Source organism: Sphingomonas sp. Ant H11, from assembly GCF_000797515.1.
Taxonomy (GTDB): Bacteria; Pseudomonadota; Alphaproteobacteria; order Sphingomonadales; family Sphingomonadaceae; genus Sphingomonas.
In genome coordinates, this window is sequence record NZ_JSBN01000059.1 from 1 (window position 1) to 42,666 (window position 42,666).

Sequence of the window (42,666 nt, forward strand, 5' to 3'; positions counted from 1 at the left end):
GCGTTGCTCGCCGCCGCGCCCGATGCGGATGCGGGCTGGACGCTGCTCGGACGCCACGCCTTCGACTTTGCGCGGCGGCTGGGATCTGTGGTCGCGACTGGCCCCGATGGCACGATCCTCATTGCCAAGGGTGCGCCCGAAGCCGTCCTCGCCTTGTGCACGTCGAGTCATGGGGGCAGCGTGATGGGTCCGAAGGAACGCGCCGCCGCGCTGGCGCAAGTCACGGCATTGGCCGGGCAGGAAGGCTTGCGCACGATCGCCGTGGCGTCGCGCGTCTGGACCGCCCCTGCGCAAACCGTGTCGGCAGCGGATGAAACCGGCCTCGTCTTCGAGGGTCTGTGTGCCTTTGCCGATCCGCCCAAGGCAACCGCCGCCGCAGCCATCGCCCGCCTGGCGGCAGCGGGAATCCGACTGAAGATCCTGTCGGGCGACGATCCGGTGGTGGTCAAGCGGCTGGCCGCGCTGGTCGGCATGAAGGCCGACCGCGTATTGTCGGGCTCGGACATCGCGCATCTGTCCGACGACGCGCTCGCGGTGCAGGTGCGGCATGTCGATGCCTATGGGCGGCTCGCGCCCGACCAGAAATCCCGCATCGTGCGGGCATTGCAGGCGCGCGGAGCGGTGGTCGGCTATCTGGGCGATGGCATCAACGATGCCCCGGCGCTCAAAGGGGCCGATATCGGCCTGTCGGTCGCGGGCGCAACCGGCGTCGCGCAGGCGGCCGCCGACATGATCCTGCTCGACAGCGATCTCGCGGTGGTCGCGGACGGCGTGGAAGAAGGGCGGCGGACCTTCGCCAACATCCTGAAATACATCCGCATGGGGGCCAGTTCGAACTTCGGCAACATGCTGTCGATGGCGGTGGCGTCGTTCTTCCTGCCGTTCCTGCCGATGTTGCCGACGCAGATCCTGCTCAACAACCTGCTCTACGACGTGTCCGAAATCGGCATTCCGTTCGACACCGTCCGCGCCGAGGCGATTGCGAAGCCACAAGTGTGGAACTTGCGCGACCTCGTAAAATTCGCGGCGATCATGGGGCCGCTCTCCTCGCTGTTCGACTTACTCACCTTTGCCGGGCTGGTGCTGCTGTTCCATGCCGCACCGCCTGAATTCCGTACCGCGTGGTTTCTGGAATCGATGGCGACACAGGTGCTGGTGATCTTCATCATCCGCACCAATGGCAGGCCGTGGGCAAACCGCGCGAGCCCGATCCTGACGATGACATCCCTGGGCGCGTTGCTGGTGGCGCTCATTTTACCCTTCACCCCGCTGGCGCACTGGCTGGGTTTCCAGACACCGCCACTGGCGATGACGGGCGGGATCGTTGCGGTGGTGGTCGCCTATCTGGTCTGTGCGGAGGGGCTGAAAGGCATTGCGATCAGGCCCAGCCGCCCATCACGCCACGCGCATCAGCGGACGTCGATACCCCGGTGAGCGTCGCGCGATCGCGAGAAAATCTCCCACGTGGCGATGAACATCGCCGCGATCACCGGGCCGACCACCAGCCCGTTAAACCCGAACAGTTCCAGGCCGCCAAAGGTCGAAATCAGCACAACATAGTCGGGCATTTGCGTGTCGCGGCCAACCAGGATCGGCTTCACCACATTGTCGACGCTGCTGATGATGAAAAACCCGCACAGCGCCAGCGCAATCCCCTGCCAGATCGCGCCAGTTGCGAGCAGATAGAGCGCCATCGGCACCCACACGATGCCCGTACCGATCGCGGGCAGCAGCGAGAACGCGCCCATCAGCACGCCCCACAGCAGCGCGCCGCCAATGCCGAGCGCCCACACGATCAGCCCGCCGATCATCCCCTGCAACACCGCGACGACCAGGCTGCCCTTGATCGTCGCGCGCACGACGGCGGCGAATTTGTCGAACAGCGCGCGGCGATATTCCGGAAGCAGCGGAATGGCATGTTCGACCTTGGCGACGATCTCGCGCCCGTCGCGCAACAGGAAGAAGCAGAGGTACAACATGATGCCGAGCGTCGCCAAAAGCCCGAACACGCTCTGCCCGAGGCTGAACGCGCGCCCCGCCAGCGAATCAAAGCTCTTGACCGCTCCGTCCGCGATCCGCGCGCGCACCGCGGCGAAATCGGTGAGGCCATAGCCCGCCAGTTGCTGTTGGACCCAGTTCGGCAAGCGCCCCTCGACCTGGAAGAACACGAGATCGAAATCGATCTTGCCCGACTTGATCTTGGCGTAGAGCCCCGCCGCCTGTTGCAGCAGCGCGCCGCCCAGCAGCACCGTCGGCAAGATCACCGCGAGCAGGATGACCAACAGCGTCAACACCGTCGCAACATTGCGGCGACCCCCAAGCCTGGCGGTCAACCAGTCGGTCAGCGGGGCGAACACGATCGCGGCGACCACCGCCCACACGATCGCACCGAAAAAGGGCGCGATGAGCCACGCGAAGACCAGCGACACGATAATGAGAAACGCGAGGAAGAACCCGCGTTCCAGGGAGAAGCCGCGCAAATCGGGTGCGGTCATGCCGCCGCCGGACGCGCGATTGCGCCACGCCGCATGATCGAGCGCACGACCGGCTTGCACAGTTCGAGCAGCACCAGCAGCCCCGCCCCCAAACCGACTGCGAACACCATGTCGATCCACGCGATCGACCCGAATTTCAGCAAGATTTGCGCGGCGGGCAGGAAGAAGATCAGACTGGCGATGACGACGATCGCCGCCAGCACGGCGCGCAGCGCGCTATTGTGTCGCGCAAAGGCCTCGATGATCGACGCGCCGAACGAGCGGTTGACGAGAATGAGTGCCAAAATTTCGGCGATCAGCGCGAAGAACACCAGCGCGCGGACCTCCACTTCGGGCATACCGCCGCGCACTTCCAGCAGGAACACGGTTGCCAGCATGGCAAAGGCCAACCCGCCCTGAAACACGCCCCACGCGATCATCGTCACGGAGAAGAGCGGTTCGTTCGGGTCGCGCGGCGGGCGTTGCATGATGTCTCTTTCCCCGCGCTCGGCCTCGAACACAAGCGCGCAGACGGGATCGATCACCATTTCCAGCAAGGCGATATGGATTGGCCCGAACAGAATCGGCATGCCAAACACCAGCGGCAGCAACGCCAGCCCCGCGATCGGCACATGCACCGCGAAGATGAACGCCATCGCCTTGCGGATATTGTCGTAAATCCGTCGACCGAGCGCCACTGCCTGCACGATTGCGCCGAAATCGTCGTCGAGCAGCACGATCGCCGCCGCCTCGCGCGCGACATCGGTGCCGCGCTTGCCCATCGCGATGCCGATGTGCGCCGCCTTTAGCGAGGGCGCGTCGTTGACCCCGTCCCCAGTCATTGCCACCACTTCGCCATCGGCTTTGAACGCCTGAACGATGCGCAATTTCTGTTCGGGCATGATGCGGGCGAACACCGTTACCGTCTTCAACCGCACGGCAAGCGCGGCATCGTCGAGCGCCGCCAGTTCATCGCCGGTCAGCATGTCCCCATCGGCGATTCCCGCCTGCGCCGCGATCGCCTTGGCGGTGGCGGCATAATCCCCCGTAATCATCGCCACGCGGATTCCCGCTGAGCGGCATTCGGCAACAGCCGCCTTCACCGTCGGGCGCAGCGGATCGGCCAGCCCGACCAAACCGACCAATTCGAACGCAAAGCCCGCCTGCGTTTCCGGCCAATCGGTATTGGCGGCGACCGCCGTCGCCACGCCGAGCACGCGAATGCCGCGCGCGGCCATCCGATCCACCGCCAGCGTCATACGGTCGCGTTCACCGGGTGCCAGCTTGCACAAATCGGCAATCGCCTCGGGTGCGCCCTTGGTCGCGACGATCAGCCGGTCGTCATCGGTGCGCCAGACATTGGACATGGCGAGCAGATCGGGCCGCAGCGCATAACCGTGGACGTGCGTCCAGTCAGGCCCCGTCGGCGCGCAGACTTCGACATGCGCCTGATGCAGCGCGATTTCCATCGGGTCGGACGGTTCCACCGCGCTGGCCAGCGCGGCCATGCACACGATCGGCCCGTAATCGGCAAAGGCGCAAGGTGCCTCCCCCAGCGTCGCATCCTCGCCCGAGGCCAGCCACAAAGCGACCACCGACATGCGGTTTTCGGTCAGCGTACCGGTCTTGTCGGTACACAGCACGGTTGCCGACCCCAGCGTCTCGATCGCCGCCGCGCGCCGCGTCAGCACGCCGACCGCGCCGATCCGCCACGCCCCCATCGCCAGGAAGATAGTGAGCACGACCGGAAATTCCTCGGGCAGCATCGACATGCCGATCGCGATCCCGGCGAGGATCGCCTCGATCCAGCCGCCGCGCAGCAGGCCGAACAGCACCACCACCGCCAGCGCCACCGCGCCCCCGCCGATCGCGCACCAGGTGACGATGCGAGTGGTTTCGCGCTGGAGCCGCGGCGCTTCGGTATCGAGCGTGGCGAGCGACTGGCCGATCTTGCCGATTTCGCTGCGAGGGCCCGTCGCGGTCACCTCGGCGATGCCGCTGCCCCGCGCGACCAGCGTGCCCGAATAGACATAGGGCTGATCCTCGCCGCCCGGACGGTGATCGGCTGATGGAGCGTCGGCTTGAACCGCCTTGCCGACCGCCAAAGACTCGCCGGTCAACAATGATTCATCGGCCTGAAGATCGTCCGCGCTGAGCAAGCGTCCATCGGCGGCGATGCGATCCCCCTGCTCCAGCACCAGCAGATCGCCGCACACCACCTCGCGCCCCGGAATGCGCAACCGCTCGCCCCCGCGAACGACCAGGGCGCTGGGTGCGGAGAGATCGCGCAGTGCCTCCAGCACCCGTTCAGTGCGGGTTTCCTGCACGACGGTGACGACCACCGAAAAACTGGCAAAGGCCAGCAGGATCAACGCCTCGGTCAAATCGCCCAGCAACAGGTAAGCCATGCCGCCTGCCAGCAGCAACGCGAACATCGGCTCCTGCACCACCTCGAACGCGATATGAAAGGTCGAGCGCCGCCCGGCGCGGGGCAAGGCATTGGGCCCGTCGCGCACCAGACGATCGACGGCTTCGGCAGGCGAGAGACCAGCGGGTCCGGGCGTCATCATGATGGCTTTCCCCGACACCGTGTCACCGGCGACACGATCCTGCCGACAGCGCAGGGTGCGCGCGCGATGACAGGAGCAATGCCGCGCCGCCCCAGCTTCTGCTATGCGTGCTTTCCCCTAGACGGAACCATGCCGAGCATGGCCGCTATGCTTCATCCGTTCACGCGATATGGTCTTTTCTAGCGCTTCTTGGGCTGGGGTACGCCGCTTACCCAGAAGATGCCGCCTGGCTGCAAGGCGATGACATATTGGCCGTGGTCGTCGCATTCGGCGATCCAGGTCGCCTTGCCGTCGATCGGCGCGTGCTTCTCCATCCGCACGATCTTCTGGCAGGTATAGCCGCCGTCGCGGATCGCACGGAACATCGTCGTCTGCTGTAACGAGGGCGACAACGCGTCGATCTTCGCTTCCATCGGATCATGCGTCGCTGCGGCGGCGGGCTTGTCGCTGCCGCTGGGGCTGCCATCGCACGATGCCAGCGCCGCCGTCAGGATCATCGCCACACAGATACGTTTCATCATGTCGCTCCTGTCCTTCAAATCCCGCCCGCCACAACCGTCCGCCCGGTCGCCTCCAACGCGCGCGTCAAGTCCGCGATACAGCGGTCGGCCAGCGCGGCGTCGGTCGCGCGCACCACGAAATTGGCACCGGTGCGCCCGTCGCGAAAGAAGGGATAACTCCCAATTGCCACGCCCTCATGGCTTTTTTCGGCCTCGCGCAGCAGGTCGGCGATTTCGCTCTCGCCGACCCAGCAGCCGATCGTGCGCGACAGCACCGGCAACCCGCCCTCCAGCGTGCCGGTCAGCGCGTCGAGCATCCCCGCCGTTATGTGCGGTACGCCGGCCATGATGAAAATATTGCCGACGCGGATGCCCGGCGCGCCCGACATGCGGTTCTCGATCAGGTCGGCCCCTTCGGGCACGCGCGCCATGCGCTTGCGCGCCTCGGTCAGGCCGCCGCGCGTGGTGTAATAGGCCTCCAGCACCGCCACCGCTTGCGGGTGGTGGACCACCGGGACGCCGAGCGCCTCGGCAATGGCATCGACGGTGATGTCGTCATGCGTCGGGCCGATGCCACCGGTGGTGAACAGGTAATCGTTGCGCGCGCGCAGCACGTTGACCGCCTCGACGATCGCTGCGGTCTTGTCGGGCACAACGCGCACCTCGGCCAGCCGGATGCCCTGCACGTTCAGCCAGGTCGCGATTTGCGCGATATTCTTGTCCTGCGTGCGGCCCGACAGGATCTCGTCGCCGATCACCGCCAGCGCGGCCGTCCAGATGCGTGTCGTCATGCTTCCCGCATAGCCCGCATCGTGGCCCTCGCAAAGCCCAAGCGGCTTCGCTATATCGCGGGGATGACCGAATATGTAACCGTAACCGCCGACGCGCCCACCGCCCGTACCGGTGCCATCAAGCTTCATGGGCCCGAAGCCTTTGCAGGTATGCGTGCCGCCGGAAAACTCGCCGCCGAAGCGCTCGACATGATCGTGCCGCACATGGTGCCCGGCATGGCCACCGCCGAACTGGACGCGATGATCCGCCGTTTCATCGTCGAACGCGGCGGCGTGCCCGCAACGCTGGGCTATCGTGGCTATACGCATTCGAGCTGTATCTCGACCAATCATGTCTGTGCCACGCATTCCCAGCGACAAGACGTTGAAAAATGGCGACATCGTCAATGTCGACGTCACCCCGTTGCTCGACGGCTGGCACGGCGATAGCAGCCGCATGTATTTGATCGGCGACGTGCCGATCAAAGCGAAGCGGCTGGTCGAGGTAACCTATGAATGCCTGATGCTCGGCATCGAAGCCGCCAAGCCGGGCAACCATCTGGGCGACATTGGCGACGTGATCCAGCGCCACGCCGAAAAGCACCGCTATGGTGTGGTGCGCGATTTCTGCGGCCACGGCGTCGGCCGCCTGTTCCATGATGCGCCCGAAGTGGTCCATGCCGGTCGCCCCGGCACCGGCCCCGAACTGAAGCCCGGCATGATCTTCACGATCGAGCCGATGATCAACACCGGTCGCCCCGACGTGAAGGTGCTCGACGATGGCTGGACGGCGGTGACGCGCGACCGTTCGCTGTCGGCGCAGTTCGAACATTCGATCGGCATCACCGAGACCGGCTGCGAGATCTTCACGCTCAGCCCCGGCGGGTTCGACAAGCCGCCTTATTGAAATTTGATCCCCGATCGGTCTTAGCGAGACATCCGAAAGGCAGCATGGGGCGAGGCGGCCCCGCCCCACGCTGCCGCTAGGTTCAGCTGACTTTGCTTACCGTGCCGTGCGTAATGGTGTGGTTACCATAGGTATAAGTGCCAACGCCGTTCCATTCCGCATCGACGGCCAGCGCCGCCGAGAAGTGCGCCAGATAGCTGCCGATCGCGGGCGGCGGCACCGACACGACATATTCACCATGCAGCGCGATAAGCCGTGTATCGTGCCCGAAACCGGTATGATGCAGCACGCCGCTGACGGGAAATTCGATCGATCCGTAGGGCGGCGGCAGCGACTGCGTAATGTGCGCCGTGCCATGGATTTGACCAGAAACCGCATTGACCAGCAGCGACAAATGCAAGGTGGGAGCACCGACGATCGGCTCAACGCCGAGCTGGACCAACAGCTTTACTTGATAAAGACCTACTGCTTCAGACATGGTTTATCTCCTGCTTCTTGAGAGAATAAAACAACACGTCGAGGATTGAGTCGTTACGCGCATCGTACATTTTCGGTATAATTCTTACACTGACGCCCTTGAACGCCCTTCAAGGGTATAATGCACGACTCCCGACTCGACCTCCGAAGAGTATCATTTCTCTCTTTGAGTCCAAAGCCGCTTTTGTCGCGTAAGCAGCTGAACCAACATCACTCCTTCGATAAATTTCTTGCGGGTGCAGAAGTTTTTTATTTCATCTTTTTTGGTTCAATCGAGCCGACGCGACCACGCGCACTCGCATGCGCGACGGCATCGTCGTGCCTGCCAATCCGGCAATTCCCCCGCCTCCTGCCCATTTGTTGAGCATCGTGACATGGGTGCCGACCGGGTCCGCCCGCGCTTTTGCGCCCCTCGCGCGGCTGGCACGGATGTTGTAAGGTGAACCGACAGAATGGGAGTGCGTGCTGCGTGAAAAAGATCGAGGCGATCATCAAGCCGTTCAAACTCGATGAGGTGAAGGAGGCGCTGCACGAGGTTGGCGTCAGCGGCATCACGGTGACCGAAGCCAAGGGGTTCGGTCGTCAAAAGGGGCATACCGAACTGTATCGCGGCGCGGAATATGTGGTCGACTTCCTGCCCAAGGTAAAACTCGAAGTGGTGGTGGAGGATTCGCTGGCGGAACGCGTCGTCGAAGCCATTGCCGCTGCCGCGCAGACCGGGCGCATCGGCGACGGCAAGATCTTCGTCATTCCGGTCGAAACCGCGCTGCGCATCCGCACCGGCGAACGCGACGAGGATGCCATTTGACGCAGCGCAATATCTTGTGACAACGCGATCATCCTAGTGGAATGTGATTCCCGAATTGCTCGGGCTATTGATCGATAACGAAAGGGCGTGGGGACATGGCGAATTCGGCTCCAAACACTGCGAGCGACGTACTGAAGATGATCAAGGAGCAGGAGATCGAGTGGGTCGATCTGCGCTTCACCGATCCCAAGGGCAAATGGCAGCATTTGACGATGGTCGCCGGCGTTGTCGGCGAAGATGAGCTGACCGACGGCTTCATGTTCGACGGCTCCTCGATCGAGGGCTGGAAGGCGATCAACGAATCCGACATGATCCTGAAGCCCGATCTGGACGCCGTGTGGACCGATCCGTTCTCGGCAACGCCGATGCTGATCCTGGTGTGCGACATCGTCGAGCCCTCGACCGGCGAACTCTATGCCCGCGATCCGCGCTCGACCGCCAAGCGCGCCGAGGCGTATCTGAAGACCACCGGCATCGGCGACACCGTGTATATCGGGCCGGAAGCCGAATTCTTCATGTTCGACAACGTCCAGTTCGAGAACAGCTATTCGACCAGCTATTACAAGATCGACGATATCGAGCTGCCCACCAACACCGGCACCTCGTATGAAGGCGGCAACCTCGGCCACCGTCCGCGCGCCAAGGGCGGTTACTTCCCGGTCGCGCCGGTCGACAGCGCCGTCGATATTCGCGGCGAAATGGTTTCGACCATGCTCGAAATGGGCCTGCCGTGCGACAAGCATCACCACGAAGTGGCGGCTGCCCAGCACGAGCTCGGCCTCACTTTCGGCACGATGACGCTGACCGCTGACCGCATGCAAATCTACAAATATGTCTGCCACAATGTCGCGCAGGCTTACGGCAAGACCGTCACCTTCATGCCCAAGCCGATCAAGGAAGATAACGGCTCGGGGATGCACACCCATCTGTCGATCTGGGACAAGGGCCAGCCGCTGTTCGCGGGCAATGGCTATGCCGGCCTGTCGGACACCTGCCTGTATTTCATCGGCGGCATCATCAAGCACGCCAAGGCGGTGAACGCCTTCACCAACCCGACCACCAACAGCTATAAGCGCCTGGTGCCGGGTTACGAAGCCCCCGTGCTGCTCGCGTATTCGGCGCGCAACCGCTCGGCCTCGTGCCGCATTCCCTATGGCACCGGCCCCAAGGCAAAGCGCGTCGAAGTGCGCTTCCCCGACGCGATGGCCAACCCGTATCTGTGCTATGCGGCGCTGTTCATGGCCGGCCTCGACGGCATCCAGAACCGCATCCACCCGGGTGAGGCGATGGACAAGAACCTGTACGACCTGCCGCCGGCAGAACTGGCCGAAGTGCCGACCGTCTGCGGTTCGCTCCGCGAAGCGCTCGAGAGCCTGGCCGCCGATCACGACTTCCTGCTCAAGGGCGATGTGTTCTCGAAGGACCAGATCGAATCGTACATCGAGCTGAAGATGCAGGACGTGGCGCGGTGGGAAATGACGCCGAGCCCGGTCGAATTCGATATGTACTACAGCTACTGAGGCTGCCGTGCCGGCAGCCGGTGGGGACAAGGCGAAGCCAAAGTCCCCACAGGAGCTGTCGGCCGGCCTCGCTCTAGCGAGGACCGACGGCGTGGCTTTGCCACGACGCGATTTTTAGGAGGGCGTCCGGAGCGATCCGGACGCCCTTTTTCTGTTTCGCAATTACCGTGCACACGACTGACGCCCCGCTCGAAGTTCCCAATCGAGAACGTTGCGATTGGCGCGACGCGTGGGCGCGGCTAACTTCGGGTAGTGCAACCAAGCGATTCTTGAACCACAGGCTGCGCATTCAATCAGGAGATACGGCGTGTCGCGGTTCCGGTTCGTCATGCCCTCGCTCCTCGCAGCCTGCATCGCCGGAGCGGCCTCTGGGCAGACTGCCAAGTCCGATAGCACGCCAGCTCGTGTCGAGATTCCAAAGGACGAACGCGAAGGCGTATGGCAAGCCCCCGCCGAGGGTGTGCAGATGCCGCTATGGCCTGCGAACGTCGCCCTCGCCAAGCCCGACAGCGGCGATCGTCTCGAGGCAACGGGCAATGGCACCGGTCTGGTCGGCGGGCGCAAATGGCATTGGGCAACCTATGTCACACGACCGACCATGACCGTCTATCGCCCCAGGGGGCAAAACAACGGTGCCGCGATGTTGGTCCTGCCGGGCGGCGGCTTTGAAGTCGTCGCGACGGATTTGGAAGGCACCGAAATCTGCGAGTGGGTGGTCCAGCAGGGCATCACCTGCGCCATGCTCAAATACCGGACGCCGCAAGCCTGGCCGGCGAAGAACGGAAAACAGCAGCGGCCAAAGGTGTTGCTGGCTTTGGAGGACGCCCAGCGCGCGATGGGCTTGCTGCGACAGGACGCGTCTACCTACGGAATCGATCCGCATAAGATCGGCGTGATCGGTTTTTCGGCAGGTGCCTATCTCGCCGCGAACATGAGCAACACGGAAGACCGCACCTATCCGCCTGCCGACGCGGCAGATCAACAATCCCCGCGGCCGGACTTCGCCATCATCGCCTACACGGCGCGAATGCTGGACACCAGCAAGGGGCGGAACAGCCTCGAATTGCAGCCTTGGGTAAAGATCAGCCCGAAGGCACCGCCGACGCTCATCCTGCACGCCATGAACGATCCGGTGGACAATATCCGGCAGCCCATGGCCTATGCGCTTGCGCTGAACGACGCGGGCGTGCCGGTCGATCTACGGCTCTATGCTAGGGGCGGCCATGCATTCGGGATGCGACCAACCGCCGATCCGATCACCACGGAATGGCCGGGACAGGTCAGGCAATGGCTGCACGACATCGGGATATTATGACGCCCCTCACTCATCAAACGCGGTCCCGCCCTTCTCCACCGTCCGCCCGTTCAACTGCCCCCACAATTGCGCGGTCCCCGCCTCATGCGCCTTGTTCACATATTGCGAGGCGACCAGCCATCCTTTGATCGGGCGTAGCGGCAACAGGCATCCCGCCAGCATCAGCGGCAGCGAGGTGACGGCATGGACCCAGAAAGGCGGCTGAACGCCACCTGGAACCACACCACCACGAACAGCAGCGGAAACGCGACGATGCACAACGAGAAGAAGGCGGGGCCGTCATCGGGCGAGGCGAAGCTGTAATCCAGCCCGCACACCTCGCAGCGATCGACCACCTTCAGCCATGACCGGAACATATGCCCCTTGCCGCAGCGCGGGCACAGGCCCTTGGCACCGGATTTGAAGATCCAGCGCCATTTTTCGCCCTCGGTCTGTGTGTCCGCCATGTCTGATCCAACCTTTTCGCTGCCGCCTAGATAGGAACCCGCGCCCCGACTGCGATGAGACAAAATGCCCAAGGCGGTTACACGGTCAGCACGGTCGCTCCACACGTCTCCCCGGCTTCCAGCGCGCGGTGCGCGGCGGCAGCGTCTTCCAGTGCGAAGGTCTGGCCGATTTCAGGGGTGATCGCGCCTGAGCGCAGCATCGCGAACACGCGGTCGATCCCGGCCTGGCGCTCCTCTGGCGTGACATAATAGCTGAACAGCGTCGGGCGGGTGACGAACAGCGATCCGCGCGCCGACAGGATGCCGAGGTCGACCCCGGTCACCTTGCCACCGGCATTGCCGAAGCTGACGATCAGCCCGCGCCGCGCGGCACTCGCCAGCGAAACCTCCCAGGTCGCCATGCCGACCCCGTCGAAAATGATCGGCACGCCCGCGCCGTCGGTCAACTCGCGCACGCGCTGCGCCACATCTTCGCTCTTGTGCAGCAAGACGTGGTCGGCCCCCGCCGCCTTGGCCTGTACGGCCTTTTCCGTGCTGCCAACGGTGCCGATCACGGTCGCACCGATCGCCTTCAACCAGCCGACCAGCAAATGCCCGGTGCCACCTGCCGCCGCATGAACCAGAACGGTCTGTCCGGCCTGTACGCGCGCGCAGCGCTCGACCAGAAATTCGGTGGTGCACCCTTTGAGCAACACGGCGGCAGCGGTCTGATCGCTAATATCGTCGGGCAGTTTCAGAAGGATCTTGGCGGGAACGTTACGCTCGGTCGCATAGGCACCAAGCGCGGGGCCGAACGTGCCGACGCGGTCGCCCGGCGCAAAATCGGTAACCCCCGGTCCAACCGCCACGACCACCCCCGCCGCTTCGGAGCCAAGGCCGCTCGGCAGGTTGACCGGATAAACGCCCTTGCGGTGATACACGTCGATGAAGTTCAGGCCGACCGCGACATTGCGCATCCGCACCTCGCCGGGGCCGGGATCGGGCAAATTGACATCGACCCATTGGATCACTTCGGGGCCACCAATACGGTCGATCCGCGCAACGCGTGCCATCTGCCTATCTCCTTATCGAACCGCCCTAACCGACGACGTACGTTTCGGGTTGCAACCTATTTCGCCCCGCTCCATTTGTCGTCGCGTACCAGAAATTCAAGACGGTGGAGAGCGGCGATGAAGAGCTACCTCAAACAGTATATCAACGGTGCGTGGGTCGACAGCATCGGCGGCACGCGCCACGCGGTGATCAACCCCGCGACCGAGCAGCCCTGCAGCGAAATCGCGCTCGGCACCGCCGCCGATGTCGATGCCGCCGTCGCCGCCGCGCGGACAGCGTTCGAGACCTACTCGCAGACCACCGTCGCCGAACGCGCCGCCCTGCTCGAGCGAATCATCGAGGAATATAAGAAGCGCATTCCCGACCTCGCGCAGGCGGTCAGCCAGGAAATGGGCGCACCGATCGGCTTTGCCACGGCAGCGCAAGTCCCCGCCGGGCTTGGGCATTTCATCTCGACGCTAAAGGCGCTCAACGCCTTCCAGTTCGACGAACAGCTCGGCCGCGCGCGCGTGGTGCATGAGCCCCTCGGCGTCGTCGCGATGATTACGCCGTGGAACTGGCCGCTCAACCAGGTCACCGCCAAGGTCGCGCCTGCCCTTGCGGCAGGCGACACGATGATCCTGAAGCCAAGCGAGGAATCGCCCGGCTGCGCGGTGATTCTGGCCGAAATCCTCGATGCCGCGGGCGTGCCGGCGGGCGTGTTCAACCTCGTCAATGGCGATGGCGCGGGCGTCGGCTCGGCGCTGTCGGCGCACCCGGACGTGGATATGGTCAGCTTCACCGGATCGACTCGCGCAGGGATCGCGATCGCGCAGTCGGCGGCGGCAACGGTCAAGCGCGTGCATCAGGAACTGGGCGGCAAGGCGGCCAATCTGGTGATCGAAGGGGCCGATCTTGCAGCGGTGCTGCCCCCGACGGTGCAAGGCGTGCTCGCCAATTCGGGCCAAAGCTGCATCGCGCCCACGCGCCTGCTGGTGCACAAAAGCCAGGTCGCGGACGCACCGGCATCGTCAAGGCGATGATGGAGGGCACACCAGTGGGCGACCCGGCCGAAATGGGCGCGCATATCGGCCCGGTCGTCAACAAGGCGCAGTTCGACAAAATCCAGGGGCTGATCCAGTCGGCGATCGACGAAGGCGCGACGCTGGTCACCGGCGGTACCGGGCGGCCCGACGGACGCAATGTCGGCTATTACATCAAGCCGACGCTGTTCGCCGACGTTACTCCAGACATGCGCATCGCGCAGGAGGAAGTGTTCGGCCCGGTCGCCACGATCATCGCCTATGACACCGAAGAGGAAGCGGTGAAGATCGCCAACGGCACGCCCTACGGCCTGTCCGCAACGATCTCGGGCGATCCCGCCAAGGCCGCCAAAATCGCACCGCGGCTGCGCGCCGGGCTGGTGACGATCAATTCGTGGAGCCCCGACGGCAACGCGCCGTTCGGCGGCTACAAGCAATCGGGCAATGGACGGGAAAACGGCAAGTTCGGGCTGACCGACTTTATGGAAGTCAAGACCGTGATCGGCGAGCCTGCCTGAGCCATGCGCGGGCGGCACCTAGCCGCCTGCGCATGATCGGTTAAGGCGTTACGCCGGTTTGCGGGCGGGCGGGCTGAAGCTTTTCAGCGTGAAGCTCGCGCCCTCGCGCACGATATGGTGCTTGGGCGGCAGCGGCTTTTGCGGGGGCCGCTGCGTTTCGGCAGTTTTGGGCAGATCCGGCATTGGCTTTACCTCCAGGGCGGCACCGCTCGCTCGGAGTGGTGAACGCCTCTGCCAGCAATATAGTCGCTTCCGCGCAGAATGCGAGCAGGAAGCCGGTCATCACGAATAGCAGTACCTGGCTCCGAGCCTTGGCCTTCGCAACGTTGTTTCGCCTGTTGCGTGTCGCGGCATCGGCGAACTCACCGATCATCAGCGTCCGCAAATCGTCGCGAACCAGACCGTCTCGCTCGACCGCTTTCTTGCCAATGTCCTGATAGAAGGTGCCCAAGGTCTGCGCATAATCCAGGATTTCGACATCATTGGGCGGATAACGATAGTCGCGCAGGCGGATGACATCCCAAAACCAGCGCCCCGCGATGACAAAGCACCCGACCGATCCAACCAACAGAAACACCACCGCGATCGTCCAGCCCGGATCGCGCACCGAAAAGGCCGAGCGATAAATGCTCGGCAGGACGGCGACGGCAAGGCCCAGGATCGCCGCGAAAAACGGCAGCGAGCGCCAGATTGCCTCATCGGCGTCCAACTCACGCTTGTAGGAGTCCGCAAACAGCGCCGAGAGATATTCGTCGGTCTTGGTTTCCGCCACCGCCTGCTCCCCGCCTCAATAATCCTTCGATACGCGCAAGTTTGCGCTTTGCCTTCCCAGCGTCGAGATCGTCGACAGCACCGACAGCCAACGCGTCACCTGGAACTCGACCTGCGTCGCCGAATAGCCGGCTCCGTCGGTGACGATCTCGGCATAAAAGCGCCGCGTGATGTATTTGCCCGCCGCGACCGAGGTGCCCTGCCCGGTCTGCGCGTCGGCGGGAAGGATGCGCAAGCGGTCGAGCCCGGCCACGCGGCGGACCGCGTTGATCGGATCCAGCCCGCCTTTGCCGTTCTGCAGCGCCGCCACTGCCGAGGCCAGTTGCAACGCCTCGGGGGCGGACAGATTGGTGATCGACGTGCCGAACAACAGCCGCGACAGCAATTCGTCCTGCGGCAAGGCAGGCACGCTGGAGAAGGTGATTTCGGGCTTGAGCGCCGGGCCGGTGACGTTGATCGAGGCGTTCAGCCCGGTAGTGTTGGCATTGGCCGAGATATCCAGCGCCGGATTGGCGGGGACTTCGCCGGCAAACAGGATCTTGCCGCGTTCGAGCGCAAAGCTGCGCCCGGCGAAATCGTAATTGCCCTGCACCAGATCGGCGCGACCGGTGATCGCGGGATTGTCGGGCGCGCCGCCGATCTTGAGGTCCGCCGACCATTCGCTGCGCAGGCCAAGTCCGGTGACCAGTACCTGATTGGCCGCGCGCGCATGGATGGCGAGCTGCCACGGCGCGCGCGGCGCTTCATCATCCTCAGCGCCGCCGCCGGGCACGTTGATTTCGCGAATGGCGAGTTGCGGCACCGCGCTGGCGGCGCTTGCTTGGCCCAGGCGATAGCGCGCCTTGTCGAGCTTCAGATCGCCCGAAATCGTCCCCCCTGCCCCATCCGACTGGAAGCGCAACGGGCCGGTGACGGTTGCGCCGATATCGTCGCGCGCGATCATCACCGCATGATCGGTCTGCAAGGTCAGATCGAGCCCGAGGCCGTTCTTCGCCGCGAAATCGAAGGTGCCGCTGCCGTTGACGTGCCCGCCCTTGCCTGCCTCTGCGGCGAAGCGATCGATCGTGAGGCGTGACCCGCCAAAGCGTCCGGCCGCCTGCACATTGGTCAAGACGGTGCCGGTCGTCGCGCTTTCGATGCGCGCCCCCTTGGCCTGGACAACGCCGCTGATCTGCGGGTTGGCGATCGTGCCGCCCACATCCGCGCGATCGCGACCGGGCCGGTAAGATCGAACAGTTCAACCCCGGTCAGTCGCCAGATAGTGTCGGCAGGCCCATCATAACGAAGCTGCGCAAACGCCCCCGCATTGGACACACGCGTCGTCAGATCGGGCCCTGCAGGCAATGTAAGCAACATTTGCGCGCGGCCCACGGTCTTGCCACCGGTGGCGGCGACCGCGCGCGCGGCGATGCGGTCGGGCGACAGCACTCCGGCAATCCCGACATCGACCGGGCGCGACGACAGGATCAATCCCGAACGGGTGAGCCCGCGCACCGTCATGTCGATCTTGCCCGTCGGGGCAGCGCCGCCGCCCTGCGCATAGGACAAGGTGCCGGAGGCGTTGCCGCCCAGCCCAAGCCCCGGATAACCAATATCGAGGATCGACAGCGGCATCCGCGCCAGCGTCGCGTCGATCGCGCTCGATTTGCCGGTGAAGCGGCCCGACAGCTTGGCATCGCCACCGGAAAAAGTGAGATCGGTCGCGGCCAGACGCCAGCCATCGCCATCGCGCGTAAACACCGCCGGTGTAACGAGCTTCAGCGGACGACGATCGAGCGTGCCCTGCGCCGTGACGGTATAATTGTCAGGGGTCACGCGGATGAGCGACTGGATATCGAAGGCGCGCCCGCTCGACCCGGCAATCGAGGCGGTGATGGTGCCGGTACCGCCGCGCAACGAGGCGCGCGCGGCAAAGCGCCCGATCACCAGCGCCCCGCGCCGCAGCCCCGCGCCGTTCACGCTCGCCTCGATCGACGTTCCCGCCGGATCGAGCAGCGCCACCGCATCGAGATGCCCGCGCCGCAGCACCACCGCATCGCTCAATCGTGCCGCCGTCGCATCCAGATGCGCTTCGATCCGCTGATGCTCGCCCACCGGACGGAACAGCAATGCGCCCGACAAGCCGCCACCCGCAACGGCAAGCGTCCCGTCGAACCCGCCGGGCACGATCGCAGCGGGCCTTTGGCGTGCGTGCCGCTCACCGCCAGATCGGCGATTGCGATCGTCCCGTCGCCGCCCTTGGGCAGCAGGATCGCGCCATTGCCGCTGAACGCCCCCAGCCGCGACCCGCCGCGCGCGGTGAAGGTAAAACCCTCGGCGGTCGGATCGAGATGTGCGACCACGTCGCTCAAACCCATCGTGTCGTTGGGGCTTTTGAACACCAGATCGAGCGTCGGATGGTCGATCTTGCCGTCGAGCTTCAACGTCAGCGGGCCATAGGTTGCTTGCTGGCCAACCCCTTCGAAATGGAAGGTGCCGTCGCGGCGGCGATAGCCATTGCCGGTGATGCGGATTTGCGGCGCGGTCAGCACGAGATGGTTTAGGTGCAGGATCCCGTCGGGGGTCCGCTCAAGCCCGCTGACAAGGCGCGGCAGCCCACCCGCCAGCGACCGGAAGAACGCATTCTCCAGCGTCAGCATCCGCGCCGTGCCCTGCCCGACGACGCGCGTGCCGTGGCCGCCCGGACCGGGCACCGCCTTGAGCGTCGTCTGCACGTCGACCACGCCGAGCCCCGGGATACGATATCGCCCAAGCCCGCCGTTCAGGCCGATGTCATAGCGCCCGTCGCTGAGATCGAGCAGCAGATTGATGCGCCCGTTGAGCTTGTCCGACGTCAATTTGAGATCGTCGCCGATGACGAGCTTTGAGGTCACCCGCAGCACGCCATCGATCGTAAGATTGCGCAGGATACCGCCCGCCACGTCGCCAACCCCGGTAACCCGCGCCGCCACAGCGTGGATCGGCAGCAGCACGGGCTGTTTCGACAAATGCCCGCGCCCGGCGGCGTGGAAATCCTCAAAGCCCGTATTGTCAAAGGCGAAGCGCACCGCGGTCAGGCGATAGTCGAAGGCCGCTGTAGCGAAACGGCCATCGAGGATCGTGCGCAATTCGATCGCGCGCCCGGTCATGTTGGGGAACAAAGCCGGTGGCCGCAGCAGGGTCGCGTGGAGCCGCACAGTGCGATAGGCGCTTTCAGCCAGATCGAGCGTGCCGTCGGCCGTGAGGCTGAGCGACACCGAACGCAGCGCGAGCGTGCCCTTGAGCTGCCGGTCGACCAGCGTCGCGCCGCCATTGACCAGCACGCGCGGGGCGGTCAGCCGTTCGAGCTTGCCATGCACCAGCGGGGCAGGCGTCAGGACACCCGAAAGCGTATAGGCCCCGGCCCGGTTGGTCAGCGCGAGATCGACCAGCCGCGTCGGCCCGACATCGGCAATCGCGCTGCCCTGCCAGCTCTGCCAGCTTCCCTTGCCGGCAATGTCGAGCGCAATCGGTCGCGCGACCCCCGCGAGCTTGGCGAGCACGCCCTTGGCGCTGCCGCGCGCCTGCGCCGCGACCTCCAGCCGGTTACGATCGGGCTCGGCGTCGAGGTGGACGCGCAGCCGGTCACTCCCTGCCACCATCGCTGCAAGATCGATCAGCGCGCGGCGATTGTGGATGTCCGCGCGTGCCCGCAACCGCCCGATCCGCTCCACCCCGGTCACCGCGCGCCCGACGATCAGCCGGTCCACCGCCAACGCCCCGATGCGAATATCGAACCCCGGCAGGATCGGCCCCTTGGTCTCGGTCGGGCGCGTCTCGGGCAATTTGGCCAGTGTCGCGCTCGGGATGCGCAAGCTGGTGATATCCAGCCGATTGTCGAGCCAGCGCAGCGGCGACCAATGCAGGTCGGCACGCGGTGCCGCAAACACCAGTCCCTTCGGGTCGCGCACGCGCACATCGATCAGCGTCGCGCGGTTGTAGATCGATCCCTCGATCCGCCCGATGCTGTAGCGCAAGCCATTGGCGGGCCGCAGTCCGGATATGGTATCGGCGATCATCCGGTGCCCGATCGCGGTATCGACCAGCCCCAGCGCGGCGAGCAGCACCAGCAGCAGGCCGAGCACCGCACCCAGCACAATCCGCCCCCAATGGCGGCGGCGCGGCGGGACCGGTGCGGCTTCGACCGTCTCCGGGAGCGAGTCCCAGGTCAAAACGCCTGCCCCAACGAGACGTAGACGGCCACGCGCGGATCGCCCTTGGCGGGGTTTACCGGCGTGCCGACATCGATGCGGATCGGCCCGAAATTGGAATAATAGCGCACGCCAATGCCGGTGCCGTAGCGCATTCCGCCCAGCGTCGGGATGCCGCCGGTGTAGATGTTGCCGCCGTCGAAGAACGGCACCACGCCGAAATGGCCAAACGCCTTGACCCGCGCCTCGAGCGAAAATTCGGCAAGGCTGCGCCCGCCGATCGGATCGTTATTGGGGTCGCGCGGGCCGATGTCCTGATAGCCATAACCGCGCACCGACGCCCCGCCGCCGGCGTAGAAGCGCCGCGACGGTGCCACCGCATCGCGCGGCGCGCCCGCGATCGTGCCCAGGCGGATACGTCCGGCCAGCACCGCACCGGTCGTGATCGGCTGGTAGGCGCTGGCGTCGATCTGCATCTTGGCATAGCCAAAGATCGATCCTTCCAGCGACGCCTCGGGCGAGAAGCGTCCGCTCAGGCGGAAGCCGCGCGTCGGGTTGAGCAAATCGTTCGACCCGTCATAGCTGAGCGAGGTCGGCAGGGCGGCAATGAAATAGGTACGCCGACGCGGGGCACCGGTGGTGACGATCACATCGCGCTCGTCCGACGCGGCAAGCTCCCCGCCCAGCGACCAGGTCCACTTCTTCTGGAAGAAGATGTTGGTCTGCCGCTCCAGGCTGCCCGAGAGCGACACGGTGCGCGCCTGATAGGCGGTGCGCTTCAAGTTGGAGGCAGCCGCCTGAAAGGTCAGCACGCGGTCGCGCCCTTCGAAATTGTTGCGGCGGAAGATGACGCTCGCCAATTGCTCCTCGGTGCCGAGCACACCGCGCAGCGTCAGCGCGCCTCGGGCGGGAACAGATTGCGGTGCGTCCAGCTCACTTCCGCGCGCGCGCCTTCGCCAGTGCCATAGCCAAGCTCCCCGGCAATGGTGTGCGGCGGTGCCGGTTCCAGGCCGACCGCAATATCAACCGTGCCCGGCTCAGTGCCTTCGACGGGCTCGATCTTGGTCGAGGAGACCAGCCCGGTCTGAATCACCGCCCGCCGCAAGTCGACCAGCGCAGAGGCATCATAGGTCTGGCCGGGGACGAAGCGGGCAATGTCCTGCACATGCTTGGCCCCGAACACCTTGTCGCCCGAAGTCATCACGATCTTGCCGAAGCGGCGCTCGGCCCCCGGTACCACCGCCATATCCAGCGTGGCGGTGTGCGCGGCGCGATCGACGACGATTTGCGGATCGCCAACCACGGCAAACGGGAAACCGCGATCGTTGATCGTGGTGCGCAGGCTCGTCTCGCCCGCGACCACGGCATCCGAATTGACGGCATCGCCCGGATTGACCCCGAAGGCGTGGCGAAGCGTTTGCGCCTTCGCGCCGGCCGCTTCCACCCCTGCGACGTTGACACCCGCGAAGGTGTAGAGTTGCCCCGGCTCGGCATCCAGCACGACCAGCGGTCGCGCAGCCGGTTCCACCCGCGTCGTCACGTGCGCGTCGTAATAGCCTTCGGCGCGCAGCAATGTCGTGAGCAGGGTTGCGTCCTCGCGCGCGCGGCGATCGAGCTGCGCGGCATTGGCGGGTTGGCCGACATTGGCTTTCAGCGTCGACAACTGGGCGAAACGATCGCTGAGCAGGCTACTCGCGACATCGTCGATCCCGTCGACGCGGAAATCATAGCGGGTGTCCCCGGTCAGCGCGGTTGGCGTATCCGCCGAAACCGGCTCGGGCGGGGCCTTGGACAAATCGGGCCAGTCGACCCCCAACCCCGGCAACGGCGCAAGCGGCGATTGCGGATCGAGCGGCGATACCTTGGGGTCAGCCGGATCGGTCGACGGACGCACTTGCGCCATCGCACGCGGGCAAAACACACAAAGGACTCCGGCGGCGGCCAACGACACGCCCCGCCGCCCGACCGACAACGCCATGGCTCGTCCTAGCCCGGCTGCGCCCGCAGTGACAGGGGCTTAGTCGCCGATTTGGCCGCCGCTCAATGAACCGTGCCGACCGCACGGTCGGCCGAAAGCAACACGATCAGCCGCTCGATCTGCCGCCATCGACAAAGTGCAGATAATTGCCGAGGTCGCGACTGCGGTCGCGCGCGCCGCCGCCTCCAGCGCCGCCTCATCGCCAAATATCGTGATCAAATCGGTCGCATCGACGAAAGCGGCGCGGTCCGCGAGGTAAGGCAAGCAGGTCATCAACTCTCCGCGCAAATTTCTGGCCCGCAAGCGTGCAAACATCGAGGAAACACGCCCCGTGCCAGTTTCGCGAAAACGCGGCAATTCGGCCCCCATCAGGGTTAACGCGATCCACCAGACCGCACAATTCTCTCACGATGGGACGCTGGCGTCCTGCACCGGGACATGGCAAAGCGCCCGCATGGCACGCTCCCCCTCTCCCCGGACGCCGCTCGCGGGCGGTTTTTTGATCGCGATCGGTGCGATGGCAGGTGCCGGGATCGGGTTGTTCTCGCCGATCGGGCCGACGCGGGGCTTCCTGGTCGGGATTGCGCTGGGCGGTGCGCTGTCGCTCGCCCTGTGGCTTGTCGACCGACGCAAATAGCTCAACGCAACGTCCGCGACAGCCACACGACGCGACCGATCACGTCCACCGACGTCGAACGGATCGGAGGATAAACGGGATTGTCGCTGGAGATAACAAAGCCTTCAGCCACTTTCGCGACACGCTTGACCAACAGCACACCATCCCGCCGGAGCACGAAGATCGCCGGGCTCTCGCTGACCCGCGTATCGCGTTCGTCGATCACGATCTGATCGCCATCGGCAATCGTTGGCACCATCGAATCCCCACGCGCCCGCAACATCGCCGTACTGGCCGGGCGCAGCCGCAAATCGTCGAGCAAGCGGGGGTCGAGCAGCATGTCCGCCTCGCCCGGATCATCGTTCGCGATCGCCCCCGGCCCAGCCGACACCTCGACGTCCAGCCGTCGGATCGTCGCCATCGGCGTTGACGGCGGACCACCCAGTTCGGCCGCATCCACCCGGAAATAGGCCGCGAGCAGCGCACGGTCGCGCTCCGCCAGATCGCGCGGCGTCCCCCTTCGCACATATTGCTGCAGATAGGCATCGTTACGCCGCAGCATCCGCGACAGCGCGGCATAGCTCGCCGTGTCGGCATCGATCAGCGCCGCCAACCGCGCCCGGGGATCGCCTCGCTCCATAGCCGACACGATAGCCATAGGAAATTTCCTAGACAAGTTGGAAAATGGAACAGATCGTGAACTTCGGCGCGAATCACGGGAGATTGGACATGTCGGTGCTGCAAAAAATCGATCGCTATCTGAAGGCTACGGCAATGCCACCGACCAAGTTCGGACGGCTCGCAGTGCGGGACCCGCGGCTTGTCCACGACCTGCGGCGCGGTCGCGAACCCGGCCCGCGCATGGTACGCCGGATCGAGGCCTTCCTCGCCGAACAGCAGGCGCGACCATGAGCCGCGGCCCCGATGCCGCCACGCTGCTCCGCCGGGCGCTGGAACGCGATGCTCGCACGCAAGGATGTGCCATCACGATCGGCACCGTGCACAGCACACGCTGGGCCAGCGCGACCTTCGTCGGTGCGCAACATCGGTTGACGCTGGATGCGCCCGATGATGCTGCGCTGGCGCACTGGCTCGGTGCATTGGCCGAAGCCGAACTGACGCTGCGCGGACATCTTGTCGCCGATGCCACGGTAACCGCGCTCGCGCGGCACGGCGAATGCGCCGAGGCGACGATCGAAGTGCTGACGGTCGAGGCCTGACGCTTCGACCGGGCGCGATGGATTGTCGCGCGCGCGCCGCCCGGCTACGGCTGCGCCATGTCCGACCCGCGCATCATTGCCGTAACCCTTGACGAGCGCACCATCTGTGGCGCTCGGCCGATATCGAACAGGAACGGCGGATCGCGATCTTCGACCTGATCGAGGGCAACCATTTTGCGCCGCAAAAGGCGTATCCCGACGCTATGCCGGCCCGTACAAGATCGATCTGACGGTCGAGGAAGGACGGCTCGGCATCGGCATCCACCGCGAGGATGGCACCCATCTCGAAACCTACATCCTCGGCATGGGGCGCTTCCGTCGCCCGATCAAAGATTATTTCGCGATTTGCGACAGTTACTATCAGGCGATCCGCAACGCCACGCCCGCCCAGATCGAAACGGTCGATATGGCCCGGCGCGGCGTCCACAATGACGCCGCCGCGTTGCTGAAAGAGCGGCTGGAGGGCAAGATCGACATCGATTTCGATACGGCCCGTCGGCTGTTCACGCTGATTTGCGTCCTGCACATCAAGGGGTAAAGCGGGCAGCATGGGGCGTTGGAAAAAGCGGATCGGCCTGGCCGGTGCCGTCATCATCACCATTGGCATAGCGTATGCGGCGGGCTGGACCTGGATGCACCATTGGCGGCCGTCCGACAAATACCCCTTTCAGGGCGTGGATATCGCCGAGGCGAACGGAACGATCGATTGGTGGGCGGTGAAGCGCGCAGGGGCCGATTTCGCCTATGTCCGCGCGACCAGCGGTGCCGACAAGCGCGATACGCGTTTTCTGGAAAACTGGACTGGCCTTTATGAAACCGGGCTGCGGCGCGGTGCCAGCCATCTTTATTCGATCTGCCGCCTCGCCACCGACCAGGCCAATCTGTTCAACACCACCGTGCCGCGCGACGAAAACGCCCTGCCTGCGGCACTGGAACTCGATTTCGCGGCGGATTGTCCCACGCGCCCAGCGGGGCCGATCGTACTCGACGAGCTGCGCCGCTACATCACGATGGTCGAATCGCACACCGGCAAGCCGGTGCTGCTCAAGGTCAGCAAAGCGTTTGACGCGGCCTACGGCGTGACATTGGCAATCCCGCGTCCCGTCTGGGCGGTGCAGGATTTCTTTCCGCCCGATTATCCAGCAAGGCGTTGGCGGATGTGGCAGGCAAACGGCACGCGGCGCATCGACGGCGTCGACGGACCGATCCATTGGGACGTAGTAGCACCATGACCGAAGACAGCACCCGCGACACGCTGATCGCCGCCGCACGCGCCGCCGCGCGCAATGCGCATGCCCCCTATTCGCGCTTCGCCGTCGGTGCGGCAGTGCTGCTGACGGACGGACGGATCGTGACCGGGGCCAATTTCGAAAACGCCAGCTATGGCCTGTCGCTGTGCGCCGAGACGGTGGCACTCGCCACCGTCAACAGCGGCGGCGACTTGCGCCAGGTGGTGGCCATAGGTGTCATCGGCGGGGCGATGGACGCGGATGGCCGCCCGACCGGCAACGCCCCAGTGGGCCCCTGCGGGCGCTGCCGCCAGGTCATCAACGAAGCCGCCGATATGGCCGGGCGCGATATCCTCGTATGGTGCGGTGCGGCCGAGGGCGATGCGGTCGAGCGGCGTACCATTTCCGAATTGCTGCCACACGCCTTCGGGCCAAAGGATCTGGGCTTGGGCGCTGCTGAATAGCCGCGCGAGACGAACACGGCAGCCCCTTGCCCGCACCGCTATTTCCGGCGAAACGCGGGGACCGAAGACCGACACCATAGGGGAATCATTCGCATGTCGATCATGTCCGACCGCTGGATCCGCGAGCAAGCGCTCGCCACCGGCATGATCGAGCCGTTCGTCGACGGGCAGAAGCGTGAAGGCTGCATCAGCTACGGCCTGTCCTCCTACGGCTATGACGCGCGCGTCTCCGACGAGTTCAAGATCTTCACCAACATCGACAGCGTCATCGTCGATCCCAAGGATTTTGCGGCGAACAGCTTCGTCGACCGCAAGACCGACGTTTGCATCATCCCGCCCAACAGCTTCGCGCTCGCACGCACGGTCGAATATTTCCGCATCCCGCGCGACGTGCTGGTGATTTGCCTCGGCAAATCGACCTATGCACGCTGCGGCATCATCGTGAATGTCACCCCGCTGGAACCCGGCTGGGAGGGGCATGTGACACTGGAATTTTCCAACACCACCCCCCTGCCCGCCAAAATCTACGCCAATGAGGGCGCGTGCCAGTTCCTGTTCCTCGAAGGCAATGAGCCGTGCGAAACCAGCTACGCCGACCGTGCGGGCAAATATATGGGCCAGCGCGGGGTAACGTTGCCGCGGCTGTAAGCGGGCCAAAGTCGACGGAACGCCCCTCCTGCGAAAGGGGGGAATATCAGAATCCGCTCTTCAGAGCTGAGTTGCTGTTCCGCGAACGACCGCCGTCCGTTCGTTTCGAGCGAAGTCGAGAAACCTAGCACAGCGCGTGGCGCTGTTTCTCGACTTCGCTCGAAACGAACGGGCAAAGCATGGTCTTCCCGCTCCTGCGGAGCGTCCATCCAATACCCAGCAAACACCGCGCACAAAAAAGGCGGCCCCGAAGGACCGCCCTGATTGTGCATCGACAGATCGCGACGATCAGAAGTCGTTACGATATTGCTCGTTGCCGATGAAGCCGAGCTTCGACACGTTCGAGCGCTTGATGATCGCCAGAACCTTGTCGACCTTTTCATACTTCGCTGCCGGGTCCGGCTGGAAGTGCAGCTCGGGCTCGGGGTTGAGCTGGGTCGTCTGCACCAGATATTGCTGCAGCGTCGCCTCGTCGGTCGGCGCGCCGTTCCACAGGATCACGCCGTCCGGCTGGATGACGATCTTGTTCTTTTGTGGGTCGACGTCAGGCTTCTTCGCGGATGGATCATTGATCGGAAGATCGACCTTCACCGCGTGCGTCTGGATCGGAATGGTGATGATGAACATGATGAGCAACACGAGCATGACGTCAATCAGCGGCGTCGTGTTCATGTCCATCATGGGCTCGCCTTCGGCGCCGCCACTGCTGATTGCCATGTCAAATACTCCTTGGTGCTACCGCACGCATTACGCCGACGGGCCACCCGTGGGGGGCGGTTCCGAGATGAAGCCGACCTTGGCAAAACCAGCCGATTGCATCGTGTAGATCGCGCCACCGATGCAGCGATACGGCGTGTCCACGTCACCGCGAATATGTGCCTCGGGCAGATCTTCGGTCGTCAGATTCTGAGCGCCGCCAGCCTTTTTGACAATCTCTTCGAGCTTGTCGGTCGCGCGCTTGAGCAGCTCTTCGTGCGTAACCCGCGTCAAACCCCAATAGATGGCGCACTTGCCGTCGCTATCCTTGGTGATCGAGAGCGAGACGTTCTCGGGCTTGGTCACGGTCGGGTCGTACCGCACGTCCGGCAGCTTCAGCTTGACCGACTGCACGATCGCCGGAACCGTGATGAGGAAGATGATGAGCAACACCAGCATGACGTCGACGAGCGGCGTCGTATTGATGTCGGACATCGGGGCGTCATCGCCGCCGCCACCTGTACTAATCGCCATGAAAGGCCATCCTATTCGTATCGGTCAGGCCACCCGATCGAGCCGGGCGGCGAAAGAAACGGGGCCGCCGCTGGGAGCGGCCCCGTTCGGTACTCTTAGACGCGGGTCTGCACGCCGCCAGCCTGGCCAGCCGTGGTCGTGGCAGGCTTCGGCGCAGTTGCGGTCGGAGCCTTCTTGCCGGGAGCGGCCGGACGAACCGCACCGTTCGAGGCGAGATAGCCGAGCACGTCGGTCGAGAAGGCGCTCAGGTGCTCCGCAATCGCCTTGTTACGGCGCTGCAGGAAGTTGAAGGCGAGCACGGCCGGAACCGCGACGACCAGACCGAAGGCGGTCATGATCAGCGATTCACCGACCGGACCTGCGACCTTGTCGATCGATGCCTGGCCAGCCTGGCCGATGCCGATTAGCGCGCGGTAAATACCGAGCACCGTACCGAACAGACCAACGAACGGTGCGGTTGCGCCGACGGTTGCGAGGAAGGCCAGACCGCCACCGAGCTGCGAGTTGATCGCCGCTTCCGAGCGCGAGAGCGAGCCGTGCAGCCAGTCATGCGCTTCAACCGGATCGGTCAGGCGCGAATGCTGTTCCTGCGCTTCGATGCCGTCGTCGACGATCTGCTTGTAAGCCGAGTTCTTCTCGAGCTTGGCAGCGCCTTCGCGCAGCGAGTTGGCATTCCAGAAGGTCGCGCGGACGCGACGGCCCTGGTTGATGATCTTCTGCTGTTCGAACAGCTTGGTGAACAGGATGTAGAGCGTGAAGAACAGGAAGATGGTCAGGATTGCTGCCGTCGTCCAGGTGACAGGGCCGCCCTGCTTCATCGCGTTCATGAAGCCGAAATTGTCAGCAGCCGATGCACCGGCAGCGAGAATGGTGGTGGACATTGCGAAGACTTCCTTCTCGAAAAATGCCCGTGCGCCTCACCCCGGAGGACGCACGGGTGGATGGTTTATTGAGGCAAGCGCCAAACAATGTTACGCGAAGACGACGAGCGGATCGGATTGCCCGCGGTGTCCTGGGCAGGCGTATAACGCCCACGCCGCGTAATGTTCGAGCAAGCAGCGCGGTCGAGCGAAGCGTTACCGCTCGACGCGACCACAACGCAGTTCTCGACACGACCAGCGGTATTGATTTCCCACTTGATCTTGCTGGTGCCCTGCGCCTCGGCGCTCAGTGCGTCCGAAGGATAGTCATCCGTCGTAACCCATTGCGACGGGTCGCCCTTGGCACCGGCGGCCTTGCTGATGGTCGGAGCCGGCGGCGCGGCAACCGGAACCGGGGCCGGCGCAGCGGCGCGCGGCGTAATCACCAACGCGGGCGGCGGAACGGCAACCGAGACCACAGGAGGGGGCGGAGCCGTAACGCGCACGATCGGCGGCGGCGACACGACCGGCGGGGTCTGAAGCTGCGGCTGCTCGGGCGGCGGGGGCGGCGGTTTGTCGGGTGGCGGCGGCGGTGGTTCGACGACGTCGAACGTGTTCAGCTTTTCGGTAACCTTCTTGATGTATTTGAAGGTCAGACCGTTCACGAAACCCCACGCGAACAGCGCGACAATGATCGACACGATCACGATCGAAACCACGCGGCTGCCACTCGTATTGCGATCAGCGTAAGCCATTCAGAAACGAAACTCCTCTTTTCCGGTCACGACGGTCCAAGCCGATCCGTAACGTCCGCTCGTTATTCCGGCCTGCCATGGGCTAATATATCCTGGACAGGCCCAACCTCTATCGCGCCGAAAACAACGACGCAAACGCTTTGTCTCACGCAACAAACGTACAACCGCCGCATGGCAGAATTATTTCTGTATAAAAATTGCTTCCTCGGATACCCGTTGGGAATGCCAAAGTTCCCAAAAATCGCCCTGACCGCCGCAATTGTCGGACTTTCCGCCCCATCCGCCGTTGCGGCGCAACATGCTCCGATAGCTACGGAAAGCACCGCGCCATCGCCCGCTTATGCCGATTATGCAGATCTCGTCGTCGCGGCTCCGGTCATCGTCGATGCGACCGTTCGCAGCACCGTCCGGCTCAAGCCGACCGATTCGGCAGGCCTCCCGCCCAGTATGGCGCGCCTTTATGTGGAAGCCGACGTCTCGGCACTGATTCGCGGCACCGATGCCATGCCCGCGCGACTTGGCTATACGCTGGACGTGCCGCTCGACGCCCATGGCCGCGCGCCGCAATATCGCAAGAGCCGGGTGTTGCTCTTCGCCCGCGCCGTGCCCGACCAGGTCGGGCAGATCCAGCTCATCCGCCCCGACGCCCAGCGCGGATGGTCGGCGGCTGGCGATGCGTTGACGCGGCGAATCGTGCGCGAAACGCTCGCCCCCGACGCACCGCCGACGGTGACGGGCATCGCTAACGCCTTTCACACGCCGGGTGATCTGCCGGTTCGGGGGAAACGCAAATCTTCCTGTCGACGGCGGACAACCGCCCGATTTCGCTGACGATCGAGCGAAAGGCGGGCGAAGCGCCACGCTGGTCGGTCGCCTTGAGCGAAGTGGTGGATGCCGCCGCGCCGCCGCCGCCGCGCGACACGCTGTTATGGTATCGGCTGGCGTGCAGCTTGCCCGCGACCTTGCCCGACGCGGTGCTGCACTCGTCCGGCGACGATGCGACGGTCGCCCGCGAGGATTATGCCTTGGTCATCACCGCGCTCGGGGCCTGCGATCGCGGCGGACGCTCCTAATCGCGTGCGCCGATACGCAACACCTGGCCAGTCGAAGATGTCGCCGCTGCCAGAAAGAGCGCGGCGGCGAGGACATCGTCCGCACACGCGCCATCAGCGAGATCGAGCGCGGCCACGCGCATAGTTGGTGCGGCGTCGATCGCGATCGGGCCAATGCCTGCGATCAGCAATGCCCGGTCCAATTTTGGGACGGTTTCGGCAATGATGAGCAACGCCAATCCGCTATCAGCCCGCGAATCGGATACCGTATGCCGGAGTTCGGCCAGCGCAGCGGCATCGGCGGCGATCACGACGCGCGCCTGCCCTGCCAACGCCGCGGCCACCGCCTGCGTCACCGGCGGTTCCGCACCAGCGTAATTCCGATCGATTCGCCCGCCTCGGCGATGGCCAGCTTGACGATCGACACCTCGACCCGCGTTACACGCGCATCTTGCAGGAACAGCGTTTCGCAAATGTGCTCGGCGACCGCCTCGACCAGCGTGAAATGCACCCCGGTCGGCAGGGCGGTGGTCGCGGCATGTTTCAGATCGAGATAGTTTTTCGAGGCTGACAGCGGCGTATCGGGATCGAAACGATCGGGCACCTGCAAATCCACCGTCAGCGAAATGCGCAGCGGTTGCGGCAGATGCGTCTCCTCCGAATAGATGCCGGTCAGCACCATCACTTCGAGATCGTGGACGTTCAGCGTCAGGCGGTCGGTCAAATCTTGCCCTTCTTGTCGATATGGGCGCGCGCCATAGCAGATCGCGGGCGCAGGGGAACCGTCACGCGGCGGCGCTGCTCCGGGCGGATGCGGCGGCGTGCCAGCGGTGCAGATGGACGAAGCCCTCCGGCACCGTCAGTCGCGCGGCCTTGGCGAAATCGATCGTGACCAGCGCCGAGATATCGGCGAAGCTGTAGCCGTCGGTGGCGATCCAAGCGCGCCCGGCGAGATGGGCATCGAGTGTTGCGGTAAACGCCGCCCACAAAATACCGCCGCGTTCGGCCAGTTCGGGAATTTGCGGGATGGCGGGCCACTTGCCCGCAACACCCCGATCGCGAAACGCCTCGCGCTGGTTGCGCAGGACATAAACCGCCGCAGCATAGCCTTCCTGCTCGATCCGCCGCGTCCACGATTCGATCCGCGCAATGTCCAGCGCGCTTTCGCCGAACAGCGACGGTGCTGGCTGCAGCGCCTCGAAATACCGGCAAATCGCCGACGATTCGCACAGCACCTCGCCGGAATCGAGTTCGAGCGCCGGCACCACCCCGCGCGGATTGATCCGCAGAAAGGCCTCGCCCAAATGTTCATCGCAGCGCAGATCGACCGGCACGCGGTCAACCTCGATTCCCTTTTCCGCCAGATAGATGCGAACGCGTCGCGGGCTTGGTGCCCAGGCGGCATCATAAAGTTTCACGAAGACTCTCCCCATTCGCCTTGCGTTCAGCGCGGTGGAGGCTAAAGCGCGCGGCCCCTTCGGTCTATGGGCCCGTTCCAGCGGGACACCGAGGGGACGAGGAAATCGCCGTGATCGAATATGTGCCGATTGCCGATGTTGCGCCCGCTGCGGTCGAGGGATTGCTCGACCGTGCCTTCGGCGCGAACCGACAGGAGCGCACCGCCTATCGCATTCGCGCAGGGATGGAGGCGATTCCGGCCCTGAGCTTCGCAGCGCTCGACGATGGCGCGTTGGTCGGCACGATCCAATGCTGGCCGATTCGCTTTGTCGGGGATGACGGGCGCGACGTGGCGATGGTGCAGCTTGGCCCGGTCGCGGTCGAACCCGGGCGGCAGCAAGGCGGCATCGGGCGCGCGCTCACCGCGCAAGCGCTTGCGGCGGCGGAGGGTGCTGGCCTGGCGGATGCAATCACGCTGATCGGCGATCCCGAATATTATGGCCGCTTCTTCGGTTTCGATGCCGCGCGCACGGCGGAATGGCGCGTGCCCGGCCCGGTCGAGCGGCATCGTCTGCTCGCGCGCGGCGACAAAGTGCCGAGCGGGGCGGGCCTGCTCGCGCCACGGATCGTCGCGCTGGCCTGACGCGGGTTTACGCAACGACCCGCCTGCCCTACCGCCGCTGACATGCCGATGGAGCCGATCCCCGATCTCGCCGCTTTGTCGCTCGCCGACATTGCGCGCCTTGCCGAAGCGCGCAAATTGCCGCCGGTCGAGCGCTGGAATCCCACGCATTGCGGCGACAGCGAAATGCGCATCGCGCGTGATGGCACCTGGTTCCATCAGGGCTCTCCGATCGGGCGAGAGGCGATGGTGCGGCTGTTCTCGACGATCCTCCGGCGCGAAGCCGATGGCGGCTATGTTCTGGTCACCCCGGTCGAGAAGCTCGACATCGTGGTCGAGGATGCGCCGTTCGTTGCGGTGGAAATGAAGGTGTCGGGCGAAGGCAAAGTGGCGACGCTCACCTTCCGGCTCAATACCGGCGATCTGGTCACCGCCGATGCCGATCATGCGCTACGTTTCGAGCCGCGCGAGGATGGTCCGCGCCCCTATCTGCACGTGCGTGCCGGGCTCGACGCGGTGGTGGCGCGCACAGTTTATTACGAGTTGGCGCAACGGGCGATCGACGGTGGCGACGTGCCGCCCGGCGTGTGGAGCGCAGGCGCATTCTTCCCGTTGGAGCCCTCCGCATGACGCTCGTGTCCCGTTTGCAGCAGGCGCTCGCCAATGGCCATGCCGATACGGTGCTGTTGACCGGCGACCATGTCGATCCCGATGCGATCGTCACCGCGCTGACGCAGGCCGCGGTGCTGATCCCGGTCACCGATCGCGCCGAACCGGGAGTGATCCTGACGCGGCGCACCGACACGCTGTCGCGCCATGCCGGGCAGATTGCCTTTCCCGGCGGCCGGATCGATCCGGGCGATGCCGGGCCGGTTGCGGCGGCCTTGCGCGAAGCAGAGGAAGAAATTGCCTTGCCGCGCACGCACGTCCGCATCGTCGGCGAAGCGGACCGCTACCGCACCGTCACCGGGTTCGAGGTGACGCCGGTGATCGGCGTAGTGCCGCCCGATCTGGCGTTCATCCCCGCCGCCGCTGAAGTCGCCGAAGTGTTCGAGGTCCCGCTCGGTTTCCTGCTCGACTCGGGCAACCACATCGAGGCGAGCGTCGAGTGGCAGGGCCGCAACCGCCATTATTATGAAATTTTCTGGGGGGACCATCGCATCTGGGGCGCCACCGCCGCGATGATCGTCAACCTCTCCCGGCGGCTGCGATGGACGGCCTGACGCTGCCCGACGCTCCGTGGCGGCAGCGCGCGGGGCTGGCCGAATTATGCGCGGTGCTCGGGACTGCGCGTGGCGACGCGCGCTTCGTCGGCGGCGCGGTGCGCGATTCGCTGCTCGGGCTGGACGTCGCCGATGTCGATCTGGCCACGCGCCACCCGCCCGAGGATGTGATCGACCTGCTCGCCCGCGCGCGGATTCGCGCAGTGCCGATGGGTCTTGCCCATGGCACGATCACGGCGGTGCTGGCGGATGGCTCTCCGGTCGAGGTCACCACGCTGCGCAGCGACGTTGCAACCGACGGACGCCACGCCACCGTCGCCTTTACCGATGATTGGCGGGAGGATGCCGCGCGGCGCGATTTCACGATCAACGCGCTCTATGCCGATCCGCAAACGGGCGAGATCTTCGATTATTTCGGCGGCCTTGCCGATCTGGCGGCGCACCGCGTGCGCTTCATCGGCGATCCGTTGCAGCGCATCGCCGAAGATCATCTGCGCATCCTGCGCTTCTTCCGCTTCCACGCGCGCTTTGGCGATATGCCGGATGCGGCGGGGCTGGACGCCTGCACTGCGCGCGCCAACGATTTGATGGCGCTGTCCCGCGAACGGATCGCGGCGGAGCTGCTCAAGCTGCTGGTCGCCCCCAATGCGGTGGCGACACTGCGGCTGATGGTCGAGCGCGGCATCTTCCGCCCGGTCCTGCCCGAAATCACCGCCGAGGGTGTCGAGGCCTTTGCCGACGTTGCGGGCAGCGAAACGCTGGCGGGCCTCACCCCCGATCCGATCCGTCGCCTCGCCGCTATGCTGCCGCGCGATGCGAAGGTCGGCGAGGATGTCGCCGCACGGTTGAAACTCTCGAACGCGCAGCGCAAACGCATCGTCTCGGCGCTCACGCCCGATCTCGCCGCCCCGCAGGCGCTCTCCTATCGCCTGGGCCGGGAAGGCGCGATCGACCGCGTGCTGCTGCATATCCCGGCGGCGATGGAGCGTGTGCTGGCGGTGCGCCAGATTCTCGATTGGGTTGCGCCGACCTTCCCCGTCAACGGCGGAGCGCTGGTCGCGCGCGGAGTCGACAAGGGGCCCGATGTCGCGCGGTTGCTCAAGCTGGTCGAACATCAGTGGATCGCCGAGGATTTCCCCTCAGCCGAGCGCGCCAATGCCATTGCCGACGCCGCCGTCGCTCAATTCCTGAGCGATTCCAGCATCGCATAGGCGGCTTCCGCCTCCAGCGGGCGGGCATAGAGATAGCCCTGTCCGTAGGTGCACCCCAACGCCGCCAGCGTTTGCGACAGCTCGTTGGTCTCGATTCCCTCGGCGGTGGTCTTCATGCCGAGCGCCTGTGCGAGCGACAGAATCGCGCGCACGATCGCGATCTTGTCGCGATCGGCGAGCATCCCCGTCACGAAGCTGCGGTCGATCTTGAGGATGTCGATCGGCAGTTTCTGAAGATAGGCGAGGTTGGAATAGCCGGTGCCGAAATCGTCCATCGCGATGGTGGTGCCGAGCGCCTTCAGCGCGTGCATGATGCCGGCCATGCGGTCCGGGTCGGTCACCAGCGCGCTTTCGGTCAGTTCCAGCGTAAAGCGCGATCCGTCCAGGCCGTAGGCGGCAAGCGCCGACTGTACGACCGGCGCGATCGCATCGCGCTGCAACTGGATAGCGGACAGGTTGACCGCGAGCTTGACCCCGCAATCGCCCCCCATCCGCGCATCCCACTGCGCCAGCGTCGCCGCCGCTTCCTGGATCGCCCAGCGACCCAGCGGAACGATCAGCCCCGATTCTTCGGCCACGGGGATGAAATCATTGGGCGAATACTCAACTCCCGCTTCATCGCGCCAGCGCGCCAGCGATTCGAACGACACCAGTCGCCCGGTCGCGAGATCGCAGATCGGTTGATAGGTCAGCCGCATCTGCCCGCGCTCGATCGCGCGGCGCAGCGCGGTTTCCATGCCGAATTGCTCGCGCGCAATGTCGAACGCCTGCGTCTGATACGCCTCGGTCTTGCCCGTGCCCTTCGAGCGTTTTACCGCAAACTGGGCGTGCCGGATCAACTCCTCGCCATCGTCGATCGCCGCCGTGCCGAACGCGATACCGATCGAGCAGGCGACACGAATTTCGAAATCGGACAGGCGGAAGGGGGTGGAAAGCGCTCCCTGGATGCGCTTGGCGACGTGGTCGGCGTCGCTTGGGCCATCCTCCAACGTCAACAGAATCCCGAATTCGTCACCGCCGGTGCGCGCCAGCACGTCCTGCGCGCGCAAGGCCCCCTTCAAGCGCCGGGCAACCGTGATCAGCAACTCGTCCCCGGCCATCGATCCCAGGCAGGCATTTACGCGGCTGAAACGGTCGAGATCGACGACCAGCACCGCATAGTCGGTGCGCGACGCCGGATCGTCCAATAACGTCTCGAGTCGATCGCTGAAACCGGCCCTGTTGGGCAGGCCGGTCAGGCTGTCGGTCAGCATTTCCCGACGCAAATTGTGTTCGGTGCGCAGCTCGGCGGTCTGATCGACCAGAATCAAGACACACCGCTGATCGGCGTTGCGCGCCAGCCGCGCCAACGTTGCCTGATAATAATGGCAATCGACGGCGTCGCCATATTCGACCTGGAACTCCGCGCGCAGCGAATCGCCCCTGATAAACGCCTCGATTCGTCCCTCGATTTGCCCGACCAGCGAGCGCCGACGATCGCCAATGCCAAGACCCGCCATTTCATAGGCACGATTGACCGCTATGACCGCGATGCCGATGTCCTGCAGCGACAGCATCGCTGCGGGGATGGGAAGCAACTCAATCACCCGCGAGGCGAGCATGAGCGATGGCGCGTCAGCATTATCCTGCGTCAGCGCATCCGCCGCAGTTGAGAGGGCCAAAACAGGGTGCGGAACGAGCGCCATTGCCGTGACGGTAGCGTCAAATCGTTAAGAACCCGCTCAACCTTCCGATTTTTCAGTACGTTGGTGAAATGACACCGTTGGCATTTGCGCCCGCTAGAAGCGGTTATCGCGGGGGAATCCATTGGGTGGCATTCGGCCGGCAGCACCGCGCGCGGCACGCCACGGCGCAAGATCGGTTTCGGTACGGATGCGGCCGCTCTCGCCGCCCATTGGCCAGCTCAATCCTTCGGCAAAACGAAGGCGATCGCGTCGGATAGCCCTCCATCCCGGAAGCGCATCAGCTGCACCCCCTGCCCGCGCGCCATCTCTGCCAGCTCGGACAGCGGAAACACCAGCAAGCGCCGATTATCGCCTATTGCAGCGATATAATCCGCCTCGGGCGCAACCGGGCGGACGACCTTGAGCTTGGCCCCGATCCGCGGCGTCACCACGGTCTTGCCCTTGCGCGTCTCCGCGAGGATGTCGGCGGTGCGGACGATGAAGCCGCGACCGTCACTCGCCGCGACCAGCAGCTTCTCCGAAATGCCGGCGCGGAAGATCCCTACGATCCCGATTTCACCATCGAGATCGATCATCAACCGCACCGGCTCGCCAAAGCCGCGCCCGCCGGGCAATTTGTCGGCCGCCAGCGTGTAAAATCGCCCGTTTTCGGCCGCGACGATGATCTTGTCGGTGGTATGCGCGGTGAAATCGAACAGCGCCGCATCGCCTTCCTTGAACTTCACCGCCGCAACTCCTGCGGCATCGACATGCCCCTTCATCGCGCGGATCCAGCCGCGCTGCGACAGGATCACGGTAATCGGCTCGCGCTCGATCATCGCCTCGAGCGGGATATCACGCGCCGGGGCCGCCTCGGCGACGGTGGTGCGGCGCTTGCCGAGCTTGGTCTCGGGGCCATAGCGCTCGCGCAATTTGGTGAAGTCGCGCTTCAGCCGCGTGCGCTGCCGCGCCTCGCTGCCGAGCAGTGCCTCCAGCCCGGCCCGCTCCGCTTCCAGCGTGTCGCGCTCCTTGCGCAACTCCATTTCCTCCAGCCGCCGCAAGCTGCGCAGCCGCATGTTGAGGATCGCCTCGGCCTGGCGCTCGTTCAGCTCGAACTCGGCCATCATCACCGGCTTGGGCTCATCCTCGGTGCGGATGATCTCGATCACGCGGTCGAGGTTGAGATAGGCGACGATATAGCCGTGCAGCAGCTCGATCCGGTCGGCGATCTTGGACAGGCGATGCGTGGTGCGCCGTTGCAGCACGATGAACTGATGCGCCACCCATTCCTGCAACGCCTGGCGCAGGCTCATCACGCGCGGGGTGCGGTTGGCGTCGAGCACGTTGAGGTTGAGGCTGAAGCGGACTTCCAGGTCCGACATCTTGAACAGGCTTTCCATCAGCATATCGGCCTCGACCGTGCGACTGCGCGGTTCGATGACGATGCGGATTTCCGAATCCGATTCGTCGCGGATGTCGGCCAGGATCGGCAGCTTCTTGTCGTTGACGATCGCCGCGATCTGCTCGATCAATTTGCCCTTCTGGATGCCGTAGGGGATTTCGGTGACGATCGCGTTCCAGGTGCCGCGCCCCTGATCCTCGACATGCCAGCGCGCGCGCACGCGGAAGCCGCCGCGACCTGTAGCATAGGCCTCGGCAATCGACGCCGGGCTGTCGACGACCAACCCACCGGTCGGGAAATCGGGGCCCTTGATATGCTCCAGCAGCGCCGCATCCTCGGCGTGCGGATTGTCGATCAGCAGGATCGCCGCGTCGAACAGTTCGGCGGCGTTGTGCGGCGGGATGCTGGTGGCCATGCCAACCGCGATTCCCGCCGCACCGTTTGCGAGCAGGTTCGGGAAAGCTCCAGGGAAAAGCTCGGGCTCCTGCTCTTCATTATTATAGGTGGGTTTGAAGCCGACGGCGTCTTCGTCGAGCCCTTCCATCAAATCCATGGCGACTTGCGTCAGCCGCGCCTCGGTATAGCGGAAGGCAGCGGCGTTATCGCCGTCGATATTGCCGAAATTCCCCTGCCCCTCAACCAGCGGATAGCGCACCGAAAAATCCTGCGCGAGCCGGACCATCGCGTCATAGACCGAGGAATCGCCATGCGGATGATATTTGCCGATCACTTCGCCAACGACGCGCGCCGATTTCTTATAGGCGGTGTTCGGGTCCATCCGCAGTTGGCGCATCGCCCACAACAACCGGCGGTGCACCGGTTTCATGCCGTCGCGCACGTCGGGTAGCGAACGCGCGGTGATCGTCGACAGGGCATAGACCAGATAGCGGTCGCTGAGCGCGCTATCGAAGGGTGAGTCCACGATGGCCTGGAAGGGATCGGTCAAATCGGTCGGCATAGCTCCGCGATAGCAGCCGCATTCGCAGGTGGCGAGATGGTCGCGTGGCGATTACACCCTGCGGACATGATCCGGTTGCTCTCGCTTGCCCTTCTCACTTTGCCCGCAGGTGCCATGCCCGATACTCCGCGCACGCCCGAACCGCCCTTGCTCAGCTGGCCCGACTTGACCGGACGGGCACAGCCGAAGCCCGATGCGACGATCGCCTATGGTACGGATGCACTGCAAAAGGTGGACGTGTGGCTCCCCGCAGGGGTCGGCCGCCATCCCGTCGTGCTGATGGTGCATGGCGGCTGCTGGACCACCAGCATCGCCGACCGCAGCCTGATGAACTGGATCGCCGACGATCTTCGCAAAAGCGGGATCGCGGTGTGGAATATCGAATATCGCGGGGTGGATCGTCCGGGCGGGGGCTATCCCGGAACCTTTCTCGATGCCGCGACCGCCGCCGACGCGCTCGCGTCCCACGCCGAGCGCTTTCATCTCGACACTACCCATATCGTCGCGGTCGGCCATTCGGCCGGCGGACACCTGGCGCTGTGGCTGGCCGGACGGTCGCGCTTGCCCAAGGACAGCCCCTTGTACAGCGCCCACCCGATCAAGATCAGCCATGTCGTAAGCCTCGGCGGGTTGCCCGATCTCGAAGCGACCGCCGCCAGCCCCGACAATGGGTGTGGCACGGACGTCGTGTCGCACCTGGTCGGCAAGCCCGGCACCCGCAGCGATGTTTATGCCGATACCTCGGTGCCGCGCCTACTGCCGCTCGGCGTGCCGCAGGATTTGGTGAACGGACGGGCCGACGCGATCATTCCGCTGCGCCTCGGCACCGGCTATGTCGATCAGGCCCGCGCCAAGGGCGACCGCGCCGCGCTGCACATTGTGGAGCGTACCGGCCATGTCGAACTGATCGCGCCGGAGACGGCGGCCTGGGCGCAAGCTAAGGCGCTGATCCGCAGCGCGCTGGCCCAATGACGCGCGACGAAGCGCGCGCGCGCGACGCCGCCGATCCGCTGCGCGGCTATCGCGACCGGTTCGCGCTGCCCGAGGGCGTGATCTATCTCGACGGCAATTCGCTTGGCCCCTTGCCCAGCGACACCGCGCCCGCGCTCGCCGACATGGCCGGGCGGCAATGGGGCGAGCGGCTGATCCGCAGCTGGAACGAAGGCTGGATCGACGCCCCGCAGCGCATTGGCGGCAAGATCGCGGCGCTGATCGGGGCCGAGCCCGACGAAGTGATCGTCGCCGATTCCACCTCGGTCAACCTGTTCAAGCTGCTCGTCGCCGCGCTTCGCCACGATCCCGCGCGCCGCACCATCGTTAGCGAAACCGGCAATTTCCCGACCGACCTGCACATCGCCGAGGGCGCGGTCGGCTGCGTGGCCGGTGCCCGGCTGAACGCGGTTGCGCGGGGCGCGCTCAGCGGTGCGATCGACGGCGACACTGCGGTCGTCCTGCTCACCCATGTCCATTACAAAACCGCCGAGCGCTTCGACATGGCGTCGTGGACCGCCGCTGCCCATGCCGCCGGGGCGCTGACACTATGGGACCTTAGCCACAGCGTCGGCGCGGTCCCGGTCGATCTCAACGCGGCCGGAGCCGATCTCGCGGTGGGCTGCGGGTATAAATATCTCAATGGCGGCCCCGGTGCCCCGGCATTCCTGTTCGTCGCGCGACGCTTGCAGGAACGCTTGGCAAGCCCGCTATCGGGTTGGATGGGCCATGCCGCGCCGTTCGATTTTACCGATGCCTATCAACCGGCCAGCGGCATGAAACGCTGGTTGGCGGGCACCCCTTCGATGCTGGGGATGGCGGGGCTGGAGGCGGGAGTCGACCTGTGGCGCGACGTCGATCAACAGGCGGTGGCGAAGAAGAGCGCGGCGCTGTTCGACCAATTCGCCGCCATCGGTGCGCGCCTGAACCTCGAATGCGTCAGCCCCGCCGATCCCGAACGGCGCGGCAGCCATATTTCGTTCCGCCATCCCCAGGCCTATGCGCTGTGCCAGGCGCTGATCGCGCGCGGCGTGATCGGCGACTTTCGCGACCCCGACATTGTGCGCTTTGGCCTGACTCCGCTCTACCTCGGATTCGAGGACGTATGGCGCGCCGGAGCGATCCTCGGGGACATCCTGGCAAGCGGCGCGCACCATGACCCAGCCTTCGCACAACGCAATGCGGTGACCTGACCCAGCGTGCCCTGCGGGTCCAAAACTGCTATGCGGTCGCGGGCATTGGGGGTGGACGATGCGATTCGCTAGGCTTCTCGCAGGATTACTGTTGCTTGGCGGATGCGATGGGGTCTCCGCACCCGGCGGCCCGGGATCGACCGCATCTGGTAAAGCCGCCGCGCTGCCCGCGCCCGACGGCGGGTTCGACTATCGCTACGCCTTCCGCCTGCCTGCCAGCCGGATCGAATCGGTGCAGGAAAGCCACGCGCGCGGTTGCGATCAGCTCGGCCCGGCGCGGTGCCGGATTACGGCGATGCGCTATACGGTCGGTACCGATAACGAGATCGCCGCCGCCCTCACGATGACGCTCGACCCAACGGTGGCGCGTGCCTTTGGCAAGGCCGCTGCGCAGACGGTGAACGCCGCGCACGGCACGATGACCGACGCCACCATCGCCGGGACCGACGCGGCCAACGGGAGCGGACGCGGCGGAGTCGTGCTGGCGCGCCTGCGCGACGCCCTGGCCAATGCCGAATCCGGCGCTCGCGGCGCGACCGCCCCCGAACAGAAGGGACTGGCCATCGCCAAGGTCGATCGATTGCGCAGCGCGATCGCAACGATCGGCGATGTCGATCAGGGGGCCGCTGGTGCCACCGCGAGCGTGCCGGTGCTGTTCCAATACAGCTCCAACGGCGGAATCCCGGGAATCGGGGCGTCGCCCGCCGCGACCTTTGAAAGCGCTGGCGACACCTTTCTGGCGTCGCTCGCCGGGCTGCTGGTGGTGCTGGCTGGGATCGGGCCGTGGCTGGCGTTGCTGCTTGGCGGCGCGTTGCTGCTCCGCTGGATTTTGGCGCGAACCGAGGGCGCTGCCGCCCCCGTCCTGCCCCCGGCCCCGCGACAGGACGACGGTGGACACACCGGCATCGTCCAGCGTTGGTTCCACCACGAAACACCGAAAGCGCACGAGACCCGCGAGGAACACGAACCGGTTGCGTAACGGGCGAAGCGCCGCGCCCTGCGCCCAAGCTGATTGCACCGCCGCCGCGCATTCGATATAGCGGAACCCTTACCGCCCCGGCCCGCGTTCCCCGCGTCGCCGGGGCCTATCGTTTTCAGCTTTTGGTTTTTAGGGGTATCCGCGCACATGGCACGCCGCCGCCAGATCTACGAAGCAAGGCCAAGATCCTCTATGAGGGGCCTGAGCCAGGGACGCTGATCCAGTATTTCAAGGATGACGCAACCGCCTTCAACGCCCAGAAAAAGGGCACGATCAGCGGCAAGGGCGTGCTCAACAACCGGATTTCCGAGCATATCTTCACCCTGCTCGGGCTGATCGGCGTACCGACGCACTTCATCCGCCGCCTCAACATGCGCGAGCAGTTGATCCGCCAGGTCGAGATCATCCCGATCGAAGTGGTGGTCCGCAATGTCGCCGCCGGATCGATTTCGACTCGACTCGGCATTGAGGAAGGCACCCAGCTTCCCCGCACGATCATCGAATATTATTATAAGGACGATGCGCTCGGCGATCCGATGATCACCGACGAGCATATCGCCGCGTTCGGCTGGGCCGGGCAGGAAGAGATGCACGACATTGCCGACCTGGCGATTCGCATCAACGATTTCCTGTGCGGGCTGTTCGCCGGGATCGGCATTCGCCTGGTCGATTTCAAACTCGAATTCGGGCGGGTGTGGGACAATGATTATCCGCGCATCCTGCTCGCCGACGAAATCAGCCCCGATGGCTGCCGCCTGTGGGACATGACCACCAACGAGAAACTCGACAAGGATCGCTTCCGTCGCGATCTCGGCGGTGAAGTCGAGGCGTATCAGGAAGTTGCGCGCCGTCTCGGGCTGCTGCCCGAAGGGGCCGACAATGCCGTGCTCGATCTCGAAAAGCATCGGCTGAGCAAGGGCAAATAAGCACATGGCGGGGTGGCGGCAGCTTCGGGCCGCCGCCCCGGCGGCTGTGTGGCCCTATGCGGCACTGACCGTCGTCTATCTGCTGAGCGTGCTGCGCGTGGTCGGGTGGGCAGGCCTCACCGACCCCGCCGCGCTGTACTGGCATGATTGGCAGGACCAGTCGCTCTACGTGCGCTCGGCGACCGCGCTTGCGACCGGCGATCTGGCCCCGAGCCAGCATTATTACCCGCTGCTCTATCCGTTGCTCGGCCTGCCCTTCCTGCAGCTGTGGCCGAGCCAGCCGTTTTTCTTCGTCAATCTGGCTTGCTATCTACTGGCCTTTGGCGGCTTTCGCAGCGTGGCGCGCAGTTTTGGCGTGCCGCTATGGGGGGCCGTGCTGCTCTTCGCCGCGACGACGCTCCCCCAATTCGACATTGCCAAAGTGTGGATCGAGCCGTGGACGAGCACACCGGCGGCGGCGCTGTTGTGGCTGGCATTGGGGGCGATGGCGCGGCTGTGGGATCAGACGTCGTCCTTCGACGCCCCCCTCTCCCTTCCCCGGCCCTTCCTACTTCCCCGACGCAGGCCGGGGCCCAGTCGCGAGCCGGTTATAGGCTCGGACAGCGCTTCCTTACGATCCACGCCGCAATTGGGCCCCGGCCTGCGCCGGGGGAAGCGTTGAAGAAAAGCGCGCACAGGGCGGATCTCGCTGGCCCGCGAGCATCCTCGGCCTGGCGCTCGGCCTGATC

At 65.0% G+C, this 42,666-nt stretch carries 36 protein-coding genes and 9 pseudogenes; 24 read left to right on the forward strand and 21 right to left on the reverse strand.

The features are described from left to right. Positions 1-1,434, forward strand: a 1,434-nt coding sequence (locus NW75_RS11760; RefSeq protein ID WP_033965423.1) for an HAD-IC family P-type ATPase, incomplete at its 5' end; no start/stop codon positions are given. Here NW75_RS11760 and NW75_RS11765 read toward each other — a convergent pair. The 4 genes from NW75_RS11765 to NW75_RS11780 form a co-directional block, all read right to left on the reverse strand. Beyond that, on the reverse strand, positions 1,410-2,495 hold the full coding sequence (locus NW75_RS11765; protein ID WP_033965445.1) for an AI-2E family transporter: 1,086 nt from the start codon (positions 2,493-2,495) through the stop codon (positions 1,410-1,412). The two genes, NW75_RS11760 and NW75_RS11765, sit on opposite strands and share 25 nt — an antisense overlap. Continuing rightward, entirely contained in the window at positions 2,492-5,044 is a 2,553-nt protein-coding gene (locus tag NW75_RS11770; RefSeq protein ID WP_197057798.1) for a cation-translocating P-type ATPase, read from the reverse strand. Before NW75_RS11770 ends, NW75_RS11765 begins: the two co-directional genes overlap by 4 nt. A gap of 179 nt (positions 5,045-5,223) precedes the next feature. Then, positions 5,224-5,562, reverse strand: a complete 339-nt coding sequence (locus NW75_RS11775) for a hypothetical protein (protein ID WP_231565162.1) — start codon at positions 5,560-5,562, stop codon at positions 5,224-5,226. 17 nt (positions 5,563-5,579) lie between these two features. Next, on the reverse strand, positions 5,580-6,335 hold the full coding sequence (locus tag NW75_RS11780) for a competence/damage-inducible protein A (protein ID WP_033965424.1): 756 nt from the start codon (positions 6,333-6,335) through the stop codon (positions 5,580-5,582). A 63-nt stretch (positions 6,336-6,398) separates the two neighbouring features. Here NW75_RS11780 and map point away from each other — a divergent pair. Next, positions 6,399-7,221: pseudogene (gene map, locus NW75_RS11785) on the forward strand (type I methionyl aminopeptidase). An 82-nt stretch (positions 7,222-7,303) separates the two neighbouring features. Here the strand turns inward: map and NW75_RS11790 are convergent. Continuing rightward, positions 7,304-7,699, reverse strand: a complete 396-nt coding sequence (locus NW75_RS11790) for a DUF1842 domain-containing protein (protein WP_033965425.1) — start codon at positions 7,697-7,699, stop codon at positions 7,304-7,306. 468 nt (positions 7,700-8,167) lie between these two features. Here NW75_RS11790 and NW75_RS11795 point away from each other — a divergent pair, with 468 nt between their 5' ends. The 3 genes from NW75_RS11795 (at position 8,168) to NW75_RS11805 (ending at position 11,341) form a co-directional block, all read left to right on the forward strand. Further along, on the forward strand, positions 8,168-8,506 hold the full coding sequence (locus NW75_RS11795; protein WP_033965448.1) for a P-II family nitrogen regulator: 339 nt from the start codon (positions 8,168-8,170) through the stop codon (positions 8,504-8,506). Positions 8,507-8,601: 95 nt separating this feature from the next. Further along, complete coding sequence (gene glnA, locus NW75_RS11800; RefSeq protein WP_033965426.1) at positions 8,602-10,026, forward strand: type I glutamate--ammonia ligase; 1,425 nt, start codon at positions 8,602-8,604, stop codon at positions 10,024-10,026. 598 nt (positions 10,027-10,624) lie between these two features. Then, on the forward strand, positions 10,625-11,341 hold the full coding sequence (locus NW75_RS11805; RefSeq protein ID WP_231565163.1) for an alpha/beta hydrolase: 717 nt from the start codon (positions 10,625-10,627) through the stop codon (positions 11,339-11,341). Between the two features lie 6 nt (positions 11,342-11,347). Here the strand turns inward: NW75_RS11805 and NW75_RS11810 are convergent. Continuing rightward, positions 11,348-11,787: pseudogene (locus NW75_RS11810) on the reverse strand (DUF983 domain-containing protein). Between the two features lie 77 nt (positions 11,788-11,864). Then, a complete protein-coding gene (locus NW75_RS11815) occupies positions 11,865-12,839 on the reverse strand; it encodes a quinone oxidoreductase family protein (RefSeq protein WP_033965427.1) in 975 nt (324 codons plus the stop codon). A gap of 117 nt (positions 12,840-12,956) precedes the next feature. Here NW75_RS11815 and NW75_RS11820 point away from each other — a divergent pair. After that, positions 12,957-14,380 (forward strand): annotated as a pseudogene (locus tag NW75_RS11820) (aldehyde dehydrogenase family protein). Between the two features lie 40 nt (positions 14,381-14,420). Here the strand turns inward: NW75_RS11820 and NW75_RS11825 are convergent. The 4 genes and pseudogenes from NW75_RS11825 to NW75_RS11840 form a co-directional block, all read right to left on the reverse strand. Further along, on the reverse strand, positions 14,421-15,152 hold the full coding sequence (locus NW75_RS11825; RefSeq protein ID WP_033965428.1) for a hypothetical protein: 732 nt from the start codon (positions 15,150-15,152) through the stop codon (positions 14,421-14,423). Positions 15,153-15,167: 15 nt separating this feature from the next. Then, a pseudogene (locus tag NW75_RS11830) lies at positions 15,168-19,341 on the reverse strand (translocation/assembly module TamB domain-containing protein). Further along, positions 19,338-21,298, reverse strand: a pseudogene (locus tag NW75_RS11835) (autotransporter assembly complex protein TamA). The pseudogenes NW75_RS11830 and NW75_RS11835 overlap by 4 nt, the downstream one beginning before the upstream one ends. 62 nt (positions 21,299-21,360) lie before the next feature. Continuing rightward, positions 21,361-21,571: pseudogene (locus NW75_RS11840) on the reverse strand (hypothetical protein). Positions 21,572-21,752: 181 nt separating this feature from the next. Here NW75_RS11840 and NW75_RS11845 point away from each other — a divergent pair. Next, a complete protein-coding gene (locus NW75_RS11845) occupies positions 21,753-21,935 on the forward strand; it encodes a hypothetical protein (protein ID WP_033965429.1) in 183 nt (60 codons plus the stop codon). Between the two features lies 1 nt (position 21,936). Here NW75_RS11845 and NW75_RS11850 read toward each other — a convergent pair whose 3' ends face one another. Next, a complete protein-coding gene (locus NW75_RS11850) occupies positions 21,937-22,572 on the reverse strand; it encodes a S24 family peptidase (protein WP_231565164.1) in 636 nt (211 codons plus the stop codon). A 71-nt stretch (positions 22,573-22,643) separates the two neighbouring features. On the opposite strand from NW75_RS11850, the gene NW75_RS11855 reads away from it, so the two are divergent. The 6 genes and pseudogenes from NW75_RS11855 (at position 22,644) to dcd (ending at position 25,475) form a co-directional block, all read left to right on the forward strand. Beyond that, complete coding sequence (locus tag NW75_RS11855) at positions 22,644-22,826, forward strand: hypothetical protein (RefSeq protein WP_033965450.1); 183 nt, start codon at positions 22,644-22,646, stop codon at positions 22,824-22,826. Further along, entirely contained in the window at positions 22,823-23,134 is a 312-nt protein-coding gene (locus tag NW75_RS11860) for a hypothetical protein (RefSeq protein ID WP_033965431.1), read from the forward strand. Before NW75_RS11855 ends, NW75_RS11860 begins: the two co-directional genes overlap by 4 nt. Positions 23,135-23,191: 57 nt before the next feature. Further along, positions 23,192-23,672: pseudogene (locus NW75_RS11865) on the forward strand (UPF0262 family protein). A 10-nt stretch (positions 23,673-23,682) separates the two neighbouring features. Further along, complete coding sequence (locus tag NW75_RS11870; protein WP_033965432.1) at positions 23,683-24,366, forward strand: GH25 family lysozyme; 684 nt, start codon at positions 23,683-23,685, stop codon at positions 24,364-24,366. Next, entirely contained in the window at positions 24,363-24,827 is a 465-nt protein-coding gene (locus NW75_RS11875) for a cytidine deaminase (protein ID WP_033965433.1), read from the forward strand. The genes NW75_RS11870 and NW75_RS11875 overlap by 4 nt, the downstream gene beginning before the upstream one ends. A gap of 93 nt (positions 24,828-24,920) precedes the next feature. Further along, entirely contained in the window at positions 24,921-25,475 is a 555-nt protein-coding gene (gene dcd, locus NW75_RS11880) for a dCTP deaminase (protein WP_010407963.1), read from the forward strand. 288 nt (positions 25,476-25,763) lie between these two features. Here dcd and NW75_RS11885 read toward each other — a convergent pair whose 3' ends face one another. The 4 genes from NW75_RS11885 to NW75_RS11900 all read right to left on the reverse strand — a co-directional run bounded on the left by NW75_RS11885 (position 25,764) and on the right by NW75_RS11900 (position 28,320). Then, positions 25,764-26,192 (reverse strand): ExbD/TolR family protein, encoded by a 429-nt coding sequence (locus NW75_RS11885; protein ID WP_010407958.1) that lies wholly within the window; start codon positions 26,190-26,192, stop codon positions 25,764-25,766. Positions 26,193-26,222: 30 nt separating this feature from the next. Continuing rightward, the gene (locus NW75_RS11890) at positions 26,223-26,705 is read right to left on the reverse strand and encodes an ExbD/TolR family protein (RefSeq protein ID WP_033965434.1); all 483 of its coding nucleotides are present in this window, start codon (positions 26,703-26,705) and stop codon (positions 26,223-26,225) included. Positions 26,706-26,800: 95 nt separating this feature from the next. Next, positions 26,801-27,586 carry a MotA/TolQ/ExbB proton channel family protein gene (locus tag NW75_RS11895; RefSeq protein WP_033965435.1) on the reverse strand — a complete coding sequence of 262 codons (786 nt, stop codon included), beginning with the start codon at positions 27,584-27,586 and terminating at the stop codon, positions 26,801-26,803. Between the two features lie 65 nt (positions 27,587-27,651). Continuing rightward, entirely contained in the window at positions 27,652-28,320 is a 669-nt protein-coding gene (locus NW75_RS11900; RefSeq protein ID WP_033965436.1) for an energy transducer TonB, read from the reverse strand. 222 nt (positions 28,321-28,542) lie between these two features. Between NW75_RS11900 and NW75_RS11905 the strand changes: the two genes are divergently transcribed. Next, positions 28,543-29,151: a hypothetical protein gene (locus NW75_RS11905; RefSeq protein ID WP_331386120.1), complete on the forward strand. Its 609-nt coding sequence runs from the start codon at positions 28,543-28,545 to the stop codon at positions 29,149-29,151. Positions 29,152-29,195: 44 nt separating this feature from the next. Further along, on the forward strand, positions 29,196-29,393 hold the full coding sequence (locus NW75_RS27785) for a hypothetical protein (protein WP_331386122.1): 198 nt from the start codon (positions 29,196-29,198) through the stop codon (positions 29,391-29,393). Here NW75_RS27785 and NW75_RS11910 read toward each other — a convergent pair. The 3 genes from NW75_RS11910 to NW75_RS11920 form a co-directional block, all read right to left on the reverse strand. After that, entirely contained in the window at positions 29,390-29,728 is a 339-nt protein-coding gene (locus tag NW75_RS11910; RefSeq protein ID WP_033965437.1) for a Rossmann fold domain-containing protein, read from the reverse strand. The two genes, NW75_RS27785 and NW75_RS11910, sit on opposite strands and share 4 nt — an antisense overlap. Continuing rightward, positions 29,725-30,096, reverse strand: a complete 372-nt coding sequence (locus NW75_RS11915; protein WP_033965438.1) for a dihydroneopterin aldolase — start codon at positions 30,094-30,096, stop codon at positions 29,725-29,727. Before NW75_RS11915 ends, NW75_RS11910 begins: the two co-directional genes overlap by 4 nt. A 61-nt stretch (positions 30,097-30,157) precedes the next feature. After that, on the reverse strand, positions 30,158-30,790 hold the full coding sequence (locus NW75_RS11920) for a glutathione S-transferase family protein (protein WP_033965451.1): 633 nt from the start codon (positions 30,788-30,790) through the stop codon (positions 30,158-30,160). A gap of 110 nt (positions 30,791-30,900) precedes the next feature. Here NW75_RS11920 and NW75_RS11925 point away from each other — a divergent pair, with 110 nt between their 5' ends. Genes NW75_RS11925 through NW75_RS11940 form a run of 4 tightly spaced genes read left to right on the forward strand, consistent with a single transcriptional unit; the run spans position 30,901 to position 33,826 of the window. Further along, a complete protein-coding gene (locus NW75_RS11925; RefSeq protein ID WP_033965439.1) occupies positions 30,901-31,413 on the forward strand; it encodes a GNAT family N-acetyltransferase in 513 nt (170 codons plus the stop codon). A 42-nt stretch (positions 31,414-31,455) separates the two neighbouring features. Continuing rightward, positions 31,456-32,022 (forward strand): DUF1285 domain-containing protein, encoded by a 567-nt coding sequence (locus NW75_RS11930; protein WP_033965440.1) that lies wholly within the window; start codon positions 31,456-31,458, stop codon positions 32,020-32,022. Further along, complete coding sequence (locus NW75_RS11935; RefSeq protein ID WP_033965441.1) at positions 32,019-32,615, forward strand: CoA pyrophosphatase; 597 nt, start codon at positions 32,019-32,021, stop codon at positions 32,613-32,615. The genes NW75_RS11930 and NW75_RS11935 overlap by 4 nt, the downstream gene beginning before the upstream one ends. Continuing rightward, on the forward strand, positions 32,603-33,826 hold the full coding sequence (locus NW75_RS11940; protein ID WP_033965442.1) for a CCA tRNA nucleotidyltransferase: 1,224 nt from the start codon (positions 32,603-32,605) through the stop codon (positions 33,824-33,826). The genes NW75_RS11935 and NW75_RS11940 overlap by 13 nt, the downstream gene beginning before the upstream one ends. Here the strand turns inward: NW75_RS11940 and NW75_RS11945 are convergent. Both NW75_RS11945 and parC read right to left on the reverse strand, forming a co-directional pair. Further along, complete coding sequence (locus tag NW75_RS11945) at positions 33,796-35,511, reverse strand: putative bifunctional diguanylate cyclase/phosphodiesterase (protein ID WP_081988748.1); 1,716 nt, start codon at positions 35,509-35,511, stop codon at positions 33,796-33,798. The genes NW75_RS11940 and NW75_RS11945 overlap by 31 nt on opposite strands. A 93-nt stretch (positions 35,512-35,604) precedes the next feature. Further along, positions 35,605-37,850, reverse strand: a pseudogene (gene parC / locus NW75_RS11950) (DNA topoisomerase IV subunit A). Positions 37,851-37,916: 66 nt separating this feature from the next. On the opposite strand from parC, the gene NW75_RS11955 reads away from it, so the two are divergent. From NW75_RS11955 to NW75_RS11975, 5 genes and pseudogenes are all read left to right on the forward strand, one after another. Continuing rightward, positions 37,917-38,822 carry an alpha/beta hydrolase gene (locus NW75_RS11955; RefSeq protein WP_231565165.1) on the forward strand — a complete coding sequence of 302 codons (906 nt, stop codon included), beginning with the start codon at positions 37,917-37,919 and terminating at the stop codon, positions 38,820-38,822. Next, positions 38,819-40,033 (forward strand): kynureninase, encoded by a 1,215-nt coding sequence (kynU, locus tag NW75_RS11960; protein ID WP_033965443.1) that lies wholly within the window; start codon positions 38,819-38,821, stop codon positions 40,031-40,033. The genes NW75_RS11955 and kynU overlap by 4 nt, the downstream gene beginning before the upstream one ends. Positions 40,034-40,091: 58 nt before the next feature. Next, complete coding sequence (locus NW75_RS11965) at positions 40,092-41,012, forward strand: hypothetical protein (protein ID WP_137902641.1); 921 nt, start codon at positions 40,092-40,094, stop codon at positions 41,010-41,012. A gap of 147 nt (positions 41,013-41,159) precedes the next feature. Further along, positions 41,160-41,938: pseudogene (gene purC, locus NW75_RS11970) on the forward strand (phosphoribosylaminoimidazolesuccinocarboxamide synthase). Positions 41,939-41,942: 4 nt separating this feature from the next. Further along, positions 41,943-42,599: a hypothetical protein gene (locus NW75_RS11975; protein ID WP_197057799.1), complete on the forward strand. Its 657-nt coding sequence runs from the start codon at positions 41,943-41,945 to the stop codon at positions 42,597-42,599. Positions 42,600-42,666: the final 67 nt, after the last annotated feature.

Bases quoted from the DNA above. Each gene is read 5' to 3' on its own strand.
- NW75_RS11765 (WP_033965445.1), bottom strand. From the start codon at position 2,495: ATGACCGCACCCGATTTGCGCGGCTTCTCCCTGGAACGCGGGTTCTTC.
- NW75_RS11770 (WP_197057798.1), bottom strand. From the start codon at position 5,044: ATGATGACGCCCGGACCCGCTGGTCTCTCGCCTGCCGAAGCCGTCGAT.
- NW75_RS11775 (WP_231565162.1), bottom strand. From the start codon at position 5,562: ATGAAACGTATCTGTGTGGCGATGATCCTGACGGCGGCGCTGGCATCG.
- NW75_RS11780 (WP_033965424.1), bottom strand. From the start codon at position 6,335: ATGACGACACGCATCTGGACGGCCGCGCTGGCGGTGATCGGCGACGAG.
- NW75_RS11790 (WP_033965425.1), bottom strand. From the start codon at position 7,699: ATGTCTGAAGCAGTAGGTCTTTATCAAGTAAAGCTGTTGGTCCAGCTC.
- glnA (WP_033965426.1), top strand. From the start codon at position 8,602: ATGGCGAATTCGGCTCCAAACACTGCGAGCGACGTACTGAAGATGATC.
- NW75_RS11805 (WP_231565163.1), top strand. From the start codon at position 10,625: ATGACCGTCTATCGCCCCAGGGGGCAAAACAACGGTGCCGCGATGTTG.
- NW75_RS11815 (WP_033965427.1), bottom strand. From the start codon at position 12,839: ATGGCACGCGTTGCGCGGATCGACCGTATTGGTGGCCCCGAAGTGATC.
- NW75_RS11845 (WP_033965429.1), top strand. From the start codon at position 21,753: ATGGCACGCTCCCCCTCTCCCCGGACGCCGCTCGCGGGCGGTTTTTTG.
- NW75_RS11850 (WP_231565164.1), bottom strand. From the start codon at position 22,572: ATGGCTATCGTGTCGGCTATGGAGCGAGGCGATCCCCGGGCGCGGTTG.
- NW75_RS11855 (WP_033965450.1), top strand. From the start codon at position 22,644: ATGTCGGTGCTGCAAAAAATCGATCGCTATCTGAAGGCTACGGCAATG.
- NW75_RS11860 (WP_033965431.1), top strand. From the start codon at position 22,823: ATGAGCCGCGGCCCCGATGCCGCCACGCTGCTCCGCCGGGCGCTGGAA.
- NW75_RS11870 (WP_033965432.1), top strand. From the start codon at position 23,683: ATGGGGCGTTGGAAAAAGCGGATCGGCCTGGCCGGTGCCGTCATCATC.
- NW75_RS11875 (WP_033965433.1), top strand. From the start codon at position 24,363: ATGACCGAAGACAGCACCCGCGACACGCTGATCGCCGCCGCACGCGCC.
- dcd (WP_010407963.1), top strand. From the start codon at position 24,921: ATGTCGATCATGTCCGACCGCTGGATCCGCGAGCAAGCGCTCGCCACC.
- NW75_RS11885 (WP_010407958.1), bottom strand. From the start codon at position 26,192: ATGGCAATCAGCAGTGGCGGCGCCGAAGGCGAGCCCATGATGGACATG.
- NW75_RS11890 (WP_033965434.1), bottom strand. From the start codon at position 26,705: ATGGCGATTAGTACAGGTGGCGGCGGCGATGACGCCCCGATGTCCGAC.
- NW75_RS11895 (WP_033965435.1), bottom strand. From the start codon at position 27,586: ATGTCCACCACCATTCTCGCTGCCGGTGCATCGGCTGCTGACAATTTC.
- NW75_RS11900 (WP_033965436.1), bottom strand. From the start codon at position 28,320: ATGGCTTACGCTGATCGCAATACGAGTGGCAGCCGCGTGGTTTCGATC.
- NW75_RS11905 (WP_331386120.1), top strand. From the start codon at position 28,543: ATGCCAAAGTTCCCAAAAATCGCCCTGACCGCCGCAATTGTCGGACTT.
- NW75_RS11930 (WP_033965440.1), top strand. From the start codon at position 31,456: ATGCCGATGGAGCCGATCCCCGATCTCGCCGCTTTGTCGCTCGCCGAC.
- NW75_RS11935 (WP_033965441.1), top strand. From the start codon at position 32,019: ATGACGCTCGTGTCCCGTTTGCAGCAGGCGCTCGCCAATGGCCATGCC.
- NW75_RS11940 (WP_033965442.1), top strand. From the start codon at position 32,603: ATGGACGGCCTGACGCTGCCCGACGCTCCGTGGCGGCAGCGCGCGGGG.
- NW75_RS11945 (WP_081988748.1), bottom strand. From the start codon at position 35,511: ATGGCGCTCGTTCCGCACCCTGTTTTGGCCCTCTCAACTGCGGCGGAT.
- NW75_RS11955 (WP_231565165.1), top strand. From the start codon at position 37,917: ATGATCCGGTTGCTCTCGCTTGCCCTTCTCACTTTGCCCGCAGGTGCC.
- kynU (WP_033965443.1), top strand. From the start codon at position 38,819: ATGACGCGCGACGAAGCGCGCGCGCGCGACGCCGCCGATCCGCTGCGC.
- NW75_RS11965 (WP_137902641.1), top strand. From the start codon at position 40,092: ATGCGATTCGCTAGGCTTCTCGCAGGATTACTGTTGCTTGGCGGATGC.
- NW75_RS11975 (WP_197057799.1), top strand. From the start codon at position 41,943: ATGGCGGGGTGGCGGCAGCTTCGGGCCGCCGCCCCGGCGGCTGTGTGG.